This window comes from Niallia sp. Marseille-Q9988 (assembly GCF_976954375.1).
The window spans coordinates 230,686-287,017 of record NZ_CDRJSZ010000007.1; the positions used below are offsets into that span (position 1 = coordinate 230,686).

General features: G+C 33.7%; 67 protein-coding genes and 4 pseudogenes (2 of these 71 running past the window's edge). 56 read left to right on the forward strand and 15 right to left on the reverse strand.

Annotated elements, in window-relative coordinates; translation table 11 throughout:
• On the reverse strand, positions 1-549 hold the 5' portion of the coding sequence (locus tag ACWNMZ_RS14730; protein WP_031535898.1) for a type II toxin-antitoxin system SpoIISA family toxin. The gene continues 282 nt to the left of window position 1, outside the view; the window shows 549 of its 831 coding nt (coding positions 1-549); it begins with the start codon at positions 547-549; its stop codon lies beyond the left edge, outside the window.
• Positions 550-913: 364 nt separating this feature from the next.
• Here ACWNMZ_RS14730 and ACWNMZ_RS14735 point away from each other — a divergent pair, with 364 nt between their 5' ends.
• From ACWNMZ_RS14735 to ACWNMZ_RS14755, 5 genes are all read left to right on the forward strand, one after another.
• Positions 914-1,444 (forward strand): GNAT family N-acetyltransferase, encoded by a 531-nt coding sequence (locus ACWNMZ_RS14735; protein ID WP_031535896.1) that lies wholly within the window; start codon positions 914-916, stop codon positions 1,442-1,444.
• Positions 1,445-1,464: 20 nt separating this feature from the next.
• On the forward strand, positions 1,465-2,037 hold the full coding sequence (locus tag ACWNMZ_RS14740; RefSeq protein WP_031535895.1) for a histidine phosphatase family protein: 573 nt from the start codon (positions 1,465-1,467) through the stop codon (positions 2,035-2,037).
• A 516-nt stretch (positions 2,038-2,553) separates the two neighbouring features.
• The gene (locus tag ACWNMZ_RS14745) at positions 2,554-3,108 is read left to right on the forward strand and encodes a sigma-70 family RNA polymerase sigma factor (protein WP_031535892.1); all 555 of its coding nucleotides are present in this window, start codon (positions 2,554-2,556) and stop codon (positions 3,106-3,108) included.
• A gap of 2 nt (positions 3,109-3,110) precedes the next feature.
• Positions 3,111-4,493, forward strand: coding sequence for a DUF4179 domain-containing protein (locus ACWNMZ_RS14750; RefSeq protein ID WP_031535891.1), 1,383 nt, complete (start codon positions 3,111-3,113; stop codon positions 4,491-4,493).
• A 135-nt stretch (positions 4,494-4,628) separates the two neighbouring features.
• Positions 4,629-5,171, forward strand: coding sequence for a GNAT family N-acetyltransferase (locus tag ACWNMZ_RS14755; RefSeq protein WP_031535889.1), 543 nt, complete (start codon positions 4,629-4,631; stop codon positions 5,169-5,171).
• Positions 5,172-5,356: 185 nt separating this feature from the next.
• Here ACWNMZ_RS14755 and ACWNMZ_RS14760 read toward each other — a convergent pair whose 3' ends face one another.
• Positions 5,357-5,737 (reverse strand): DUF4183 domain-containing protein, encoded by a 381-nt coding sequence (locus ACWNMZ_RS14760; RefSeq protein WP_031535887.1) that lies wholly within the window; start codon positions 5,735-5,737, stop codon positions 5,357-5,359.
• Positions 5,738-5,879: 142 nt separating this feature from the next.
• Here ACWNMZ_RS14760 and ACWNMZ_RS14765 point away from each other — a divergent pair, with 142 nt between their 5' ends.
• Entirely contained in the window at positions 5,880-6,215 is a 336-nt protein-coding gene (locus ACWNMZ_RS14765) for a DUF4183 domain-containing protein (RefSeq protein ID WP_031535885.1), read from the forward strand.
• A 462-nt stretch (positions 6,216-6,677) separates the two neighbouring features.
• Here the strand turns inward: ACWNMZ_RS14765 and ACWNMZ_RS14770 are convergent, their stop codons facing one another.
• On the reverse strand, positions 6,678-7,292 hold the full coding sequence (locus ACWNMZ_RS14770) for a DedA family protein (RefSeq protein WP_031535880.1): 615 nt from the start codon (positions 7,290-7,292) through the stop codon (positions 6,678-6,680).
• 213 nt (positions 7,293-7,505) lie between these two features.
• Here ACWNMZ_RS14770 and ACWNMZ_RS14775 point away from each other — a divergent pair, with 213 nt between their 5' ends.
• Both ACWNMZ_RS14775 and ACWNMZ_RS14780 read left to right on the forward strand, forming a co-directional pair.
• Entirely contained in the window at positions 7,506-8,255 is a 750-nt protein-coding gene (locus tag ACWNMZ_RS14775) for a hypothetical protein (RefSeq protein ID WP_048717390.1), read from the forward strand.
• Positions 8,256-8,999 (forward strand): hypothetical protein, encoded by a 744-nt coding sequence (locus ACWNMZ_RS14780; protein ID WP_031535875.1) that lies wholly within the window; start codon positions 8,256-8,258, stop codon positions 8,997-8,999.
• A gap of 38 nt (positions 9,000-9,037) precedes the next feature.
• On the opposite strand, the gene ACWNMZ_RS14785 is transcribed toward ACWNMZ_RS14780, so the two are convergent.
• On the reverse strand, positions 9,038-9,811 hold the full coding sequence (locus tag ACWNMZ_RS14785; protein WP_035416067.1) for a YhfC family intramembrane metalloprotease: 774 nt from the start codon (positions 9,809-9,811) through the stop codon (positions 9,038-9,040).
• A 126-nt stretch (positions 9,812-9,937) separates the two neighbouring features.
• On the opposite strand from ACWNMZ_RS14785, the gene ACWNMZ_RS14790 reads away from it, so the two are divergent.
• A complete protein-coding gene (locus tag ACWNMZ_RS14790) occupies positions 9,938-11,125 on the forward strand; it encodes an RtcB family protein (protein ID WP_031535871.1) in 1,188 nt (395 codons plus the stop codon).
• 232 nt (positions 11,126-11,357) lie between these two features.
• Here the strand turns inward: ACWNMZ_RS14790 and ACWNMZ_RS14795 are convergent, their stop codons facing one another.
• Both ACWNMZ_RS14795 and ACWNMZ_RS14800 read right to left on the reverse strand, forming a co-directional pair.
• Positions 11,358-12,293: an acetamidase/formamidase family protein gene (locus tag ACWNMZ_RS14795; RefSeq protein WP_031535868.1), complete on the reverse strand. Its 936-nt coding sequence runs from the start codon at positions 12,291-12,293 to the stop codon at positions 11,358-11,360.
• 78 nt (positions 12,294-12,371) lie between these two features.
• Complete coding sequence (locus tag ACWNMZ_RS14800) at positions 12,372-12,692, reverse strand: hypothetical protein (RefSeq protein ID WP_031535866.1); 321 nt, start codon at positions 12,690-12,692, stop codon at positions 12,372-12,374.
• 208 nt (positions 12,693-12,900) lie between these two features.
• On the opposite strand from ACWNMZ_RS14800, the gene ACWNMZ_RS14805 reads away from it, so the two are divergent.
• The 17 genes and pseudogenes from ACWNMZ_RS14805 to ACWNMZ_RS14885 all read left to right on the forward strand — a co-directional run bounded on the left by ACWNMZ_RS14805 (position 12,901) and on the right by ACWNMZ_RS14885 (position 26,479).
• Positions 12,901-14,016, forward strand: coding sequence for an IS4 family transposase (locus ACWNMZ_RS14805; RefSeq protein ID WP_016201461.1), 1,116 nt, complete (start codon positions 12,901-12,903; stop codon positions 14,014-14,016).
• 254 nt (positions 14,017-14,270) lie between these two features.
• Complete coding sequence (locus ACWNMZ_RS14810; RefSeq protein WP_031535863.1) at positions 14,271-14,849, forward strand: DJ-1/PfpI family protein; 579 nt, start codon at positions 14,271-14,273, stop codon at positions 14,847-14,849.
• A 37-nt stretch (positions 14,850-14,886) separates the two neighbouring features.
• The gene (locus ACWNMZ_RS14815; RefSeq protein ID WP_251629444.1) at positions 14,887-15,780 is read left to right on the forward strand and encodes a PhzF family phenazine biosynthesis isomerase; all 894 of its coding nucleotides are present in this window, start codon (positions 14,887-14,889) and stop codon (positions 15,778-15,780) included.
• A 27-nt stretch (positions 15,781-15,807) separates the two neighbouring features.
• On the forward strand, positions 15,808-16,533 hold the full coding sequence (locus tag ACWNMZ_RS14820) for a nucleotidyltransferase domain-containing protein (RefSeq protein ID WP_031535859.1): 726 nt from the start codon (positions 15,808-15,810) through the stop codon (positions 16,531-16,533).
• 342 nt (positions 16,534-16,875) lie between these two features.
• Positions 16,876-17,249: pseudogene (locus ACWNMZ_RS14825) on the forward strand (VOC family protein).
• Between the two features lie 70 nt (positions 17,250-17,319).
• The gene (locus tag ACWNMZ_RS14830) at positions 17,320-18,186 is read left to right on the forward strand and encodes a proline iminopeptidase-family hydrolase (RefSeq protein ID WP_251629446.1); all 867 of its coding nucleotides are present in this window, start codon (positions 17,320-17,322) and stop codon (positions 18,184-18,186) included.
• Positions 18,187-18,368: 182 nt separating this feature from the next.
• A complete protein-coding gene (locus ACWNMZ_RS14835; RefSeq protein WP_251629448.1) occupies positions 18,369-19,619 on the forward strand; it encodes a DUF445 domain-containing protein in 1,251 nt (416 codons plus the stop codon).
• A gap of 247 nt (positions 19,620-19,866) precedes the next feature.
• Positions 19,867-20,355 carry an NUDIX hydrolase gene (locus ACWNMZ_RS14840; RefSeq protein ID WP_251629450.1) on the forward strand — a complete coding sequence of 163 codons (489 nt, stop codon included), beginning with the start codon at positions 19,867-19,869 and terminating at the stop codon, positions 20,353-20,355.
• Between the two features lies 1 nt (position 20,356).
• Positions 20,357-20,926 (forward strand): histidine phosphatase family protein, encoded by a 570-nt coding sequence (locus ACWNMZ_RS14845; RefSeq protein WP_251629452.1) that lies wholly within the window; start codon positions 20,357-20,359, stop codon positions 20,924-20,926.
• A gap of 31 nt (positions 20,927-20,957) precedes the next feature.
• The gene (locus ACWNMZ_RS14850; protein ID WP_251629454.1) at positions 20,958-21,704 is read left to right on the forward strand and encodes a class I SAM-dependent methyltransferase; all 747 of its coding nucleotides are present in this window, start codon (positions 20,958-20,960) and stop codon (positions 21,702-21,704) included.
• A gap of 20 nt (positions 21,705-21,724) precedes the next feature.
• A complete protein-coding gene (locus ACWNMZ_RS14855; RefSeq protein ID WP_251629455.1) occupies positions 21,725-22,270 on the forward strand; it encodes a GNAT family N-acetyltransferase in 546 nt (181 codons plus the stop codon).
• A gap of 77 nt (positions 22,271-22,347) precedes the next feature.
• Positions 22,348-22,533 carry a PspC domain-containing protein gene (locus ACWNMZ_RS14860; protein WP_251629456.1) on the forward strand — a complete coding sequence of 62 codons (186 nt, stop codon included), beginning with the start codon at positions 22,348-22,350 and terminating at the stop codon, positions 22,531-22,533.
• A gap of 22 nt (positions 22,534-22,555) precedes the next feature.
• Positions 22,556-23,374, forward strand: a complete 819-nt coding sequence (locus ACWNMZ_RS14865; protein WP_235252065.1) for a pentapeptide repeat-containing protein — start codon at positions 22,556-22,558, stop codon at positions 23,372-23,374.
• Positions 23,375-23,532: 158 nt separating this feature from the next.
• The gene (locus tag ACWNMZ_RS14870) at positions 23,533-23,715 is read left to right on the forward strand and encodes a hypothetical protein (RefSeq protein WP_031535841.1); all 183 of its coding nucleotides are present in this window, start codon (positions 23,533-23,535) and stop codon (positions 23,713-23,715) included.
• Positions 23,716-23,868: 153 nt separating this feature from the next.
• Positions 23,869-24,081, forward strand: coding sequence for a hypothetical protein (locus ACWNMZ_RS14875; protein ID WP_449598668.1), 213 nt, complete (start codon positions 23,869-23,871; stop codon positions 24,079-24,081).
• A gap of 479 nt (positions 24,082-24,560) precedes the next feature.
• On the forward strand, positions 24,561-25,121 hold the full coding sequence (locus ACWNMZ_RS14880; protein ID WP_231512508.1) for a sigma-70 family RNA polymerase sigma factor: 561 nt from the start codon (positions 24,561-24,563) through the stop codon (positions 25,119-25,121).
• Positions 25,118-26,479 (forward strand): DUF4179 domain-containing protein, encoded by a 1,362-nt coding sequence (locus ACWNMZ_RS14885; protein ID WP_251629457.1) that lies wholly within the window; start codon positions 25,118-25,120, stop codon positions 26,477-26,479. The genes ACWNMZ_RS14880 and ACWNMZ_RS14885 overlap by 4 nt, the downstream gene beginning before the upstream one ends.
• 81 nt (positions 26,480-26,560) lie before the next feature.
• On the opposite strand, the gene ACWNMZ_RS14890 is transcribed toward ACWNMZ_RS14885, so the two are convergent.
• Positions 26,561-27,127 carry a non-canonical purine NTP pyrophosphatase gene (locus tag ACWNMZ_RS14890; protein WP_031535834.1) on the reverse strand — a complete coding sequence of 189 codons (567 nt, stop codon included), beginning with the start codon at positions 27,125-27,127 and terminating at the stop codon, positions 26,561-26,563.
• Between the two features lie 174 nt (positions 27,128-27,301).
• Between ACWNMZ_RS14890 and ACWNMZ_RS14895 the strand changes: the two genes are divergently transcribed.
• A complete protein-coding gene (locus ACWNMZ_RS14895) occupies positions 27,302-27,457 on the forward strand; it encodes a hypothetical protein (protein WP_155986793.1) in 156 nt (51 codons plus the stop codon).
• A gap of 493 nt (positions 27,458-27,950) precedes the next feature.
• On the opposite strand, the gene ACWNMZ_RS14900 is transcribed toward ACWNMZ_RS14895, so the two are convergent.
• Complete coding sequence (locus ACWNMZ_RS14900; RefSeq protein WP_031540120.1) at positions 27,951-28,232, reverse strand: toxin-antitoxin system YwqK family antitoxin; 282 nt, start codon at positions 28,230-28,232, stop codon at positions 27,951-27,953.
• Positions 28,233-28,418: 186 nt separating this feature from the next.
• Between ACWNMZ_RS14900 and ACWNMZ_RS14905 the strand changes: the two genes are divergently transcribed.
• The 7 genes from ACWNMZ_RS14905 to ACWNMZ_RS14935 all read left to right on the forward strand — a co-directional run bounded on the left by ACWNMZ_RS14905 (position 28,419) and on the right by ACWNMZ_RS14935 (position 31,766).
• Positions 28,419-28,793, forward strand: a complete 375-nt coding sequence (locus tag ACWNMZ_RS14905) for an iron chaperone (RefSeq protein WP_031540119.1) — start codon at positions 28,419-28,421, stop codon at positions 28,791-28,793.
• Between the two features lie 21 nt (positions 28,794-28,814).
• Positions 28,815-29,477, forward strand: a complete 663-nt coding sequence (locus tag ACWNMZ_RS14910) for a DUF1801 domain-containing protein (RefSeq protein ID WP_081836734.1) — start codon at positions 28,815-28,817, stop codon at positions 29,475-29,477.
• 93 nt (positions 29,478-29,570) lie between these two features.
• Positions 29,571-29,747, forward strand: coding sequence for a hypothetical protein (locus ACWNMZ_RS14915; protein WP_155986791.1), 177 nt, complete (start codon positions 29,571-29,573; stop codon positions 29,745-29,747).
• A 90-nt stretch (positions 29,748-29,837) separates the two neighbouring features.
• On the forward strand, positions 29,838-30,068 hold the full coding sequence (locus tag ACWNMZ_RS14920) for a hypothetical protein (protein ID WP_031540117.1): 231 nt from the start codon (positions 29,838-29,840) through the stop codon (positions 30,066-30,068).
• A gap of 183 nt (positions 30,069-30,251) precedes the next feature.
• Positions 30,252-30,734 carry a DUF2975 domain-containing protein gene (locus ACWNMZ_RS14925; protein WP_031540116.1) on the forward strand — a complete coding sequence of 161 codons (483 nt, stop codon included), beginning with the start codon at positions 30,252-30,254 and terminating at the stop codon, positions 30,732-30,734.
• A 10-nt stretch (positions 30,735-30,744) separates the two neighbouring features.
• A complete protein-coding gene (locus tag ACWNMZ_RS14930) occupies positions 30,745-30,960 on the forward strand; it encodes a helix-turn-helix domain-containing protein (RefSeq protein WP_031540115.1) in 216 nt (71 codons plus the stop codon).
• A gap of 2 nt (positions 30,961-30,962) precedes the next feature.
• Positions 30,963-31,766 (forward strand): DUF817 domain-containing protein, encoded by an 804-nt coding sequence (locus tag ACWNMZ_RS14935; RefSeq protein ID WP_031540114.1) that lies wholly within the window; start codon positions 30,963-30,965, stop codon positions 31,764-31,766.
• Positions 31,767-31,844: 78 nt separating this feature from the next.
• Here ACWNMZ_RS14935 and ACWNMZ_RS14940 read toward each other — a convergent pair whose 3' ends face one another.
• Complete coding sequence (locus ACWNMZ_RS14940) at positions 31,845-32,156, reverse strand: hypothetical protein (protein ID WP_031540113.1); 312 nt, start codon at positions 32,154-32,156, stop codon at positions 31,845-31,847.
• Positions 32,157-32,397: 241 nt separating this feature from the next.
• Between ACWNMZ_RS14940 and ACWNMZ_RS14945 the strand changes: the two genes are divergently transcribed.
• From ACWNMZ_RS14945 to ACWNMZ_RS14970, 6 genes and pseudogenes are all read left to right on the forward strand, one after another.
• Positions 32,398-32,745, forward strand: coding sequence for a carbon-nitrogen hydrolase family protein (locus tag ACWNMZ_RS14945; protein ID WP_231512609.1), 348 nt, complete (start codon positions 32,398-32,400; stop codon positions 32,743-32,745).
• A 53-nt stretch (positions 32,746-32,798) separates the two neighbouring features.
• Complete coding sequence (locus tag ACWNMZ_RS14950; protein ID WP_231512608.1) at positions 32,799-33,044, forward strand: hypothetical protein; 246 nt, start codon at positions 32,799-32,801, stop codon at positions 33,042-33,044.
• 218 nt (positions 33,045-33,262) lie between these two features.
• Positions 33,263-34,450 carry a GTP-binding protein gene (locus tag ACWNMZ_RS14955; protein WP_235252800.1) on the forward strand — a complete coding sequence of 396 codons (1,188 nt, stop codon included), beginning with the start codon at positions 33,263-33,265 and terminating at the stop codon, positions 34,448-34,450.
• Positions 34,451-34,476: 26 nt separating this feature from the next.
• A complete protein-coding gene (gene rpmG, locus ACWNMZ_RS14960) occupies positions 34,477-34,626 on the forward strand; it encodes a 50S ribosomal protein L33 (RefSeq protein WP_016203575.1) in 150 nt (49 codons plus the stop codon).
• A gap of 49 nt (positions 34,627-34,675) precedes the next feature.
• Positions 34,676-34,944 (forward strand): annotated as a pseudogene (rpsN, locus tag ACWNMZ_RS14965) (30S ribosomal protein S14).
• Complete coding sequence (locus tag ACWNMZ_RS14970; RefSeq protein ID WP_449598669.1) at positions 34,944-35,375, forward strand: hypothetical protein; 432 nt, start codon at positions 34,944-34,946, stop codon at positions 35,373-35,375. The pseudogene rpsN and the gene ACWNMZ_RS14970 overlap by 1 nt, the downstream one beginning before the upstream one ends.
• 372 nt (positions 35,376-35,747) lie before the next feature.
• On the opposite strand, the gene ACWNMZ_RS14975 is transcribed toward ACWNMZ_RS14970, so the two are convergent.
• Complete coding sequence (locus ACWNMZ_RS14975) at positions 35,748-37,091, reverse strand: ISLre2 family transposase (RefSeq protein ID WP_449598670.1); 1,344 nt, start codon at positions 37,089-37,091, stop codon at positions 35,748-35,750.
• A 186-nt stretch (positions 37,092-37,277) separates the two neighbouring features.
• Here ACWNMZ_RS14975 and ACWNMZ_RS14980 point away from each other — a divergent pair.
• From ACWNMZ_RS14980 to ACWNMZ_RS14995, 4 genes and pseudogenes are all read left to right on the forward strand, one after another.
• Positions 37,278-37,571, forward strand: a pseudogene (locus ACWNMZ_RS14980) (tyrosine-type recombinase/integrase); the annotation flags it as partial.
• A gap of 162 nt (positions 37,572-37,733) precedes the next feature.
• A complete protein-coding gene (locus tag ACWNMZ_RS14985; protein ID WP_031540344.1) occupies positions 37,734-38,135 on the forward strand; it encodes a VOC family protein in 402 nt (133 codons plus the stop codon).
• Positions 38,136-38,395: 260 nt separating this feature from the next.
• Positions 38,396-39,139, forward strand: a complete 744-nt coding sequence (locus ACWNMZ_RS14990; RefSeq protein WP_031540343.1) for a hypothetical protein — start codon at positions 38,396-38,398, stop codon at positions 39,137-39,139.
• Positions 39,140-39,260: 121 nt separating this feature from the next.
• A protein-coding gene (locus ACWNMZ_RS14995; RefSeq protein ID WP_239687095.1) for an IS3 family transposase occupies positions 39,261-40,750 on the forward strand; the annotation gives its coding sequence in 2 pieces (ribosomal slippage) (positions 39,261-39,678 and positions 39,678-40,750; 1,491 coding nt in all).
• A 68-nt stretch (positions 40,751-40,818) separates the two neighbouring features.
• On the opposite strand, the gene ACWNMZ_RS15000 is transcribed toward ACWNMZ_RS14995, so the two are convergent.
• A complete protein-coding gene (locus tag ACWNMZ_RS15000) occupies positions 40,819-41,742 on the reverse strand; it encodes an IS3 family transposase (RefSeq protein ID WP_251630048.1) in 924 nt (307 codons plus the stop codon).
• A 328-nt stretch (positions 41,743-42,070) separates the two neighbouring features.
• On the opposite strand from ACWNMZ_RS15000, the gene ACWNMZ_RS15005 reads away from it, so the two are divergent.
• From ACWNMZ_RS15005 to ACWNMZ_RS15030, 6 genes and pseudogenes are all read left to right on the forward strand, one after another.
• Complete coding sequence (locus ACWNMZ_RS15005; protein WP_048718542.1) at positions 42,071-42,589, forward strand: matrixin family metalloprotease; 519 nt, start codon at positions 42,071-42,073, stop codon at positions 42,587-42,589.
• Between the two features lie 17 nt (positions 42,590-42,606).
• The gene (locus ACWNMZ_RS15010) at positions 42,607-43,182 is read left to right on the forward strand and encodes a hypothetical protein (RefSeq protein ID WP_048718544.1); all 576 of its coding nucleotides are present in this window, start codon (positions 42,607-42,609) and stop codon (positions 43,180-43,182) included.
• A 92-nt stretch (positions 43,183-43,274) separates the two neighbouring features.
• Positions 43,275-43,847 (forward strand): RNA polymerase sigma factor, encoded by a 573-nt coding sequence (locus tag ACWNMZ_RS15015; protein ID WP_048718545.1) that lies wholly within the window; start codon positions 43,275-43,277, stop codon positions 43,845-43,847.
• Positions 43,848-43,925: 78 nt separating this feature from the next.
• On the forward strand, positions 43,926-44,447 hold the full coding sequence (locus tag ACWNMZ_RS15020; protein ID WP_449598671.1) for a hypothetical protein: 522 nt from the start codon (positions 43,926-43,928) through the stop codon (positions 44,445-44,447).
• A gap of 586 nt (positions 44,448-45,033) precedes the next feature.
• The gene (locus ACWNMZ_RS15025) at positions 45,034-45,699 is read left to right on the forward strand and encodes a zinc dependent phospholipase C family protein (protein WP_449598672.1); all 666 of its coding nucleotides are present in this window, start codon (positions 45,034-45,036) and stop codon (positions 45,697-45,699) included.
• A 46-nt stretch (positions 45,700-45,745) separates the two neighbouring features.
• Positions 45,746-47,039: pseudogene (locus ACWNMZ_RS15030) on the forward strand (IS3 family transposase).
• Between the two features lie 108 nt (positions 47,040-47,147).
• Here ACWNMZ_RS15030 and ACWNMZ_RS15035 read toward each other — a convergent pair.
• The 3 genes from ACWNMZ_RS15035 to ACWNMZ_RS15045 are packed head-to-tail and all read right to left on the reverse strand — an operon-like array spanning position 47,148 to position 48,359.
• Positions 47,148-47,522 (reverse strand): EVE domain-containing protein, encoded by a 375-nt coding sequence (locus tag ACWNMZ_RS15035; protein WP_251630047.1) that lies wholly within the window; start codon positions 47,520-47,522, stop codon positions 47,148-47,150.
• Positions 47,523-47,527: 5 nt separating this feature from the next.
• Complete coding sequence (locus ACWNMZ_RS15040) at positions 47,528-47,920, reverse strand: rhodanese-like domain-containing protein (RefSeq protein ID WP_031536736.1); 393 nt, start codon at positions 47,918-47,920, stop codon at positions 47,528-47,530.
• Between the two features lie 19 nt (positions 47,921-47,939).
• Positions 47,940-48,359, reverse strand: a complete 420-nt coding sequence (locus tag ACWNMZ_RS15045; protein WP_031536737.1) for a MarR family winged helix-turn-helix transcriptional regulator — start codon at positions 48,357-48,359, stop codon at positions 47,940-47,942.
• 468 nt (positions 48,360-48,827) lie between these two features.
• Here ACWNMZ_RS15045 and ACWNMZ_RS15050 point away from each other — a divergent pair, with 468 nt between their 5' ends.
• The 3 genes from ACWNMZ_RS15050 (at position 48,828) to ACWNMZ_RS15060 (ending at position 51,450) form a co-directional block, all read left to right on the forward strand.
• Positions 48,828-48,959 (forward strand): hypothetical protein, encoded by a 132-nt coding sequence (locus ACWNMZ_RS15050; protein ID WP_269320377.1) that lies wholly within the window; start codon positions 48,828-48,830, stop codon positions 48,957-48,959.
• Between the two features lie 45 nt (positions 48,960-49,004).
• Entirely contained in the window at positions 49,005-51,113 is a 2,109-nt protein-coding gene (locus tag ACWNMZ_RS15055) for a class I SAM-dependent methyltransferase (RefSeq protein WP_235252267.1), read from the forward strand.
• 109 nt (positions 51,114-51,222) lie between these two features.
• Entirely contained in the window at positions 51,223-51,450 is a 228-nt protein-coding gene (locus tag ACWNMZ_RS15060) for an H-type small acid-soluble spore protein (protein WP_396953907.1), read from the forward strand.
• 134 nt (positions 51,451-51,584) lie between these two features.
• Here the strand turns inward: ACWNMZ_RS15060 and ACWNMZ_RS15065 are convergent, their stop codons facing one another.
• On the reverse strand, positions 51,585-52,136 hold the full coding sequence (locus tag ACWNMZ_RS15065; RefSeq protein WP_031536740.1) for a class I SAM-dependent methyltransferase: 552 nt from the start codon (positions 52,134-52,136) through the stop codon (positions 51,585-51,587).
• Positions 52,137-52,352: 216 nt separating this feature from the next.
• On the opposite strand from ACWNMZ_RS15065, the gene ACWNMZ_RS15070 reads away from it, so the two are divergent.
• From ACWNMZ_RS15070 to ACWNMZ_RS15080, 3 genes are all read left to right on the forward strand, one after another.
• Positions 52,353-54,335, forward strand: coding sequence for a methyl-accepting chemotaxis protein (locus ACWNMZ_RS15070; protein ID WP_235252266.1), 1,983 nt, complete (start codon positions 52,353-52,355; stop codon positions 54,333-54,335).
• Between the two features lie 215 nt (positions 54,336-54,550).
• Positions 54,551-55,465 (forward strand): CobW family GTP-binding protein, encoded by a 915-nt coding sequence (locus ACWNMZ_RS15075; protein WP_251630046.1) that lies wholly within the window; start codon positions 54,551-54,553, stop codon positions 55,463-55,465.
• A gap of 130 nt (positions 55,466-55,595) precedes the next feature.
• A protein-coding gene (locus tag ACWNMZ_RS15080) for a permease (RefSeq protein WP_235252264.1) crosses the window boundary here: on the forward strand, positions 55,596-56,332 show its 5' portion. Its footprint extends 277 nt past the window's final position; the window shows 737 of its 1,014 coding nt (coding positions 1-737); it begins with the start codon at positions 55,596-55,598; its stop codon lies beyond the right edge, outside the window.

Consider the following 56,332-nt stretch of genomic DNA (forward strand, 5'->3'; position numbering starts at 1 on the left):
TATATTCACATTTTCTTTTAATTCTTCTCCATTTGTGCTAATCGCAAATGGAAAAATGGCGATATGAAATTGAAATGTGTCGGCATAAAGATTTAAATATGTACGTAATTCTTCTCGATATTGCCTCCAATGCTGAGGAGGATTACGATCTATAAAATGTTCAGCTGTTTTGGAAATAACTTCTGTAAAGTTTTGAACTTTTTTTGCATTATACCCTAAAACTTCCTCATTTTTGCGGATTGTTTTTCGGATATAATTGCTGTGCTGAAATTCAGTGTTCCAAATCTTCAGAATATCAGGAGTTTGGAAAACGGCAATATCAAGAAAGACGGCAGCACAAACAAAAGACAATATTGTTTTCCAGTCGACTATTTGCAGCTGATTAGAAAAAAAAACCAAGCAGATAAGAAGAAAGAATAATACATAATACGACTTGCGAATTGCTTGGAGATTTTCTACATATTTATCTGTCCGCCACCAAAAGTATAATAGGGAAAGAACTACTAATAAGATAATGGCAGACAGGAAGCTATAAAAGATCGTTGTCAAAGTAACTCCTCCTTTTGACACTATATGACTATTATTATACCATGGAGCATCTATTTTAAAGAATTATAATAAGGAATGAGATCATTTTCTTTACGGGCATTTCTACCGTTTATTATGCAAAATTAACTAATAATGAAAGCTCTTTGTATTTTACAATATGTAAATTATAGACTAAAGATAACGGAGGTCATAGCAAAAAGCTTTCCGAACACAGCCTTTCGTTTTGTTAGCCATTTCCTTTTTCTAGATATAGTAGGAAATTAGTACACAGCTTTTAATTACCCTAGGATAATAAGCGGAAATTGATTATAATAGGAAAAAATGGTAATTTTTTAGATGGATAAACAGAGAAAAGGGGATTAAAATGTTTCCAACATTAGAGACTGAAAGATTAATATTAAGAGAACTAGTAAAAGAAGATGCAGCAGACTTATTTTCTTCCTTTTCTAAACCAGAAGTAATGCGCTATTATGGCCAAGAAGCTTTTTCAAACATGGATCAAGCGGTAACATTAATCCGCCACTTTTCAGATAGCTATCGAAATAATAAGGGAATTCGTTGGGGAATTCAAAGGAAAGGAAGCAAGCGCCTAATTGGCACGCTTGGTTTAAATAATTTTGTCCTCACACATAAACGAGCTGAAATCGGATATGAAATACATCCCGATTATTGGAGAAATGGATACACGTCAGAAGCGGTAGAAAGAGTTGTCTCCTATGCATTAGAAGAGCTTCATTTAAACCGCTTAGGGGCTTTGGTTTATTTAGAAAATGCTGCATCTAATAATCTTGTTAAAAAGCTCGGATTTCACCATGAGGGCATTCTCAAATCATATTTTGTACAAAATGGTCGAACTTATGATGCAAATGTATATGCAATAATAAAAGACATTTAGTAAAAGAGAGAAGGAAAAAAGTGGGTTCTTTAACAACGGTATATTTTGTAAGACATGCTCACTCGGAGTATTCCACAGATGAATTAGGCAGGCCATTATCAAAGAAAGGTCTTGCAGATGCTAAAAGAGTAGCAAAGAGAATGGAAAAAGAGTCAGTCAATATTGTTGTCTCAAGTCCTTATAAGAGAGCGATTCAGACTGTTGAGGGTATTGCTGGATATTTTCAAGTTGAGATTGAAGCCATCGAAGAATTAAAAGAACGTGTCTTAGCATCAGGAGAAGTGAGTGATTTTAATACGGCAATCGAAAAGGTGTGGACAGAGGAAACTTTTGCATGGGACGGCGGGGAATCGAATATCATTGCCCAAAAAAGAGGAGTACGAGCACTTTTTCATTTACTAAAACAATATGAAAATAAAAACATTGTTATTGGTACGCATGGAAATATCATGGTCTTAATAATGAAATACTTTTCTAAGGAATATGATTTTTATTTTTGGAGAAATTTACAGATGCCTGATATTTATAAACTAACCTTTGAAGGTCAACAGTTACAGGCTGTGCAAAGAATATGGGAAGATCATAATGGATAGACATCTCTTCTTATTTGGTGGTGGCCTCCATTTACGAGTAGATTGGTGAAGGAATTTGCAGAATTGGTTTCTACACGCAGTGGGAAAATATCTTTATTTATTTTAGAAAGAGCAAATTGGCAAATGTATATGCCCTAGATATACATTAGCACTGACAGAACGGGGGATAAAAGAATTTCACTATATAACCTTAACCAACTGTTTTGGCAGATGAGGCAAGCGAACTACTTCACAATAGTTCGGGCATCGTCATCTCATCGGCGGCGAATATACAGAGCATTATGAAGAATTAATTGTAGAGACTCCTATTTCAACGGTAATTAAGGAATAATTTTCAGCAGGAATAATAGGCATTAAGCAAAAAACTTTCATTCCATATAATCATGGGAAAATTGCTAATAGGTACATAGCTTTCAAAAAATCTTATGTTGCATATTGCAATGTAAGATTTTTTTGCGAAAAAGGGAACATTTTAAGCTGATAGCTTATCAAATAGTTAGAAAGGAGGGGAAAAGGTTGAAAATTATTGCATTGAAAAGTTTTGAAGTGGAGAAAATGAATAATTTAGTAATACTAGCAAAACAAGGAGATAAAGAAGCATTTGTGCATTTAATTCAAGAAAATAAAATAAGTTTGTATCGAGTAGCCAAGGGAATATTGCAAAATGAAGCAGACGTAGAGGATGTCATTCAAATTACAATTTTAAAAGCATATGAGAATATTAGAAAACTAAAGGTGTCAGAGTATTTCAAAACATGGATTACACGAATTCTAATTAATGAATGTACAACAGTTTTAAGAGGTCAAAAAAAAGTTGTTCCAATGGAAAATAACATTAATGACCTAGCTACTACAGAAGATACATATACAAATGTAGATTTGTATCATGCAGTTCATTCTTTAAGAGAAAAATTAAGAATTGTTACGATTCTTTTTTACTACGAAGATTTATCAACAAAAGAAATTGCTAATGTACTGGCTCTTCCAGAAGGAACCGTTCGCTCAAGGCTTTCCAAAGCAAGATTAAAGCTTCAAAAAAAGCTTAATATACAAGAGAAGGAAGGAGAATAACAATGACTGATCACTTTGATAAAAAGGTAAAAGAAATGGTAAAAGATGATTATATGATTTCTGAGCAACTAGAAAACAAAATAAATGAAACACTAGCCAATTTACCAAGTCATAAAATGCATGGTAAGAAAAAACGAATGATTATTTCAACAGCGGCGGCCGCAATTCTTGTCTTATCCATGGTAACATTTCGAATGAACCCATCATTAGCACAAAATATTGGCATTCCTACCTATTTAGAGAAATTTCTTTCATTAGGAAATGACTATGAAAAAGTGTCTCTCCAAACAAGTGAAGTACAAGAAAGTCAAGGAGTTAAATTAACGATTACTAATACCATTTTTGATGGGTATTATCTACTGGTGTCATATAAAGCAGAACAGAAAGACCCATTTAAACATAAGCCAATCTTATTTCCGCAAAATGCAAAAATTGTAGCAGGAGATAAAGAGTCTTTTGTATCGGTATCAAATGAATATGGTGATTTTGAAGATAAAAATAATACAGTTTACAATGGTGTGACGGTTTTTCCATTAAATAATGGCTCGTTTGATTTTAATCATGAAATAGATTCAGAAGAAAAGTTTATTGAAGAAAATAAACTAGATATTTTTAATTTACCTAAAACATTTCATTTACAATTCAATCTGGAAGAGCTCGGTTTAGGCTTAGAAAATGAAAGTGAAAATAATAAAATAAAAGGGAACTGGGAATTTGACTTGCCAATAGAAACGGTAAAAGCAATGGAAAACAGTAAAGTCATTGACTTAAACAAAAATATCCCGGAATTAGGAAATAATGTGCAGGTTGAAAAATTGGTTATAACACCTATTCGAATATATTTACAAGGACTTCAAGAGGAAAAGAATAGTAGTAACTTAGATTATGTGATAAAAGATGATAGTGGAGAAACAAAAACTAATTTAGGGGGATCTGTTTATGTGAATGATAATGGTCCTGATAGATTATTAAGTAATTATGAGAATAATAATCCATTAATGAAATCATTAACCATTGTACCGTTTGAATATCATAAAGAACCACAAATAACTGCAGAGAACTCTACAAAATTTAATGCTAGTGGCAAAACAAATCTACCAATTGGTAAAGGGAATTATATTACGATTACAAACGTGGAAGAAAAAGATGGTAAAACCTATCTTTCTTATCATGCAGATGTACCAGTGTATGAGTATATGCCATTTATTATTCGGGATAAAGAAGGGAAGGATTACTACCGTATTTATGAAAAAAATGTACCTTCTACTGTAAACTCTGATGCAATTGCAGTGATGGATGGCAATCTTATGGACGATGACTATACGATTTTTAGTCCAAATACGTATTATTTTGATCAAGCCTTTACCATTGATATTACAAAATAAGGATAAGTTGGAGCTATGAGAAAATTTCTTGTAGCTCCGTTTTGCTTCTAAAATTTATATCCCTTGTTGTCAGAAAAATCTGTTGTTTTTTATAAAGGAAGGGGGTTAAAATTATGAAGAGAGAGGAGCGTTTAAATGGTACAAACGACTGAACAAATATACATAAGGTTATTTGAAGAAAAAGATGCAGAAAGTCTTTGGCAATTAGAGGTAAGGAATCGAAAGTTTTTTGAAAAATATTCAATTGCAAGGAAAGAACTATTTTATACATTAGAATTCCAACGTGAGCTTATTACAACATGGAAAGAAAATGAGAAAAAGGATATTGATTATCATTTCGGGATATTTTTAAAGGAAACGGATGTTTTGATTGGAAGTGTCAATCTATATATGGTAAGAAGAGAACCTGCTCATAACGCAATTGTAGGCTATGTACTGGATAAAGAGCAAAATGGCCAAGGATATATGACAATGGCAGTGAAACAGTTAGTTGATTATGCATTTAACACCCTGAAATTACATCGTCTAGAAGCAGGAGTCATGCCACATAACATAGGATCGATTCGCGTATTAGAGAAAGCGGGGTTTCATAAAGAAGGAATAGCAAAAAGTAATGTGAAAATAAATGGACAGTGGAAAGATCATCAGATTTTGGCGATTATTAATCCAAATGATTAGAGGAAATTCAATATAGGTTACCTTTTTTTAATGGAATCGTAATATGCTTTCTATTAACCATTTGCACCTACAACTTCATTAAATTGCTCGATAGAAGTATGTAGTGGCTATAAATTAGGTTAGATATTTTATGTACAAGAAAAAAACAGGCAGAGAAATGGATAGTTTTTCTGCCTGTCGTATTCTTACGTTGTAATGGTTGCTTCTGAGGTTGGTGCAAAGTTGGTAATTTCTAATACAACAGGAGTATCAGCAATAACGGTAGAATCTGCAGGAACGGTAATAATTAATTGTCCAACACCAGTACCTCCAGGTGTATAAGCAATAAGATCATCCATTTGGAGTACTCCATTTACATACACATTTAAATAACTGTTATCAGCAGTAAGTTCTGGTAACGTTGCGCCATCGGCACCAGTATCTGTCATAAAATCATCTGCTGCAATTGTAAGTGTTCCTGCTCCAGTTACTGGCTCGGTAACGATATTAAAAAAACGATCAACAGTTGGAACCGTATCAATATCAAGCGCTGCACTCACGGCAAGCTTCATGATTTGCAAAGGCATAGTATCACCACCTTAATCCATTTATACTTTATGATATGAAAATAGAACGAAAACGACTAGACGTAATGGAATTAATCACAATATGTGCACCATCTGACATTCTATTTATAAAATAAATATTATGGCAAAAAAGGTGGGGGAAATGGAAAAAAAACAACGATTGCCTAAGCCTTATTTGATACTTCCTGACGTTCCTTCTACAGAGATTTATGTGCACATCCCTAAGAAAATGATGGTTATAGAGTATTTTGCTATCGCTGATGGAATAACGAATATTTTTACAGAGAAAGATGGTGTAAAGGAATTAGGAAATCAAAAAATTCTAGATCCATCGAAGGTATCCTATATGAATTTATTTATTAATGCTGTCTTGCAACCAAAGGAAAATTACGAAGTGAAAAAGGGAATGATTTGTCTAAAAACAGAGGATGTTCCTATTTGTGGAGCGACTGTTATTCTACAAATGTTCATTGTTTAACTATTCCGGTCTGTCTTGAAAAAAAGGATAAGGCAGGCTTTTTTCTACCGTGCTTTTTTCAATAAGCAGATTAAATTAGATGAATTATTTACTTGTAAAATTGGAAATGCAGTTTCTTTATATGGTTTCTTTCTTTATACAATTAAAATCCTTTTTAATAATTCATAACTAAATATTCTTAATGCTTCATAAGATGGTATATGGATAAAACTTTACAGAGATGTGGGGCAAAAATGAAGAATAAAGGTTTATTAATGAAGATTTTTTCCTCGGAATTTTTGCTTATTTTTTTATTGATTTTATAAAGCATGCAAGAATTATCGTCATTTATCCAATGAGGATGAGCATTATTTATGTAATAATAATTATTGGAATATTATTTTATTCTTTTTATCAAATTCGGAAAAAAGCTAAAGAAAAACATCTCATGGAAAAAGTCCATGAGATGAGGAGCAGTATCAATTAATCTTGTTTAATCATTCGTTTATAAATATATCTTCCGATAAAAGCAATTCCTATGATAGCAATAAGCGTATATGCAACATTGGAGTACATGTCCATATAGTGGACGATATCTTCCCAAGAGTCGCCTACTGCTGCTCCAATTCGAATAAGGACAAAGTTCCACACGAACGTACCAATTGTTGTTAAAAATAAAAAGATACCAAAATTCATTTTTGCCATACCAGCGGGAAGTGAAATTAAGCTTCGAATTAGCGGAATAAAGCGGCAGAAGAAGACGGTCCAATAACCGTATTTATCAAACCAGCGATCTGCCTTATATAAATCTTCTCTTTTCAATCGGAGAATTCTACCCCATTTATCTACTATTTTTTCTAACTTCTTGATTTCTAATAAGGAACCAATAAAATAAAGAATGATTGCTCCTAGAACCGACCCAATCGTAGAAACGAGAACAACCCCTGTTATAGTCATCTCTGTTTTTGCCGTCATCGCCCCCCCGAATGTTAATATCACTTCCGATGGAATCGGGGGAAAGATATTTTCAAGCATAATTAACAAAAGGATTCCGATATATCCGAAGTTTTCCATTATTTCCATAATCCAATTTTCCATTTACTGCACTCCTTAAATGATTATCACTATTATGCATTTAGATATTCTATTTTGCCTATCCGTATCTTATCATAGGGTTTAGGATTCTTCTATTATAATTCTATTTCTACAAGTTATATAACATTCATGCTTTCTTAATAAAGAGTGTTGCAATTTGGGAAATATGCTAAAATAAGGATAAATATAAAAGCTATTATAGATTGGAGATTATCTATGCTTGATTTTTGGCAAGCAAATCATTTAAGCACAAATTTGATGAACATATTTGGTTGGGGCATACTTATTTGTGCTGTTTGTTATTTATATAGAAGACAAACGGAAAAACCTGTTATATGGAAAATGGTAATTGTTGTCTACATAGGTTTATTTTGTTTTAACTTTCAGTTCGCCATTGGTGAAACACCAGTGAAAATAGCAATATTACCACTTGGTGTATGGATACTAATATTGGTTTTTGGAAAGAAGAAAGAACGATGGAAGATATATCGACCATATGCCTGGTTTGGGTTCTTTGGGAATTATATTTTTCTTATAACTACTTTACTTATTTCTCCATTACAGAATATTTTGTATCCAATAGAAAAAGTAGAAACTTTTTTAGCTGAATTAGATGATCCTGGCATTCTATTAATCCATCCTTCTGGTAAACAAGCAGATCTTAATAATGAGGTGTTTATAGAAAGTCTATCATCATGGGAGTTAAGCAAAATGGACTCGATGCTTTGGTATGATGAATCATATCCAGAAATAGATGAGGAAGAATGGGAAGAGGATGAACAGGCGCCATATCAGACAACGGAACGCTTTCCCTATATTCTTTTAGGAGCAAGTCCAAAGTGGGGGAGTGGCTATGAATCTACTATTTATATTGAAAAAGATGGAAAAGGCATGCTTATTTCAACAGAAAAAGAGCAGTTCTATTTTCAATCGTCTAAATCCATCATAGAAGGAAGGAAAGAATAAGTGAGATATAAATGGATATGGAGTTTAGTGGTCGTATTAATAATTGCTATATGTTTACTTATTTTTCTTCCTTTAAATGAAGAGCAACGTACTCCTTCTTCTCTTCCAAATGAAAATCAATTAAAGAAAATGATTTTGGAAACAGGCGATGTAAACATTAAGTCTATTTTCGAACAAATGGCTATCGACGATAATCATATTTTTATGCCCCACCTTTCTAGTGATAATCAATATGGCTATAGTTTATTAGAATGGAAAAAGAATAAATGGGAAGTAACCTATGTAACATCATCAGGACAACCGCTTTTGTGGAAAATTACAGGTGGAAATAAGTCTGAATCATATTTTATATGGAACCTTGAAACAAAATATAAAATAGATCATCTTACTTTTTTTATGAATAAGCATCGGAATTTTAGAAGTGGATGGGGTGTTGAATTTTATGAACCTGCAATCCAAATAGAGGAAGTTGTTTCTTTAGGCGATAAGCCATATGGGATACACAAAGTCACCGATGAATGGGAGAGGATATGGAAGGCTACTCAGATAAAGGTTGAGGAACAGGAAGAAGATTTATTTACTTTTAATAATGAAGAAGGGCTGCATTTTGGCGTTAAAGGTTATGATAGGGAAAATAATTATGTAGAACCATATAACTACTACGAAAATAGCAGTTCCACAAGTTCAGGTGCGAAAACGGAATATGTATCTATTTTGGATGAATGGGATGGGGAACAGTGGTAAATAAAATGTTCTTCGATAAAAAAGGAGAGAGATAAAATCTACCTCTCAAATTTTGGTTTCATTTTTACAATAAATACGAATGACAGAATAGCAATGAATCCTAAGAATATCTCGATGACAAGAAGATTTGTCAAAGTGCCTGCTTGATAAAGAGCTGGCAAGAAATTAATTGCTGCATGGATGATAATAGCGTAAAGAACATAGGTGAATTTGTTTTGTCTAATAGCATACAGAACAAGGATAGAAAGAGCGAGATGTAAAGCAAGAGCAAAAATTCTTTCTAATCCGCCTGTGGCAAAAACCCAAGTGTTTGCTTCCTCAAATTGCTCCTTAATGCTCGTAATTTCTTCAGGTGTAGCAGCAGCTCCAAGAATAGTTTCTAAGTTCCCAGTTTTAATCATTGCGGAGATAAGGAGAGAATTTAGTGCTGACATTCCACCTATAAGTATTGCTTCTATTCCTCCATGACCTAAACCGTAAGATAGCCCATCATTAAAATGATGATTATTTTTTAAGAATACTTTAAAAGCAAAATATCGACCCATTTCTTCAAATATTCCGGCCGCAAGCCCTCCATACAAGGCAAAGATATATGGGTTTGTGCTCCATCTTAATTCAGTTCCATTTGGAGCGAGTGCGAGGAAATGAACGATCTTTTCTAGAATTTGTGAAAAAACTATGAAGATAAGTACTCCAACAAGCAAGGATCTCCATGACATCATCTTTTTTCTTTGTAAATATATCATTAAAAGAACAGGCACAATTACAGCAAGGAATAATTGTAGAGATACTCCTAAATAGATAGAATTCATTCGATTTTCCCCTTTCAACCTATTTCATAACTGTTATATTAAGTGTATAACAGTTTAAGAAGGTACGTCAATAAATATGGGGATAAATGAAAGTTAAAAAAGATAATCAGAAAAGGAAGTGACCAAATGATTGAATTAACAGGAAAATACAATACTGCTAAGGTGTTTACTGATCAATTAGAAGAAATGGCTGAAGCACAAATTAAAGAATTGTGTGATCAGGAATTTGCACAAAAAAGCAAAATCCGCATTATGCCAGATACCCATGCAGGCGTTGGCTGTACAATTGGGACAACAATGACTATCCATGACAAAATTGTTCCAAATTTAGTAGGGGTCGATATTGGGTGTGGCATGGCGGTGGCGAAAGTGAATACTGGGGATAAAGAAATCAATTATGACGCATTAGATGCCGCTGTTCGCAAATACATTCCAAGCGGTTTCTCTATTCGTGATAAAGCACATCCGTATAATGAAGAGATAGATTTGGATGAAGTGAAAGCACCAATAAATAGAAAAAGGGCAGAACAAAGTATTGGAACCTTAGGTGGCGGAAATCATTTTATTGAGTTGAATCAATCAACTGATGGAAATGTGTATATTGTTATACATAGCGGCAGCCGTAACCTAGGGGCACAAGTTGCAGAATATTACCAGACACTTGCTTATGATAATTTATTAAATGTTGATGGGATGAAAAAAGAACTTATTGCTAAATTGAAAGAAGAGGGAAGACATGCTGAAATCCAATCAAGTATAAATAGTATGAAACTACCGAAAATAAACAAAGAGCTTGCTTATTTAGAATCTCAAGGATTTAAAGACTATATGCACGATATGAAAATTGCTCAAAAGTATGCTTATTTAAACCGTCTTGCAATGATTGATGTCATAGTTACAAAGATGAACTGGGTTATTTTAGATCAATTTACTACTATTCACAATTATATTGATATGGAAAATATGATATTAAGAAAAGGTGCAATCTCTGCTAGAAAAGGAGAAAGAGTAATCATTCCATTAAATATGAGAGATGGCAGCATTATTGCATTTGGGAAAGGCAACGATGACTGGAATCAATCCGCCCCACATGGAGCAGGAAGATTGATGTCGAGAACGAAAGCGAGAAAAACAGTTAGTTTAAAGGATTTTGAAACATCGATGAAAGATGTTTGGAGCACTTCAGTTAAGAATAGTACATTAGATGAAAGTCCATTTGCTTATAAACCGATGGAAGAAATTATTAAGCACACAGCAGATACAATTGATATCGCAGAAATTATTAAGCCATTGTATAATTTTAAGGCAAATTAACAAGGGAATGCAAAGGTTCTAAGTATAGTGGGCTAAAAGCAGAGAGAGGAGGAACTAATCTAATATTTCCTCCTCTCTCCTTGTCATACATATTTAATTAGAGTTTCAAAAATGAGCGAAATAAAAATCGGAAAAAGCCATAGAAGATTTCAATGAAATCGAGTAATACTTCTAATAGATTCCAAGCAAAGGAGTCTTTTTTATCTTTTTTTCTCAAAGTAAATCCTCCTAATTAACGGATAACGCCATGTGGCAAAATGGCATGAACACCTTTTACTCCATTAACAATTTGCGTAATATGTAAATCAACAGAAACACTGGCTAAAGCAGTTGCTTCTGTTCGTGAAATAGAATAGAATTGCTCCATTAAAGAGATCATATCTGATAAGGCAATTTCTGTTGCCTTATTTAAATCTTCATCGAACCCAAATGTAATCCAGCCATTTGGCGTTTTCGCTCTAGGATACGTTAAATCCATATCTTTTCTTACAATTAATGTAATGTCTACATGCTCCATTGGACATTCAATTGCTGTACCTGAGATTTCTCCGTCTCCTTGGAGTGCGTGGCCGTCTCCAATGGAGAAAAGAGCATTTTCAACAGAGATTGGTAAAAATAAACTGCTGCCTTTTACGATTTCCTTACAATCAATATTACCACCACAATATCTTGGTGGAGAGGTAGAATGGACACCTGCTTCTTTTGGAGCAACGCCAAGAACACCCATAAACGGCTGCAAGGCAATATGAAATGGTCGGGAATGAATGGAGGTTGAGCCAATCATTTTCTCCGTATCTAATTCCCAATCTAATTGAATTCTGTCAGTATGAGAGATTCCAATCGCATTATTTTGCCAATTCGCCATTCCGCCGGCCCAATTACGTCCATACCAACCTGGAACAATATCATTAAGTTTTACTTCTAAAACCATTCCAGGCTTAGCACCTCTAACAGCAATAGGACCAATCATCGGATGCTGTGGTTTTTCTTCTTGTTCTCGTGAGGAGTATTTACGATAATCTTCCTCTTTAGAGGCTGAATAGCCCCATTCAATATCCAGTGTCTTTAGCGTAATCGAGTCGCCTGATTCCACTGTTAATATTGGTTTATAGTTATTGCTAAAGGAACCATGCAAGTTTTCCTGCTTTAAAGATAAATGATGCTGCATTTTTCTCCTCCTAAAAAAGATTATTTTCCCTTTTATTCGCTAAAAATGTGCACATTCCTTTTATCTATGAAAAAATATTTATCTTCTTTTGGTTAAACTATAAACCTTTGTTGCTATTATATTTGGTGTTATTCTTTCTTTTAAAGTAGGAAAGACAGATCCTACATACTCCTCAGGGTTTCGAATATAGGCCTTTTCATACATATAAATCGTAAAGGAACAGGATACACGGACATAAATGTCTCCATCCATGTCATATGGTTCCGATATTGTAATGACTTCAAAGGAATCATCAAATTTATTTGTTTTTGCATTTAATCTCTTTGTAACATTCTCTTTATATTTCGTTGTTCTCATTGGCTTGTAATGAAAATCAACGACTCCAATTGCTTGAATCATACCTTCCTCCCAGTTAAAACATTCGAACAAATATTATACCATTTATTTTTAAGATATTTAGAAAAAATCACTAGTGTTGCATTAATTTATTTTCACTATTAAAAATACTCAAAATGTTCAATTTTATTATTTTGTGCAAAGAAAAAGTCCTTTATAATGGATAAGTCAGGTGGTAACCCGTCCAAATCCACTAAAAAAGGACCAACTCATGGACAAGATTACACGAAAAACTTCATTTGGACAATGGTTTTCACCAATAAATCTTCAACTTTTTGAAGAAACCGTGAAAACGTTGAAATTAGATTACTATACGAAAAAACTAAAAACAGACTCATTTCTAAAATTACTCCTTTTTGCACAGCTACAAGAAGTCGAAAGTTTGCATGAGCTAAGCGATTGTCTTTTCGACGACCAACTACAAAAAGGCATTGATCTTGATTCAATCAGTATTTCTCAGCTCTCACGCCGATTAAACGGTATAAATCCAGATTTATTTCAAAGGCTTTTCCTTGATTTAGTCGCACAAATTCATGCAAAAACACATTATACAAAGCTTATTATGCCGTTAAAAATCATTGATTCAAGCACATTGCCACTTAATTTGACCAATCATAAATGGGCAAAGTTCCGCAAAACAAAAGCGGGTGTCAAGTTGCATTTGAGACTTGTGTTTATGGAAAAAGGGAGTTCCTATCCTGAAAAGGCTGTTTTAACAACGGCAAAAGAACATGATCGTGGTCAGCTTGAAATCATGGTTGATGATAAAGAATGCATGTATGTGTTTGACCGTGGCTACCTAGATTACGAGCGCTTTGACCGAATGACAGATGATGGTTACTTTTTTCTTTCAAGGCTACGGAAAAACGCAGTCATACGGGAAGTTTATAATTTTAAACTACCCGAGAATTCAGCTGTTTTGTCAGATCAAATGGTGTTGATTGGTACGACTCAAAACCGTGCTGAAAATTACTTTCGTCTTCTAAAAGTGATGGATTCAAAAGGAAATGAACTGCATTTAATTACCAATCGTTTTGATTTGAGTGCCGAAGAAATTTCAGAGATGTACAAATCACGGTGGGCAATTGAGTTGTTCTTTAAATGGATCAAACAGCATCTCAGCATCAAAAAGTTCTACGGTCAAAGTGAATGGGCGATTCAAAACCAAGTGTTTATCGCACTGATTGTTTTTTGCCTACATGTTCTCGTACAACTTGAAACAAGAAGTAAGCGAAAAACCTTACAAATTAGCCGTTATTTAAGGGCTGCATTGTGGAAACCAGCTCATATCTGGCTTCGAAAGATTGAAGGGAAAGCCATCCCTTAATAAGCAAATTGTTGTTGTCGCACAAGTCTAATTGTAAAAAAAAACCAAATGGATGGAGCCACCTTTGAATAGGTATTTACCTTTTTGGCTCTAAACAAGGAGGATAATCAGACTGAAAATTGCGACAATATTTATGCAACACTAGTGAGAAAAAATATTATTTAAAAATTCGAAATTCATGGTAGGATGAAAAAGACTATAGTTGTTTTTCATTTATTAAATTTTTTATAGGAGTAACTATTTTAGGAGGCAAAATGAAAGAGCGTATTGTTGGAATATTGATTTTTAATGAAGTAGAAGTATTAGATGTTGCTGGTCCATTTGAAGTTTTCTCTTTAGCTGGAGGGGAGAATAAATTATTCCATGTCCATACTATTTCAGAAAAAGGGGGGACTATTATAGCAAGAAATGGTCTGAAGATAGAAGCAGATTTTTCTTTTGAAAACCACCCTGATTTGGATATTCTTATCCTTCCTGGTGGTTATGGTGCAGAAGAAATCGAAATGCATAACCCTGTTGTTATTAATTGGATAAAAGAGCAAGCAAGACAAGTGGAATATATGACTTCTGTCTGTACAGGAGCATTTTTGTTAGCAAAAGCCGGTTTATTGGATGATTTAAGGGCAACTACGCACTGGATGGATATTGACAGGTTGGAAAGGGAATTCCAAAAGGTTCAGCTTGTAAGAAATGTTAAATTTGTGGATGAAGGAACGATATTAACTTCTGGTGGGATATCTGCGGGAATCAATATGTCCTTTCATTTAGTGGAGAAATTATGTGGCAAAGAAGTGGGCAGGGAAACAGCAAAGCGGATGGAGTATGATAGATGATTAGTGAGAGATAAATAGAATAGGAGGAGATCATGAGATGAAAACAATTTCTATTTTGCATTATGATGCTTTTACAGAACAGCCAGATAAGGGGAATCCAGCTGGAATCGTATTAGAGGGTGAGAAATATACAGAGGAAGAAATGCAAAAAATAGCAAAAGATGTGGGTTTTAATGAAACTGCCTTTGTATTACGATCAGATAGGGCGGATCTGAAAATTCGTTATTTCACCCCAGGCCATGAAGTGAATCTTTGTGGACATGCCACTATCGCTACTATTTTTGCATTAAAAACAAATGGTCATCTTTCTGAAAAAGTGGTCTTTTCGATTGAAACCAAAGCAGGTGTTCTACCTATTCGGATCAATCAAAATAAACAGTCTTCTCCTTCCATTATTATGAAGCAAGTAACACCACAATTTAAAGAATTTAAAGGTTCGCGCCATGAATTAGCAGATGTGATTGGTATTAAAGAATCTGATATAGATGAAAAGCATCCGATTCTATATGGAAATACAGGGCTTTGGACATTACTTGTTCCTATTAAGGAACTGCATGTATTTTCGAAAATGGCTGTAAAAAATGATTTGTTTCCATCTATTTTAAAGGAAATTCCCCATGCATCCATTCATCCATTTTCTCTTGAAACCTATGATGTAAATGCAACGATGCATGGAAGACATTTTTCTTCCCCTTACTCAGGTACAATAGAAGATCCTGTTACTGGAACAGCTTCGGGAGTAATGGGAGCATATTACGTTACCTATGTGGATGAAAAGTGGAAGAACGAGCCTATTATCATTGAACAAGGTCAGGAGATAGGGCGTGATGGAAGAGTAACTGTTCTTGTTGCTGAAAGGAAAGGTCAATTGGATGTGGAGATAAGTGGAACCGCGGTTTTTGTAAAGGAATTCAAATTAACTATCGAATGATGGAGCGACTCGAAAAGGGGGATTTACATGGAAAAAATAGTGCCAATGGAAGCAGCTCGATTGTTTATAGATACATATTTTCCGAATTGTAATGCTGCTGTTTTAGCAGGAAGTGTGGTGAGAGGACAAGCGACACCTACTTCTGATCTTGATATTGTCATTTTTGATGAGAAAATCGTTTCCTCTTATAGAGAGTCCATGATGGAATTTGGTTGGCCAATCGAGATATTTGTACATAATTTAGCTTCTTATAAGGATTTTTTCTTAATGGATTATAATTTAGCAAAACCTTCTATGCAACGAATGGTAACAGAAGGAATCGTTTTAAAAGATGACGGAGTTTTGCAAGTTATAAAAAAAGAAGCAGAAGAAATGCTGGCAGAAGGTCCGAAAGAATGGCCAGAGGAAACAATTCGAACAAAGCGTTACTTTATATCAGACGTACTGGATGATTTTATCGGTTCAGACAATGAGCAAGAGGTAATTTTTATAGCAAGCACACTAAGCTTCCTTCTCCATGAATTTGTATTAAGAGTAAATAAACAGTGGATTGGTACATCGAAATGGATGGTGCGATCATTACGGCAATTTGATCAAAAATTTGCGGATGAATTCATTGAAGCGTTTGAAACCTTTTATCGGACTAGGGAAAAGGAAAACATTATTATACTTACGGAAAGAGTATTAAAGCCATATGGCGGAAAATTATTTACTGGGTTTTCCCTTGGGAAGGAAAAGAAACATAGTAATTAACGGATGTCCAAAATGTATAGGGCATCCGCTGTGGTGAATATTCAGTTTATTGTTTATTCTTTGCCATATTTGCAAACGAAATAGAAGCTAATAATGGAGCAGAAGCAATTAATAAACCAAAAAGTAACTCCATAGGTTCCTCCTTTGAAAAGATTAAATATTCAGTTTCTTAATTACATTATATAAAAAATAAGATTGATTAGCAAAGAAACGAATGCTATATCATCAATGTATTCTTCATTATTTTTTCTTATCATAAGTGATTAGAATTATAATATGTTTCTTTAGACGTCTATATTGTACGATAAATAAGAGGATGATATGGGGGGAGGAATAGAAAAGATGACTATTATTGGCGTTCATCATGTTCAAATAACGATACCAAAAGGATTGGAACAACAAGCTAAGGATTTTTATTGTGGAGTATTAGGTTTAGGGGAAATAAAGAAGCCTTCATCGTTGCAAGGGAGAGGTGGATTTTGGCTGTCACTTGGAAATATAGATGTTCATGTTGGCACAGAGGAGGGTTTTGATCGCTATACAACGAAATCTCATTTAGCTTATCAAGTAGATAATATGAGTGATTGGAAAAATAAACTTAGCAAACTAGGAGTAGAAATAGCGCTTCCATTCCAATTGAAGGCTTTGAACGATTTGAATTTCGTGATCCGTTCGGCAATCGTGTTGAGATTATCGAAAAAAAGCTTAAGGAATAATCTATTTACTTACGAGAGATATTCGGTAATGTGCTAAACTAGTAAGTAAAATACGTAAAGGAGAAAACGGATGAAAGAAGGATTTATAGAAGTAACAGGTGGAAAAGTTTCGTATGTTATACATAATGAGACAGCTAATAAAATCCCACTGCTTGTTTTACATGGAGGACCAGGTTCTAGCTCCTACTCTTTACAAGGATTAAAAGATTTGGCAATTGATCGCCCGGTCGTTTTATATGATCAGCTAGGCTGTGGCAAATCAGATCGGCCAGATGATGATTCCCTTTGGACTTTAGACAGGTTTGTGGAAGAAGTTGGGCTAGTTCAAAAAGGATTAGGGCTGAATAAAGTACATATACTTGGCCATTCTTGGGGCACAACCCTTGCAGCTGCATATTATTTTGGTGAACCAGAAGGGATTAGCAGTATTATTTTCTCAAGCCCTTGTTTAAGCGCACCATTATGGGAAAAAGATCAAAAGAAAAATTTAACTTTACTACCACTAGAGGTTCAAGAAACCATCAAAAACTGTGAAGAAAACGGAAAGACAGATACACCTGCCTTTCAAAAAGCAATTGAAGTGTTTAATGACCATTTTGTATGTAGATTAAAGCCTTACCCAGAACATTTAAAAAAGGGGAAGCATTTTAGAAATCCACATGTATATCAAGTAATGTGGGGACCTTCCGAATTTACTGTGCAAGGGAACTTAAAATCATTTGATTGTACGGATCGGTTATCTGAAATATCTATACCAACATTGTATACTTGTGGGCGATATGATGAAGCAACACCAGCATCAACGGAATATTTTAGTAGCAAAACGCCAAATGCAGCTTTTCATGTATTTGAAGAAAGTGCCCATATGGCCTATATAGAAGAACCAGAACAATATCGACATGTCATGAATGAATTCTTGTCCCAATTAGACAAATAATAAAGCGATAAAGAAAGCTGAAAGGAGGAACCTTTTGGCTTTTTGTATGCAAACAGAAAAAATTCGGTAAATATCTACTTTATCTTTCTGTTTTTAGGAGATTATTGGTATACTACAGGATAGAGGTTCTATAACCTAAAAAAATGTATAAACGATTTTAAAAGTAAAATGAGGGACATTGCGTGGAAAAAAAATCATCAAGAAAACTTGCAAGGTATTCACTTCTTATCATGGGATTGGGATTTATTCTAACCTTCCCTTTTCAAGATAATATCTGGATACATTTAGTTCATGGCGGCTTTGAAGCAGGACTTGTCGGGGGATTAGCAGACTGGTTTGCCGTAACAGCACTCTTTAGACATCCTTTAGGTTTACCAATACCACATACCGCTTTATTACCTAAAAATAGGGATAGAATGGTTAATGGATTAGTGAATGTTTTGAAAAAGGATTGGTTATCAAAGGAAAGCATTCAGGATAAAGTGAAGAATATTCCTTTTACCGAAAAGATTACAGCAACCATTAAAACAAGAATCGAAACAGAACCAGTAAAGAAAGCAATGATAAAAGCTACACAGCAAGCAATTAGCAATATTGATGTAAAAAAAATCACTCCATTTGTGCGTAAGCAAATGTCAGCGGCTTTATCTGATGTCCAAATTAGTAATATTTTAAAGCTGCTTACCAATCAATTACTTTCAGAAGAAGTTGATAAGAAAGCATTAGATCATGTTCTTGTAAAAACAGAAACGTGGCTCAGAAAAGAAGAGACGGCTCGAAAACTTGGCTCTGTTTCCATGAATGTATTAAATAATGTAGAGGCAAATGGCATGCTTCAATTTGCTTTAAAAACATTGCAGAATATTTTAACAGAAGATAAGTTAGGGCAAATTGTCCAAAATCTTTGCTTGAGTGGAATGCGAAGTCTTCAAAGAGATGGGGAGCAAAACCGTGAAGCACTTATTCTCTATATTCGCAAGGAAATCGAAAGCCTTCCAGAAAATGATAAAGTATTAGAAGGAATCAATACATGGAAGGATAAGGTACTAGACTCCCTAGAATCCAATCATACGATTTTAGCTAGCCTTCAACAAGCACAAGAAAAAGCAATCGAGCTTCTTGAAAATGAGGAGTTCATGGAAACAAAAGCAATTCCATTTATTCTGCAATTAATGAAAAAAATCGAAGAAAATGGCGAAAAGATTGATCCGTGGATTATTCAGCAAATTTCTAATTTTATCGAGAAAAACCATGATCAAATTGGCAATTTAGTAAAAGAAAATCTTGATAAGCTGGATAACGAAACACTAGTCGATATGATTGAGAATAACGTCGGTAAAGATCTGCAATGGATTCGTGTAAACGGTGCAGTATGTGGTTTTATTATCGGTCTGTTCTTAAGTGCGCTTCAATTAGTGGCTAATATGATGTAAGGTGTAAGATAAAAGGAAATATTGCCAAAAAAGCATTCGCAAATGAATGCTTTTTTTGTTGTGGATTGTTAGTATAGTTTCATTTTACTCTTCTAATGATAGGAATTATGTATCGTCCACTTATTCACTTCATTAAAAGTAAAAATGGAGAAATATTTCCATATTAAGGGTTGAAAGTTTATAATAAATATTATCTAAATTTTAAAAATTATTAGGTAGAATGATGGAATGGAGGGAGAGTTCATTGGTGAACATCAAAATAGAAACTCCTATTCATAGTAATGGGATTGCTGTTGTTTTGCTAAAAAAAATAAAGGGAGGATATCATGTTTTGTTAATGAAACGTGCGACCCAGATATTGAAAGATATGTGGTGTTATATAGGTGGGAGCCTAGAACAAGGGGAGAAAGCTTGGGAAGCCGCTTTAAGAGAAGTAAGGGAAGAAACAGGAATTACAAACGTAAATCTCTATAGCTCGAATACATTTGATCAATTATATTCACCATTAGAAAATTACATATATATTGCCCCAGTTTTTGTTGGTTTTGTAGAGGAAAACCAAGTTGTAGAATTAAATGAGGAGCATAGTGAGTACAAGTGGCTGTCTTTTGATGAAGCAAGGCAATTAGTCACATTACCGGGAAACGAGGAAGTTCTTACCTTTATAGAGAAGCATTTTGTAAAAAATACCATTACAGAGTGGCTCCAAATTGGAAGCATGAAAGTAGGGGAGTAAGGTGATAACCTATATATACATGGTAAGACACGGGGAATCGCCAAAAACAGAAGGCACAGAAAGAACAAGAGGGCTAACGGAAAAAGGGAAACAAGATTCTGAACGTATCGGCAAAATTCTTCATAAGGAAGAAATAGATCTATTTGTTTCGAGCCCTTATCAACGCGCCATTTTAACAATAAAGGATTTAGGTACAGATTTGGGCAAAGAGGTGTTCGTTTTTGAGGATTTAAAAGAAAGAGTGTTTAGTCAAGGAGATACTCCTCTTTCTGATCATGAATTACAATCTTGTCTTAGTAGGTCATATTCGAATCCTGATTATGCTCTAACTGGAGCTGAATCTAATAATGTATGTCAAAAACGAGCGATAACGGTATTAAAACAGTTACTAAATACATATGCAGGAAAAAAGATAGTAATTGGAACCCATGGTGCAGTAATGACGCTAATGATGGGCTATTATGACAAGCGGTTTGATTTAGATTTTTTACTCCATACAACAAAGCCGGATATTTACCGAATGAAATTTTTGAGAAATGAATTAGTAGAAGTGAAAAGATTGTGGGAGTGAGTTGAAAAATTATAAAGGAGAGCATTTCCTTATGAATGAGCAAAGTACGACTAATAAAGTGGCTTGGGAATACCGTGCTTATGAATTTTGGATGAAGCGTGATGGGCACCCAAAGGAAAAGGCGAAAGAAATATTGAAAGATCCTCGAACAAGTTTAAAAAAGCATCAAACGTTTTTTGAGAATGTAGAAGGAAAAAAGATTGCCAATCTTTGTGGATCAAATGGAAGAAAGGCAGTTCCATTAGCACTGTTAGGAGCTGAAGTAACAATCTTTGATATATCCAAGGAGAATGAACGATATGCTCGGGAATTAGCTTATCATGCTAATACATCTATAAATTATATTGTAGGAGATATTTACGAAATCGATTTACAGACATATGGAGAAGCATTTGATATTCTCTATCTCGAAGGTGGGATTCTACATTATTTTCAGGATATAGATCATTTCATGTCACTTCTGTTTTCTCTTTTAAAGAATGATGGAACATTGATTTTAAGTGACTTCCATCCTTTGTTAAAATGCTTGAATGATGATTTTAATGTGAAACTAGCCTATTTTGATACAGAATTACAAACAGGAGATATTGCCTATAAACAGTTTTTTCCTGAAGAAGAACAGGATGATTTTCCAGATGTTTCTATCCGCTTTTATACACTTAGCGAAATTATTAATTCATTGATAGCTGCTGGGTTAAGACTAGAGCGTTTTGAAGAACATCGTGGTTGGAAAATGGAAAATATCCCATGGGAATTTACAATCATTGCAAGAAAATGATAGAAAATGGAGATTTGTAGATGAAACTATTTGAAAGCGGGCTTTTAAAAGTTCGTAAATTGGAAAAAAAAGATAATAAATATTTAGCAAAATGGCTTTCAGATCCATCTGTCCTTGAATATTATGAAGGAAGAGATAATCCCTTTGATTTAGATAAAGTGAATAGGGTGTTCTATCCGCCTAATGATAAGGAAGAAGTAAAAGGCATTGTCGAATATTCAAATAGAGCAATAGGGTATATACAATTTTATCCACTAGATAGTGAAGCGAAAAAGTTATTTGGATATAGTACATATAGTAAGGAATTAATATACGGAACTGATCAATTTATTGGAGAAGTGGCATATTGGAATAAAGGAATTGGGGAAATGCTTGTAAGTTCGATGATTCATTTCTTAATCGAGAATCAAAAAGCCGATCGAGTAGTGATGGATCCACAAACAAGGAATGTAAGGGCGATTAAATGCTATGAAAAATGTGGATTGAAAAAAGTTAAAATTCTTCCCAAACGAGAACTACATGAAGGGGAGTATCAAGATTGTTGGCTGATGGAGTATCGGAAATGAAGGGAATTAAAAGATAAACAATAGTCTATTAAGCATTGGAATTTCAAATAGCTTGTTAGATGAAGAGGAGAATCAGAATGAATCGTAAAATGATGAAATCAAAGAATGATAAATCTATTTATGGTGTTTGTGGGGGAATAGGTGAATATTTTGGTATTACACCTTTAGGTATTCGATTGATTTTTCTTTTAACTATGCCCGTTTCTATTCTTATTTACATTATTTTAGTAAATAGTATGCCTGATTCGCCGAGAATCTTGTGAATAATTACTGGGGGTTTTGAATATGGATAATGCATTAAAGTCAGATTGCAATAATTGTTTTGGGTTATGTTGTGTAGCATTGCCATATGGAGAATCTGCAGATTTTCCTTTTGATAAAGATAGTGGGGTATCATGTAGAAACTTATGTTCAAACAATGCATGCTCGATCCATGACAAATTGTGGGAAACAGGGTTCCGCGGTTGTGTATCCTATGAATGTTTCGGGGCGGGACAGCATGTATCACAAAAGATTTACCATGGAAAGGACTGGCGGAAGGGAGAACATGCAGATGAAATGTTCCGTGTCTTTCCAATTGTTCAACAACTACATGAAATGCTCTTTTATTTAAGGCAAGCTCTTACTTTAGAGGAAACTTCTTCTTTTCATAATAAACTTCAACGGATTTACGAAGCAATAGTAGAACTAACGGAAAGAACACCAAAAGAGATTTTAATACTCGATCTTATTTCCCACCGAAATAAAGTTAATGAGCTTTTAATTGCTTCAAGCATAAAGTATAGAGAGAATAGTACGAATAAAGGAAAAAAAGGACGAAAGAAAAAATCAAATTATATCGGTGCTAATTTAAAGGGATTAAATTTACAAGGGGAAGATTTTCGAGGAAAATTAATGATTGCTGCGAATTTAAGCAATTGTGATTTGAGAAGAGCTGATTTTATTGGAGCAGATCTACGAGACGCTAACTTAAAAGGAGCAAACTTGGGTGGTGCTCTATTTCTTACACAATCGCAAATTAATTCAGCTAATGGGGATGCTGATACTAAGATACCAAACTATTTGGAAAAACCAAGTCATTGGATAGAGAAAATACTTTCATAAATGTTCTGAACAGATTGTCAGATTACATCTATTCTTTACTTAAGTCATTAACTGAAATAAGTTTTATTTATTAAAAGGGAAAGGACAAATGTAGAATAGCATACATATTCATATAGGGCAAAATCCTTTGGAATATCAATAGAAAGAGGAGATTGTGCATGGTGAGACTAAATACCTTATATCAGCATAAAGTGAAGGGCTGGCAATCAAAACAAGTGATATATCAAATTGCTCCCTCCATTGGAGAAACAATTGTAATAGAAAAAGCTCATTATAAAATTGTGAATATTATGCATTATGCAGAAGACGGAACTGTTGAGGTAATAGCAAATGCAGAATAATAGGTAAAGAAAGATCAATCCAAATATAACAAGACATTATTTGTATAATTGTGTAGACAAATTTATATTATTTCGATTTTCAAAGGTTAAAGATGTCTAATTATCTTTATTTAAGCTATAATAGTAAATAGACACACTTGAAAAGGAGAATGTATGAAAACTAAGGCTAAGATTAAAGGTGTTAAGTATAGTTCTGAATACAAATTTCCAAGGTACAAGGTCAAATTAGAAACACCTGAGGGGAAAGTATTAATTATTGCCTTCGATCATACTTTATCGTCCAAATCAAAAGGATATGTCCCATTAAATGTTAATTATGATGGGGAAGATATGGGAAATAAATTGTCATGGTATTCTAAAAAATAGAAAATATGACAATTAATAACTTTCTAAGAATTTTAGCTGGCAAAATCGATAAATTTTATAAAGTAAGTTAAGGAAACTCTCTGTTTGAGAGTTTTTTTGTGGGAATTTTAATATTAGGTAACAAGATAGCGTTTACATATCGATAGCCGCTTCATATATTATATATTAGATAATCGAATAGGTTAGGAGAATGTATATGATATTCGAAGCGCTTCCGACATTTGTGAAGTTTTTATTTTACCTATTATTAGTGTTTTAGAGAGTGGTCATTCCTAACATGAACAATTTTGTCTATTTAATCTCAAAGTTCCAAATAATTGCTGAATTCATGGGAGAATTCAGCTTATTTGTTTTCCAACTATCGCATGATGAGGGAAATAAGGGTGCTATAATTACGGAAGATAATTATTAACGATAAAAAGTGAATCCTATAGTAAATCCATATCGTCTAACTAGCGAATCTGTAAGGGGGGAATGACTTGATTTCTAAAAGACTAGAACATTCATTATTAAGAGAGCTAGAGGAGAATGAATTAGATGAACTGTTAGAAGAAATTATGATTTTGTATGGAGACGAACTGACAAGATTAGCTTATACATATGTTAAAGATAGTGAAACGGCAAAAGACATTGTCCAAACTGTTTTTATTAAGTGTTATACCCATTTAAAGACGTTTAAAGGAGAAGCTAAATTAAAAACATGGCTTTACCGTATCACAATCAATAAGTGTAAAGATCATGTGAAAAGTGCCTATTTTAGGCGGTTTATCTTATTTAAGAAAGATATCAATCATAAGAGTGATACTATGCCGTCACCAGAAGAGGAAGTAATGTATCAAACGATGCAGGCGGAACTGAAAAATATAATTTTAAGTCTTCCACCAAAATATGCAGAAGTAATCCTCTTATATTACTACGAGGAGCTAGATATTAATGAAATTGCAGACATTCTACAAATCTCTAAGAATACAGCTAAAACGAGATTGAGAAGAGGCAGAAAAAATCTCTTGCCATTTCTAAAAAAGGAGGAATTCAGATGAAGAATGATTCCAAATTTATAAAAGAAACACTAGGAAATGTGATGAAGGATGTTCATTTTTCTGAAAGGGACAGAAAAAAAGTTCTAACAGCAGTAAAAATGGTGAAGGAAGAGAAATCTAGTCGTCCTAACATAATTGTTTTATATAAAAAGCATATCGTAGCTGCTATTATTTTTTGTTTATTTATTTCCATGCTGCTTACTTTTCCAAAATTATCACCAACTCTTGCAAATACACTCTCCTCTCTCCCTTTTATAGAATCTATTTTCAAAGCATATGGAGATGGCGGATTAAAGAAAGGGAAGGACAGCCAATTAGTATCGAATATTATAGCTACTTCAAAAAGTAATGAAGCAGAAATGACGATAGAGGAAGCAATTTATGATGGAGAAAGAATATCCTTTAGTTATGTAGTGGAATCAAAGGAACCAATTAGAGATTATCAGATTGATAACCTAAATGTTTCCTTAAAGGAAGAAGCAAGAGCTGGTATAGGGAAGTTAACAGATGGTAATTATGAATTGGTGACTCCCAATAAAGTAGCCGGGATTGGAACAGTAAATTTCATTAAACATAAGGAATTACCAAAGGAAATTGAAGTTCAGCCCTACTATGCAGTAGTAATAAACGGAAAGTATGAAATCTTTCAATTTGAATTTAAACTTACCAAAACGGAAAACGTAGAGACGATTACACCAATGATTACTCGACAAAGCAAGGAGAGCGAATTCACAGTAAAGGAAATAAAAAGAACGCCAATCACGACAGTAGTTAATATGAGCTATAAACGTCCGGTGACGGAAAACGATGATAACATGCTAATGTTCCGATTAATCACAAATGAGGGAGAAGTAATACCTTGGATTTATAATACACATGGCTATGGTGGAATCACAATAAAGGATAATATGGAAGTAATGGATTCTATTCAGGAATCATTTGAAGGGTTGGATGAAAAAAATACAGATTCGGTGACGATTCAACCAATGATAGTCCAAAATATTTGGACTTATAATCCAATTGAAAAACCATTTAGAGGAAAAGATACTAAATTAGATTTGGGAGAATTGGGCAAAATCAACATTATTGGGGTTAAATATACGGGCAATGTAATGACGTTAACCTATGAATTAAATAGCCAATTTCCATTTCTGCATTCAAACTATTTTACGTTAAAGGATCATTTGGGAAAAGTATATTATGGTGCTAAAACATCCATAACCTTTAAAAAGAAGGATCATTATATTGTCGAAGAAGCATTTATGAATATTTCTAAAAAAGAACTAACGATTGAATATATGCAGGAAGAAGCTCCTGAAATATTGAAAGATTTAGAAATTGAAGTTCCGTTAAAATAATCTTATATGTAAACACTATTTAGAAGAGAAAAGGAACCCAAAAAATATTGGGTTCCTTAAAAAATGGTCTGACCATATTCATCATAATCCTTCAAACCATTTACCAAATTTACTAATACAAGATTCTTCTTTCTTTTCTTCATATCTATGAAAATCATCTTCTGTAAATTCGGCAAGTGTTTTATCAAAATTCTTTGGAATAAATATATACCAAAGATCAGACCATTTCTTATCATTATCTAATCCTCTTATATCTTCAGAAATAGTTCCTGGTGATTTACTCTCAAAGAATGTTATTTGTTCTCCATCAAAGTAAGCTAAACAAGACCTAAATTCACAAGCGCGATTATTTTCTTCTCTTAGTAATTTCAATATGCCAGTAATACCTATCGTATCTAGCATATGGTTTACATAAGCCCTTGGAAAACCATTTAATTCTTCGATAAAAAAGCCGGAATCTAAAGCGATGCAAGGCTGCTTAACGATTTCATATGCTTGCAATACTTTTTGTCTAGCGATTTCTTTAATATCATCTGTTCGTGGCTCGCTTAACTCTTCCTGTATTGGCGTTACTTTAATATTTTTCAATTCCTTTTCTGCCGATGCAATTTTCCCTTTGTTGGTTGTGACAAATATAATTTCCTTCATATGAAATGTTTCTCCTTATGCATAATAATAATAATACTGAATTTTATTTATATTACTTAATATAACAAAATTAGGAGGAAAAAAGATTCGATTTCAACTAAATGGCCAAATAACTTTTGGATAAGATTAAAAGGAATGACTTTTCATATACTGATAATAAAGGAGGGGATAAGAATGAATCCGATTATCGTGATTATCATTATCGATTTGACTGTTCTCATCGATTGTTTCTGGTTTGATGTGAATAAAAAAAGGTGGGGATGGATGAATAATTGGACTAGCTTGAGTAAGTGGATCTTCTTTCAGCATTTATCATCGTTTCAGTATTAATTTACGTTGGTATAAGTGCAGTATATTTCTCAGCTTAGCGTTTAGAGTATGTTTAAAAAAGAGTGGGGATTTTGATATGCTTGTAGAAAACGGTTGGTTATATAAAAAGAACGAGATCGAACTTTTAGATTATATTTTTGATATAGTTATAAAGTATCCGAATTCAGCAAGTGCCAAATTTGAACTAGGAAATAGGCATGACTACAATCAGGGAGTTCATAAAATAATATTGGGAATTAAATAATGCTTTCGCTGTTCTAACTGTTGCAGAAATTCGTTTCCTACATCTACTCTCCATATCTATGTTCTTAGGAATAACCTTACATAATGCAAATAGGGAGTCAGAAGGTATGAAGATGTATTAAGAGCAATTATGCGACAAATGAACTACGAATTTAGAAAGATATACTTTGCATTCGATAACTACATTAACAAATAAAAAACATTAAAGTGCAGTCATTTTATGTAAAATAGGCTTAAACACTTGTTAAGCCTATTTTTTATCCCGGTTGGTGGTTTTGTATTTTTGGCCTTTGCCGTCATAGGTGATCCACTCCCCAACAGGATCGCCCATGTTAAAGTAGCCTGAACGCTTTATTGTCCCATCTATACGATACCATTCCCAATAGCCATCAGGTGTATCATCAATAATCTTTCCTTTTGACCAAATTGTTATTCCGTTAGCATGATACTTAATCGTATCCTCAACTATTAGATCCAGTTTCTTTTCTTTTACGCCATTAGGGTGTATTATGTCACAATTTTTCTCGTCCATGCATACCTCCAGATAATTGTTTATTGATATTATGGGATAGAAGCTAGGATGCTCTGCATTTAGTATTTTCACTTAAATTTTACTAAATCGCGACTCTCACCTTCTTTGTAATCAGAATACCAAATGAATGAAAGATATGGTAGACTAGAATCAAAAAAGGCAAGATTGATTTTTTGGAGGCTGATTATGGAAGTTTTTGCAGAATATTTAGAACGCATTGCTAATCCAGCGCATCGTGCTAGAACAAAAGAGGTTTTGGAGTGGGTAACAAATAATTTCCCTAGTTTAGTAACGAGAATTGCCTGGAATCAGCCGATGTTCACAGATCATGATACATACATAATTGGCTTTAGCGTTGCAAAACATCATTTGGCAGTCGCACCTGAAAGAGCTGGAATCATCCAATTTTCTGATGCAATTGTACAAGCTGGTTATGATCATACCAAGCAGTTGGTACGAATTAAGTGGGAAAGCCCGGTTGATTTCTCCTTACTTGAGAAAATGATCGAGTTTAATATTACTGATAAAGCAGATTGCATGACATTTTGGAGAAAAGAGTAAAATGTAGAAGGGGTTTATTAGATGGCAAATAGGAAACTAAATCCTAAAGTAGAGGAATTTTTAAGTAAAGATAGTCCGTGGAAGGAAGAATATGTGAAGTTAAGACAAATTGTTCTTGAGTGTGAAGAGCTTGTGGAAGAATTTAAATGGATGCATCCTTGTTACACAATAAAGAATAAAAATATTGTATTAATACATGGATTCAAAGAATATTGTGCCCTTTTATTTCATAAAGGTGCTCTGTTAAAAGATCCTCAAGGAATTCTAATCCAACAAACGGAGAATGTACAAGCAGCAAGGCAAATTCGATTTACTAGCTTACAGGATATAGTGAAATTGGAATCTGTCATAAAAGAATATATTCATGAAGCAATTGAAGTGGAAAAATCCGGTTTGGAAGTAACGATAAAAGAGCACAAAGAATACATCATTCCAGAAGAACTTGAAACGAAATTTGAAGAAATTCCAGAATTGAAAACTGCCTTTGAAGCATTGACGCCAGGACGACAAAGAGCATACATTCTTCATTTTTCTCAACCAAAGCAATCCAAAACTAGAGTTGCAAGGATTGAAAAAGCAATGGAAAGAATTCTAAATGGCAAGGGCTTAAATGACTGTATTTGTGGATTATCTCAAAAAATGCCCAATTGTGATGGCTCGCATAAGTTTGTTTGCAAGAAATGAATGATTTCAATGGGAGGATTGTACTGATTTCACACGAATGAAGTACAACCTCCTTTTTATACTGAAAGAATAAGCGTAATAAAGAGCTATAAAATGCCTAATAAGAAATCGTGTTATGGACAAAAGATACAGATCGCTATTCAATATGTAATAGATAATGGCGCTACCATGTTATCTGTCCCACATGATTTTTTAAAAGATTTACGCGCAAGGTGGGTGCAAGAATTCGATGGGAACCTAATTCAAATTGTTTGTAAAAGACAGATTTGAATTGCCCTGATTTACGAATGGCAAATAAAGAAGGAATATTCTGTCTAAACATAGAATAATACATAAAAATATGTTTAGAGAGGTGTATGGATGGACCAAATTAGCTGTATTTCCTACATTTTGCATCAGTCTTGTGAAGAAAACATAAGAAAAATAGCGATTGATCTGTTAATTGGGGATCTTTCGTTAAAAGAAGCAGAAGAAATTTCACCTCAAATGAAAAGAGAATTAAAGAAGGCAAAAGCATTGTATAAAAGTCATCGGGTTGATTTAAAGGCCGTTTCAGTATTTGTCCAAGACTTTATGTTTGTAACAGGATAGCTACCCATTGAAAAATAATATAGATAATAAATCTAATTTTTAAGTATTTCTCTTGCTAAGAAATGCTTTTTATTTTGCTTTAAAAAAAACAATAAAAAAAGTGTATAAAATGATAATAATTTATTGTAAAACGATAAATGATATGGTAAATTCAAATAGAAATAAATAAGTGAGGTGTTTTTGATGAAACAGGTTTCAACGCTCTTTTTAAAGATTGCTGTTATTCTTATTGGAGTACCCATTCTTGCATTATGCATTTTTTTAGTACCGGAAATCGGAAAATTTGCTGCTGAATTGTATCCAAATAATGCTTATATAAAATATCTAATAATGCTTGATTTTTATGCTGCAGCTATTCCTTTCTACTTTGCATTGTATCAAGCATTTAAACTGTTAAACTATATTGATAGGAATGACGCATTCTCGGATTTATCGGTAAATGCATTAAAGAAAATAAAAAACTGTGCCATCTCCATTAGTGCTATTTTTGTGTTGGGTTTGCCGTTATTTTACCTTATAGCAGAAGTGGATGATGCCCCTGGGATCATTTTAATGGGACTGATTCTGATTTTTGCTTCGATGGTGATTGCCGTTTTTGCTGCCGTACTTCAAAAGCTATTAAAAGAGGCAATTGATATAAAATCAGAAAATGACTTAATCGTTTGAGGTGATATAAATGGCAATTATAATCAATATTGATGTGATGTTAGCAAAAAGGAAAATGAGTGTGACTGAACTATCGGAAAAGGTTGGAATTACAATGGCGAATCTTTCTATCTTGAAAAATGGCAAGGCAAAAGCAATCCGGATATCCACACTGGATGCAATTTGTGAAGCGTTGGATTGCCAACCTGGTGATATTTTGGAATATAGAAATGATGGAGAAATCTAATGATGAAAGGTCTAAAGCAGCTTATCTATTTTGGTTGGGAACAAGCATTATCTTGTATATTTCCTGTCGTTATTTTTGTTTCTTTGGCACTCACTAAAATGATAGAACTTCCCTTGATACCAAGATACGATTGGCTGCTACTTATCTGCCTTTTGATGCAGTGGCTAATGGTACGCACCGGTCTTGAAACGATAGATGAGTTAAAGGTGATAACCGTTTTCCATTTAATCGGACTTGCGCTGGAGCTTTTTAAAGTACATATGGGTTCCTGGTCTTATCCTGAAGACGGCTATACAAAAATATTTGGCGTCCCATTATATAGCGGCTTTATGTACGCAAGTGTAGCGAGTTTTCTCTGTCAGGCATGGAGGCGATTAGAGGTAGAGCTAGTAAATTGGCCACCATTTTTAGTTGTTGTTCCTCTTAGTGCAGCCATTTATTTGAATTTTTTTACCCATCATTATTGGCTGGACATTCGTTGGTATTTATCTGGATTGGTACTAATCGTGTTTTGGAAGTCCTGGGTATTATACAAGGTAAATGGTATTAGATATCGTATGCCACTAGCCCTCTCCTTTTTATTGATTGGATTTTTTATTTGGATAGCAGAAAACATTGCTACATATTTCAGTGCATGGGAATATCCAAACCAAAGAGATGCCTGGAGTCTCGTTCATCTGGGAAAGGTGAGCTCATGGCTGTTATTGGTGATTGTTAGCTTTCTTATTGTGGCAACCTTGAAGCAGGTTAAGGGTAATATGACTAATAGTAAAGTAAATACTAATTCGATATTAAAAAAATGGTAGTGGAAAAAGTAAATGTAGTTGCCAGCTCCTTGATGAAATTAGATTGCAATAAAGTCTTGGAGCTCCTTTGTTAAATTATTAATCCTCCTCATCAGCTCCATTAGAGTACATTTCCTTTTCCGCTTGGAGCCATTTCATCATATCTTGTTTATCCGGATAAGAATCCTCTAAGTATTGGTGGCTTTCTAAAAATTTATCTCCTTTTTTCGTTAGTCTAGCTGGCTTTAGTGAGAAAAAGGTATCGATTCTAAGTACTCTTTCAATATATCCTTCCTTTTCTAAAAAAAAGATAAAATTTTCAAATTCCCGCTGTTTTAAACAATAGTCTTTTGGTTTTGGTAAGTCGATACCCTTGTGAAGCTCTCTTAGAATACTGTAGGTAATCTTCATTATCAAATCTCTTCCTTTTCTGTAATTAATTTTTCTCGAGCAACCATATAGATAAAAACACAAATAATAATTATAATCCTAATCAGTAAATGAAAGCAGATTTCTATATCTTAAATAATAAATTCGATAATTATTATTTTCAAATTATTCTTTATTTTATCAAATAATATAGGTAATATGTTTTATAGGAGTTCTAAAAAATAATAATTTAATAGAAAAATCTAGTTATCAGGAGGGAAAAATGAAAATCCTAATTGGCCAGCCAAAAATGGAAAAGAGCTTACAACAATTATTAGTGGAATTAGAAAGTTTTCCTGAAGTGGATGTAATTCTATTTCCAGAGGGCTATTTCACTGCTGATTATTTAGAGGAAGTATGTCATTTAGCGAAAAAACATCATACATATATTGTCTCAGGTTATAAAGATGAGAATAATAAGGATAGAGCATTTATCGCCAATCGTTCTGGAAGGATGATGTTAGATAGAGCTAAAACGCCAGAGAATGAAATGTTATATAGACCATCCAAGACTAGTGATGACACATTATCATCAGGCTATTTACTTTGCAGAGAAATTTTTAAGGATTAGAAGGTTTAGAGAATGAAAATGTTAAGTTTATTTTGAATCCAATAGGTGTTGGCATGTATAGTGAGCAACAATATGAAGAATGGACTGGAGAAGCAAGAAAAAAAGCAATGAAGGAAAAAGCTTTCATTATAGGGACAAGCCATGCTGATGGGTCCTATCGAAATTGTGGTTTTTCCATCCCGATTGCTTACTGTTTCGATCAAAAAGGAAATGATTTATTACTTTCAAAAAATGATATTCGAACTAGAATTTTTGATACAGAGACTAATAGTATAAAGCTAGCAGAGAAATTAACATAATAGTAGAAGAAAGAAGGGGAATTAGTTAAGGCTAATTCCCTTAAGACAATAAATTTCCATCCAAATTAAAATAATTATGAAAAAGTTCTTTATAAACACTTGCAAATCGTAATCATTTCGTTTTATTATTAAATAGTTCGAAGGGTTTTAAAAATAGAACAAAGAACAAATGATTTTTTAAATCGTAATCATTTCGATTTGTTTTGGGAGTGAGAGTATTGAACAACAAGAAAATCCCTGTTACCGTTTTAAGCGGATATCTCGGGTCTGGTAAAACAACTTTGCTAAATCATCTTTTATCCAATAGGGAAAACCTAAAGGTTGCTGTTATTGTCAATGATATGAGTGAGGTAAATATTGACGCTTCATTGCTGAAACAGGAGGGTTTTTCAAGAACAGATGAAAAATTGGTGGAAATGCAAAATGGTTGCATCTGCTGTACACTTAGGGAAGATTTGATGCTAGAAGTGGAAAAGCTTGTGCAATTAGGTGATATTGATTATATCGTCATTGAATCGAGCGGGATTAGCGAACCGATTCCTGTTGCTCAAACATTTACCTATGTAGATGAGAGTGTAGGTATCGATTTATCCCGATACTGTCAGTTAGATACGATGGTTACTGTATTAGATGCTAATCGTTTTTGGCATGATTATTCTTCTGGTGAAAGTCTTTTAGACCGCAAGCAAGCAGTGGATGCAATGGATGAAAGAGAAATAGCAGATTTGTTAATCGATCAAATTGAATTTGCGAATGTTATTGTGTTGAATAAAACGGATTTAGTTTCGGAAAGCAAACTACAGGAACTGAAAGCAGTAGTCCAAAAGTTTAACCCAGAAGCCAAAATCATTGAAAGTGAATATTCCCGTATTTCCTTAAATCAAGTGTTATATACTCGGTTATTCGATTTTGAAGCTGCTAGTCAAAGTGCAGGCTGGATAAAAGAATTAAATGAAGAGCATATTCCGGAGACAGAGGAATATGGAATTTCTTCCTTTGTGTATCGTAGCAATAAACCTTTTCACCCTGTTAGATTGATGCAGTGGTTGGTAAACTGGCCAGTTGAAGTGGTTAGGTCGAAAGGATTTATTTGGTTGGCTACGAGAAATGAAATTGCTGGACTACTTTCTCAAGCAGGTCCATCCTTAACGATACAAGGAGCAGGCAATTGGGTAGCGACTTATTCGGAAAGCGAGCAGAAAGAAGTTTTAGAAGAAGATCCAGATTTACAAAAACGTTGGGATCCTCTTTATGGAGATCGCATGACAGAGTTAGTGTTTATTGGGATTGGCATGAATCAACAGCAAATGGAAGAAGAGCTAGATGCGTGTTTATTGACTGATATGGAAATGAAAAAGGATTGGACTAAATTCATTGATCCGCTACCTGCCTTTTTTGCAGAATGAGTAAAATTTATTAGGAGGAAGAAAAAATGAGAGTGAAAATTACTTTAGCATGTACAGAAACAGGAGATAGAAATTATATTACCACAAAAAACAAACGAAATAATCCAGACCGTATCGAGTTGATGAAGTATTGCCCACGTTTAAAAAAGCGTACTTTACACCGAGAAACAAAATAATTTTTTATAGTCGATAAATCGTAATGATTTCGTATTGGAGGAAACAATAATGGCAAAAAAATCAAAAATTGTAAAAGAAAAAAACGGCAAGCAATGGTTGAAAAATATGCAGCACTTCGAATGGAATTAAAAGAAAAAGGAGATATTGAAGCACTTAGAAAACTACCAAGAGATTCTTCAGCGACCCGCTTAAAAAACAGATGTGAAGTGACTGGTAGACCTAGAGGGTATTTGAGAACATTCAAAATGTCCCGTATTACATTTAGAGAATATGCCCATAAAGGACAGATTCCAGGAGTGAAAAAATCCAGCTGGTAATGAATAAAAAGAAAAGTCGTCAGCTTATTGGTTTGACGACTTTTATCTACACATCAAAAATGGAGGAACAGGAAATGAATTCCGTTAATCCTGTAGTAGTTCAATTTTTTTATCGAAGCGCGATTGCCAATTTGCCAGAAAAAAAACGGGAAATTTATCAATACATAGAGAGTAAAGAAGTAGAGTTAGAGGAAATGGCCATAAATGAGAAACAATTTATGGAGCTAATGGTCGGAAAATCGCCATTTAAGGAGGCTTCTGAATACTTTTCCCTCAGTATGCCTGCCATTAAAGAAATTATGGATGAACCACAAGCGGAAATCGATTTAATGATAATGGCAAGAATTAATCAAATGAGATGGATAGATTATACTAAGTCAGATAGAAGTTTTCAAAAGAATAAAAAGAGGGTATTTGTTTTTGTTTCTTAAAAAACCACTTTTTACATTAATCAATTGCTATTCCCCATTTAACGAGAGAACGAAAACAAGTTAATAATCGCCGTTTTCCGAAAATAATATAAAACAATCAGTGTTACTCCAAGTATGAGTAGCACTTTTTTTATTATAAAAATAAAGCGATGAATTATATAATTTTTAAAAGTATCATATGTACGAACAAAGGTCACATATATATTAATATATTATAACAATTCATTATCATTTTCATATTGACATGGTACGCGGATTGAGTCAAGTTTTTGTGGGAGTTTTTTTTAGCTCCCTTTTTATAAAGTAAAACTTCTAATTTTGTATCCGTTTTCTAAATGTTTTCTTTCATCAAAATTTCGTTTTTTTCTTTTTTTAAAAACCTTTTAATCCCTGTAAGGCAAAGTGAATGGGTTTTCCAATCGCTTGATTTAAGTATGGCATGTTCTGACGCACGGTTTCTGTTACTAATTTTGTGGGTACTTTTCTTTTCGGTCGATGTTCTTTCTTTGATGTATTTAGGCTTTTTTCTTTTTCCCATTTCCCATATATCGTTTGGATGGATAGGTCATCCTTCAATCCAATCCACAAGCGCGCCATGCTCATGACCCCTTTTTTGCTCCATGCTCTTCCATTCTTTAATCGTTTGGCTAATTGATTCATCATTGCCTCTGCACTTCCCATTGGACGATACGCTGTCGTGTCCAAGCCTTTCTCCTGTAACCAACTACGGTAATCTTTTATGGTTTCCTGATGATGCGTTAAAAAGCCGAGGAAATGCTCTAGTTTTTCTTCTTCTTCTGGTGTATCCATTGTTCCTACTGCGCTATTCAACTCTAGAAGTAATGTTTCTACCTGGTAGTTTTTTAACGCTCTTTTCATGTAGCGGTATCGAGGATGGCTCTTCATTAGTTGCTTCATCGAACGAGCGACATGAAAACGGTCCATGGTGAAAAAGGCGCGTTCCCGAAAATACTCCCGACATGCCGTTATCCAGCCTGCTCCATCGCCATTAATAATAAGCAAGGTTTGGGTAGGATCATACGCATAATGATTCTGTAAGAACGTTTCAAAGGCTTCCCAAAAGGGTTCTTTTCCTTCATAAAGAAAATGCCTTTTATTTCGGAGCCTGACTCGCTTTCCGTTTTCTTTCCATCCCTCGTGTACAGCGGCGAATTTCAACTCCCATCCACGCTTTTTCTTTTCTTGACTCTTCACATATAATCCATCTACTTCTACAAACAATACCTTTTGAAAAGGGCGTTTTTCCTTAGCGGGAAGTACGTTTGTTTGAAGAAGATGTTGCCGTAATGCTTCATGGCTCATCGCCGAATAGCCTAAAAATTGTTCGAACGTTTCCACCGCCTTTCGATAGGAGGAGCCATTCGTCGCTAGTTCTAACCCCCATTCTTCTAGTAGTGGACTAAATCCCTTATTCCCCTGAAACTGTAAATAGTGATCTAATAGACAAATATATTTTTTGGTCACACGATCAAAATAATAATTACGCTTCAGCTCCACAGCTCCAAACGCTGTATCTACTCGTATTTCTCGTTTATCACGTAAAGCAAATCTTCTTTTGTCTCGTTGCTGGGCAATCTCTTGATCCCAATTTTCTAACGTTTGAACAAGGATTTCTTGAAACGTCATTTGGAGTGTTCGAAATAAAGTCTTTTCCAATTCTTTTAATGATGGCATTTTTGTGTTACATTGATTCATGAGAGCCTCTCCTTTTCGTAGTTTTCTAGTCAAATTCTACTTTACAAAAGGAAGCTCTCTTTTTTAATGCTTAATTTTTTCCAGCTACCGCGCTCTCGCTTGGTGGCCTTTTTGTCTAGTTGGGGGAATCGTCCCCCAACTAGACAAAAAGGATATTTATTCTCCCACAAACATTTTACTCATACTCTAGAGGAAAGAAAAGATAATGAGGAGGCTTTATTTGTTACTCTCCGTGCCCCACACCGAATGGGTGTTGCACAAATGAGATATGTCATTAAACAGATTTCGTTAAGAGCAAAAATTAGTAAGTGTATACATCCGCACCAATTAAGGTATAGTTATGCAACCACCTTAATTAATAATGGAGCACCATTAGAAGTTATTCAAAACTTGATGGGGCATGAGAAAAGTGAAACAACAAGGATTTACGCTTATCTAAGTGGACAATTAAGACGAGAATTATATAAGAAGTATTTCTGAAAGAACTGCAGGGAAAATTGCAGTTCTTTATGTTTTTATCAGAGCCGTATTTCAAGAATAAATGTCGTTTGTAACAATAGGGGCAGGTTAGTAAGAGAATGGATTTATAATACAAGTTGAATTATAATTTAGAAAATAGATAATAAAAGGAGTAGATTTATAATGGAAAAAATGGTCACACCATTTTTAATGTTTCAAGATGGCAAAGCAGAAGAAGCAATGACTTTTTACACATCTCTGATTGAGGATTCAGCAATTACAAATATTGTTCGATATGGTGCAAATGAAGGTGGGGATGAAGGAACTGTCATGCAGGCTACTTTCACCTTAAAAGGTCAAGAATTTATGTGCAGTGACAGTAATGTAATACATCAGTTTTCCTTCACACCTTCGTTCTCAATATATGTTACTTGTAATACCGAAGAAGAACTTGACAATATTTATCAGAAACTGATCGAAGGTGGACAAGCTCTTATGCCACTAGGAGATTATGGATTCAGTAAGAAATTTGGCTGGCTAAATGACCGTTTTGGAGTTTCGTGGCAACTAAATCTACCTAAATAATATGAAGAACTTAATATCCTGTTCATACCAATAATAAAAAGCATATATTGTTTAAACTAACGGGTGCTTTCCTTAAATAGAAGGCGAGCCTTTTCGTATGGTGCTAAAGGGGCAGTTTAGTGAAAGAAGGACTTTAAATAATAGACGGCGAATTCACATACAATAATAATCAATGGGGATATAAGATTGAAAATCTAAGAGGACACCTGTAAAGAAAATACTGAAAGGAATCTTGGGAAATTCAAGATAGTGAAGTGAAAATGAATAATCTAAAGAAAATATCTAGAGAAGAAGCAGCTAAACTAGGACAAGATAACAGAACAGTTTACTTTGATAACAAAGAAAAAATAGCAAATTTAGATGTTATTGAAATCCCGGATAATCTATCATTAGTCCAACAATTAGTAATTGCTAAATACTATTATATTTCTCAAGATTATCAAGATTTTATATATATTTATTCACATGAACAGTACAATTACGATGATCTTTTATGCTTATTTAATAAAGGATATTATTGTTATAAAGGTAATAAAAAAATAGCATTTTTATTAGAAAGTCCAAAACAACAAGCTATTGATTATTTTAGAGATGCGGTAAAAAACAATAAAATAAGTCCTTTTTTAACTAGTTTTTATAAGAAAAAAATAATAAATACGTTGGTTAGAGATCCTAATGAAATGCTGTCAATAAATACTACTCCAATTGAACAAATTAAAGAAATCATACCTAAGAAGAGAGAGTTAAGTTTCTATTTACTTAACACAAAAGATTTTGATTCTTCATCTATAGAGTCAGAACATAAACCGTTACTCAGTTATTTACAAAAACATCATCCGATAAGCTTTTCTATTCCTTCACCAAATAATATTTGTTTAGATAGCAACATTATTAATAATTATGGAATAAAACTCTTGTCATCAATATATAAGAGTATCTTACTAATTAACGAAGATAAAGATAATAGTGTTCTAGAAATACTATTCAGTAACCCCCTCTGTTAGGATAGATGTCGTACGATACTTTAGTGTTATACTTTAAGTAAATAACACGGAGGTCGATCGATATGAAAGAAAAAATGGAGTACGATACTCGAAGGAACAAAAAGAGGCAATTGTTAAACGAATGATGCCACCACATAACGAATCAGTGGCTACTATCTCGAAGGAAGAAGGCATCACAGAACCAACGTTGTACAAGTGGCGTAAGGCTGCACGTGAAGCTGGTGTGGCAACGCCTGGCAATGGACAAACAAGTGACAAATGGACCAGTCAAGATAAGTTTTTAATCGTGATGGAGACCTTTGCGATGAACGAAACGGAATTGGCTGAATACTGTCGTAAAAAGGGTTTGTACCGTGAACAGATTGAATTATGGCGATCTGTTTGTCTCCAGGCAAACGGACAAGTATTTGATCAATCAAAGCAGTTATCTGGTGCGTTAAAGGAAGAACAGAAACGGGCAAAACAGTTAGAAAAAGATCTTCAAAAGAAGGAGAAAGCATTAGCGGAAGCTGCGGCGTTATTATTACTTAGAAAAAAGGCCCAAGCGATTTGGGGGGACGACGAGGAAGAATGATTAGCCCATCAAATCGCGCATTAGCTGTAGAACTCATCCAAGAAGCCAATCAAAATGGTGCGCGGTTAGCGAAGGCTTGTGAGGAACTTTATATTAGTGTACGAACCTACGAGCGCTGGGTGGCAGATGGTAAGGTTAAGGTCGATCAGCGTCCCTTTGCGAAAAGACCTGTTCCAAAAAATAAGTTGTCCGAGGAAGAGAAAAAGGAAATACTCGAGGTTGTTACACAAGAAGAATATGCCGACTTACCGCCGACACAAATTGTCCCAAAGCTTGCGGATAAAGGAACATATATTGCGTCAGAATCTACGTTTTACCGTGTTTTACGTGAAGGAAAGATGCAACACCACCGTGGACGTAGTCAAAAGCCAACACGAAGAATCCCCGAGAGTCATCTGGCCACATCGCCAAATCAGGTGTGGACATGGGATATTACGTGGCTTGGTGGACCTGTGAAAGGCTTGTATTATCGCCTCTATTTAATACTCGATCTATTTAGTAGAAAAGCAGTTGGGTGGGAAGTATGGGAAAAGGAAGAAGCGACACACGCTGAATCACTTGTAAAAAAAGCAGTCATTAATGAGAAAATCCAAGGGGCACCACTGGTGTTGCATTCAGACAATGGGAGTCCGATGAAAGCTGAGACCTTTTTAAGTTTACTTGAGAAGTTGGGGATCCAAAGTTCCTTTTCAAGACCACGTGTAAGCAATGATAATCCTTATTCAGAAGCCATGTTTCGAACACTTAAATACCGCCCTGATTATCCGCATAAGGGCTTTACCTCACTTGAAGAAGCCAGACAATGGGCACACCAATTTGTCCATTGGTATAATCATATTCATCTGCATAGTGGGCTGAATTATGTAACACCGGCACAGTGTCATGCCGGAGAACACGTAACCATATTGACAAAGAGAAAAGACGTATATGAAGCCGCAAAAGCGAAGCATCCAGAACGCTGGGCGAGGAGTCTAAGAAATTGGACACCTATTGAAAAAGTAGCACTTAATCCAATGCGTGATGAGGGAAAAAGGTAACGTTGAGTCCGCCTTAATACACTTTATTCCCTGATGATTTGAATGGAAAGAATGGATTTCCTTTCCATTCAAATCATCAGGCCAGCAAGCGTAGCGCGGTAGCCTTGACTGAACACAACACTAAAGTAACTAAATGCGACAACTATGTTGACAAACACCGGTATACCCTGCTTAAACTCTCTGTTTAGCTTGTTTGGTACGACTTGATGCTCCTTTGTAGCTTTAGCGATTTTTTTATAAGGATTTGCTTTCCTATGAGGACAGACTATTCCATATTTCTTCATGATTCTTTGTATCTTTTTGCGACTAAATATAATGTTATATTCATTCTCCAAGATCATTTTTATGGACCGGGAACCTTTCTTATATCCCCGTCGATTAAAGGCTTTTAGTATGACTTCTTTCGCTTTCAAGTCCAATTGTTCTCTCGCCTCTCGGATAGTATATGCTTGAAGGAAGCTATAGTATCCAGAACGGGAAACTTCTAAAAAATCGCAAAAATACTTGGTCATACGCTTAAATCCACTTTGTTCAATGGTCTCAGAAATTAATTGATATACTCTACTTGATTCTAGGTTTTCGTTTAGCAGCCTCCTTTCTGTCACTTCTAGCTTTTTTAATAACTCTACTTGTCCCTCCAATAGCTTAATTCTAGCTTCTTGCCTTTCAATCACTTCAGACGGTGTAAGTTCTCGCTTTAATGGTCTACCAGAACCGGATTTTCTTGAGTCTGTGAGTCCGATTAACCCATCCTTTTTATAGGCTTTCTTCCACCTGTATGCGGATTGTTCAATTCGCTTTATTCCTATAACGTCCACATCAAAGCCGTTATCCATGAAGATTTGTCGAGGAAGTTTTCCACCTAGATACTCATCCATAAATCTATTTTTAAATGAATCTGTATAGGTAATAGCTCGCTCGCTGACACTTTGTACATTTGGATTCCTTTTAAGCATTTTTATCTCTTTAGTTGAAAATGTTATCTTACTCATGTTGTCCCCTAATTCCTTTTTAGTAATTTAAGTATATAAAAAATACCTGTAGATAAAACACTCTTTTTCAAGTGTCCTAACTACAGGTACCATTTTATGTTGGAGTTTTTTTGTCTTCCTATTTTTGTATTAAATTAATTACGTTTCGCCATAGCAACCGGAAATTTTAAAGTAAGAACAGAAATATTTATTTTTTTCGTTATTTTTCACTTTATTTTTTATATTAAAAATATTTTGTAAAAAAAGATATTAAATTGGAGGATTTATGTATTTTTTGAAGAATATAGGTAGAGAAAAAAACCAATCAAATTGAAAGTGGGGTTGTAAAATGATTCAAAAAATGTTTAGCAAAAGTGTATTAGGGTTATTCGCGTTGGCATTAATTTTTGGATTTGTTTTTACACCAGTTAAAGCGTCTGCTCATTTTTTAGGTTATTCTTCAGTTGATGGTAAAGAAATTCGTTGGGGAACAGCTAAAGGATCAACATCTTATACGACAGCACGTAATGCTGCAATAAAAACTTGGAATGGGATTACACCAATTAAAATTCTTGGTGATACAGCTAGCACTGTAGAAGATATATCTTTTGTAGATGTTACTCGAAGTGATGTTACTTGGGCTGGGCAATATCAAAGAGTCACAGGAGCAGATATAATTCGTCTTAATAAACATTATTTAAGTGGTTATACTGCTGCAAAAAAACAAAATGTTTTTACTCATGAATTAGGTCACGCTCTTGGTTTAGCTCATAGTTATTCTGGAGAAATCATGTATTATGCTGCTACAACTAAAACTTCTTTAGGTGCTCATGATAAAAGCGATTATCATTCTTTATGGGGATATTAAAAAGGGGGAATTTAAAAATGAAAAGAATAATTTTAACTTTTGGTCTTATTTCAATAATTACAGTTACTTCTTTTGGAGTTTCAGCATATAATCAAACAGATAAAATTGAAGCTAGTAATTCTAATCCAAACAAAAGTAAGGTAGAAGAAGTTATACTTCATCCTGATTTTATTACAGATGTAACAGATGATAAAAAATTAGTTGGTGTTTCTGATAATGTTTTTCTTGGGAAAGTCATTAAACAAACAGGAACTAAATCTATTGAAGAATATCTTCCTGAAACACAGTATTCAGTGGAAATAATTGAAAATATTAAAGGTGATTTATCTGGAATAGTTACAGTTAATCAACAAGGTGGTTATTTAGAGTATGAAGATGGACAAAAAGAATTGGTTTTATTTGAAGGTGATGAGTTACTTGTAGAAGGAAATACTTATCTATTTTCTACAAGATATTTAGAATCAGAGAATTGGTATACTTTAATTCCTGCATATGGAAATCTTACCGCTGAGACAGAATCAATACAAGATGATTTAGTTGAAAATTTTAATGATGCTTTAGATGAAGAAATCGTACCAACTGAATTAAAGTAAAAAATAATGGGTTCAAAAAACATGTGGATTTTCCGCATTTTTTGAACCTTTGTTTCTTTATTGGTAATAAAATATAGAAGGAGGTTAGTTATGTGAATAAAGAACAAGAAATAATTGAGAAAATATTATTAGGAGATATTGAAAAATTCAATGTTTTATTAGAACCTTATCTAAAAATATCTTATCAGACTGCTTTTTTACTTTTGAAAGATTATTCACTTGCTGAAGATGCTGTACAAGAAGCTTTATTTGCAACTTTTAAATCTTTAAAAAAATATAATCCTCAAAAGGCTTTATTTAAAACTTGGTTTAATAAAATTTTAATTAATACGACTTTAAAATTACAGAGGAAACGATTTTTCTTTATGAATTTTATGGATTATAACTTTAAAGAAACGACAATAATTCCAGAATCAATATATTTACAAAAAGAAGAATCTGAGATAATTATGAAAGCTATAGAAAAATTGGATTTTAAGCATCAAATTATTGTAATTTTATTTTATTTTCAAGACTTATCAATAAAGGAAATTTCGCAATTATTAAATATAAAAGAAGGTACCATAAAATCTAGATTATATTATTCAAAGCAAAGGTTAAAAAGTTTATTAGAAAATAAGGAGGTTTTTCCTGATGAAAGAAAAGGTAAAAAAAACATTACTTGAAATAGCTGAACAAAACTCTTTTCCTAGTAAAATAAATATTCAATCTATAATAGAAAATAAAAAAAGAAACGGAAACGTTTGGGGTATATTTTATCTCCATTAGTTTTATGTTTAGTTTTTTTCTCATTTATTGGTATTAATTATATTAATAATAATTCTACGAAATCTGAAAATTTAGTGGGTAATACTATTAGTTATAGTTATGCTTTTAATCCTGAAGATAAAAGAGAATTAGTTGGCTTTTCTCAAAATGTTTTCATAGGAAAAGTAATTTCTGAAGAAGGATCTGAAATAATTGATTTATTACCAGAAACTCAATTTAATGTGAAAGTGATTAAAAATATAAAAGGGACTCTTAAACAAGAAATAATAGTAAATCAACAAGGTGGATATATGGAAGAAGAGTTAGTTTTAGTTGAGGGAGATAATCTTTTAGAAGAAGGTAAAGAGTATTTATTTGTAACAAAATATAATGAAGAAAAAAAGTTTCACACTCTTGTACCTATTTATGGAGATATTTTAATTAAAAGTGAACAGGAAAAAGCTGAATTAATAAAACAATTTAATGAGTCTTTAAAAAATGAAATTCCATTAGAATAAGAAATATTTATTATAATTTATAGTTAACATAATGAGTATTATTTATGTTAACTATAAATTGAAATGTACCCCTGTTCTATTTCAGAACGCCCCCTAATCTCTGTTAACATAATGAGTCCTATACACAGCAATCAAAAAAGCAAAAGGCGGAATTTGTCCATATTGGGGCAAATTCCGCCTTTTTGCGTTTGGGAAATATCGAGAAAAATAGCTTCATAATAAAAAAGTCAATCTCTAGATCCCTCCGTTTTACTTCTAAACTTCATTATATAATTGACTTTTCACGATGATTGAAAGGAAGAAGGAAATTCTACTAGATTATCGAAGAGTAAAAGTAGAAGGAGTGAATAAACGCTATGAAAAACGCTAATAGCTTTGGCTATTTTTCTAAGGCTCTTTTCGTAAAGATTGTTGCTTTTAATTATAACAAGGAACAATTTACTTTTTATGGTATTATATTAAAGAGATGATTATGCAGCTAACGGCAGGCTAGTTTAACAAGCAATTAGTACAAAATGCAAAAAAAGGGTTATAAGCATTGTTGCCGAAATCCTTCTCAATGTAAAAATACATAAACATTTAAGGAGTGAAAAATTTGGCTACTTGGGTTACTCACTTTAGGATTACTGAAGAATTATTAAAAACAGAACTTCCTGTATCCAAAATTGAATTTTTGGTTGGTAATATTGGACCAGATTGTGGACTAATCGGAGAGGATGGTAAACCCACACCTCCAAAAGAAACTACTCATTTCGAGATTGAAGGGAAAATCAACTCTGATTCTTTTTACCAACAATATCTCTGTGATGAAAAAGAAAGTTCGCTTAGTGAATTCTCCTATTATCTTGGATACTATATCCATTTGGTGACTGATGAGAAGTGGATTGCATTCACTGACCAAAAGAAAAAAGAAAAAGTGTTCGAAGAAATATTAAACACCCCTGAATACACTCCTCTTGTTAAGCGAGACTGGTATGGTTTAGATTTTTTATATCTTAAAAATCATAAAGATAATATTTTTTGGACTAAGTTTCAACACATCAATGATTTTCCAGAGTACCTAGATTTCTTTCCGCAGGGTCAAACACTTAAACAGATTAGAAATATCACTAATTTTTATCAAAACCATACGATTTCTGATGACCACGAGTTTATATATCTTAAGGCAAATGAAGGCGATGAGTTTGTAGAAGATACTGTACAAACGGTCAAAGAATTATTAAATCAAAGGATGCGAACACAGCTAGCATAACGGAATTTTAGCACACAAAATTACTTTTTCAACTAAAGAGATAAAAATGCTTAAAAGGAATCCAAATGTACAAAGTTTCAGCGAGCGAGCTATTACCTATACGGATTTATTTAAAAATAGATTTATGGATGAGTATCTAGGTGGAAAACTTCCTCGACAAATCTTCATGGCTAACGACTTTGATGTGGACGCAATAGGAATGAAGCGAATTGAACAATCCGCATACAGGTGGAAGAAAGCCTATGAAAAGGATGAGTTAATCGCACTCACAGACTCAAGAAAAGCCGGTTCTGGTAGACAATTAAAGCGAGAACTTACGCCATCTGAAGTGATTGAAAGGCAAGAAGCTAAAATTAAGCTATTGGAGGGACAGGTAGAGTTATTAAAAAAGCTAGAAGTGACAGAAAGGAGGCTGCTAAACGAAACAAAAAACCTAGAACCAAGTAGAGTAAATCAATTAATTTCTGAGACCATTAAACAAAATGGATTTAAGCGTATGACCAAGTATTTTTGCGATCTTTTAGAGGTTTCTCGTTCTGGATACTACAGCTTCCTTCAAGCATATACTATCCGAGAAGCGAGAGAACAATTGGACTTGGAAGCGAAAGAAGTCATACTAAAAGCCTTTAATCGACGGGGATATAAGAAAGGTTCCCGGTCCATTAAAATGATATTGGAGAATAAATATAACATTAGCTTTAGTCGAAAAAAGATACAAAGATTAATGAGGAAATACGGAATAGTCTGCCTTCATAGAGGGCCAAATCCTTAAAAAAAATCGCAAAAGCAACAAAGGAACAACAGGTTGTTTCAAACATGTTAAACAGAGAATTTAAACAAGGTGTTCCTGGAAAAGTGTTATTAACGGACATTACTTATTTTCCATATAGTGGTAACTATATGGCTTATTTGTCGACCATAAAAGATGCATCCACCAACGAGATACTAGCTTACCATGTTTCTGATCGTATCACTCTTGATATCGCTACCAAGACCATCCATAAATTAATGAACAACTAGAAAGTTACTCTACATGAAGATGCATTTATTCACTCAGACCAAGGTAGCCATTACACAAGTCCAAAATATTAAATTTTATTAAAAAAATATGGACTAGGACAATCTATGTCTAGGAGGAAACTTTTGGGACAATGCCCCCAAGAGTCATTCTTTGGACATTTAAAAGATGAGGTAGACTATCAATCTTGTCAAACCATAAAAGAACTAAAGGGAAAAATAAATCATTACATTACATGGTTTACTATAACAATTATCGATATCAATGGAATTTAAAAAAGATGACCCCTATTCAATATACGAATCACCTTTTAATTGCTTAGTCTCTTTTTTTATTGTGTCCTTGACATAGGAGCCAGTTTAATGAGTTCTATCTCCTTTTTTATTAACCATTTTTTCTGCTATTAGTTTAAAGTCTTTTTCGCTTATTTCTATATGACCATATCGAAAGGAATGACCCCAGTATTTTGTATTTTTAATAAATGACAGTTTGGGATTAATGGTTTAATGGGTGTTTCAATGCTAGGGAAAAAATCAATATTTCTTCGAAAAGGTACAAAATCATTCCCCATATTTACCTGATAAACATCCTCATCAATAATTCTTCCAATAGCAGTAAACTTTTGATGAGGAGCACTCTCTTTAAAATTAATCTTAGGAGAGTAATAAATAATCCAATCACCAGTGCTCATATTTCTTAAAGGCGCCAGTTTGCCATGGCAAAGCTGAGCAAATCCGCCTTGTACTGCATTTAAAACATGATCTCGTGAAGCAATTCCAATCCAAAACCGTTTTTTAGTATGCATTAGAGTTAGCATCCACAATTATCTGATAGATTAGCATCTTGAGCAACATCTGATACAGGAAAATTCATTTCTTTCCATGCAGCTATCCCGCCAGTCAACTCTTTTACTTTATAGCCACGTTCTAGCAAAAAAGCTGCTACTTTAGCTGCTGTATTACACCAAACATCCCAACAGTAAACTACAATTTCTTTTTCTTTAGGAATCTCATGTAATCGTTCTTGCAACTCTTGTTGAGGAATGATGTTAGCATCTTTAATTGTTAGAATTCTTACATGTTCAGGACCGTTTCTTACATCAATTAGAAAATATTTTTCTGGATTGACTTGTGCCAATCTTAAATAATCCATAGGACTAATAGTTGCTTCCAGACGTGCATTAAAATAATCAAGTGCATTCATTTAATAGTTACCTCCAGTTTTATAATGTATACCAAATTTTCACAAGAAACTCCTTCAGCAATTGTTTTTCTTGATGGTTTAAAGGGGTGAGTACCTCTAATTCCGTTTCAATTAGAAATTCCCAACGTGAATCTAAAACTTGAGTCCCTTTTGATGTGATTAAAAGACTATATGATCTTCTATCATTAGGATTTCTAGTTCTCTCTACAAATTCTAAAGTTTCTAGGTGATCGATATGGCTAACCATAGTCGTCCGATCAATTTGTAGATTTTCGGAAATATCCTTTTGTGAACAATAAGGGTTCCCACTAATAAATAAAAGGACTCCATATTGTCTAGCATTAATTTTATAAGGAGTCAGTCCTTCAGCAAACTTGGTTTCCATTTGTTGAAGAACTTTTCCTAACAAAAAACCATATGATTGATTCCATTTTTCCAAGTGTAATATTCACCTCCTAAATTAATCAGATTTACTAATAATCAGTATAGCTGACTAATTATTAAAATTCAAGTACTTATGTTCGTATATAAAACACAAACCGTTAAATATTTTTTTATTAATAAAGTTTTTGAGATAAGGTATTTAAACTAGGGGAATGACTTGGGTCTCTTTTTTATGTCATTAAAGAATAAATTTGTGAACGATTTCACTTAAACTATCGGGGACGTTAGTTGAATAAGCAAATATTATAAAATGGAACTTCCGTAAATTAGGAGGTTTCGTTTTATAAGAAATATCAACATTAAACTTTAACAGAGCCAAGTTAATAAATAACGAAATAGGATCTTAAATCCTTTTTTCCAAAAATATATTTTTTCAACCAAGGAATATTTTCAAGATTTTACTAATGTAACAAGAGATATTCAAAAGTCGATATTAATCATTGCAGGGGAGTCCGACGATGCGGTGGGACCAAATCATCATTTATCTTTTAACTGTAAAGAAGCAGAAATTTATGTTATAGATGGTGGTCATCATGCTTATATTGAAAATCAAGAACTATTTAAAAATGCTGTTCTTCGTTTTGTTAAAAGGTAAATTGAAGTTGTTTTGAAAAAAGATTCGTCAATAGGAGTGATTTCCATGCTTGAATCGTTACTATCCATTCATAAAGTAAAAAAGGGAGATAAAGAGGAACTTCGTAACCATAGATGGCTGCAATATCTATATATTACAAAGGAAAAGAATGTTAACCTCGAACAAGTCCATTCCCTGTCAGAAATAGATAGTCATCCAGTATTGTCCTATATTGAAAGAGCGTTAGTGATTTTAGACAACAGTACACTTGTACATACGAGGGAGAAACAAATCCTTGAAGAAGTTTTGGTTTGGAGTGATGTGGCTAAATGTGGTTCCCCCTCCAAAAGGAGAGAATGGAGTCGACTTGGATTTCAATTAGGGATACATAATATAGGGTCTGCACAAATTTACGCAGAGGAAAAAATGAAACTGTCAATACAGGAAAGAGATCTGGAAAAAGAAGAACTTATTTTTACACTTATTTATACCCACGGACTTATTGGCCAATTTATTAGAGGAGAAGTCCGTTATTGCCAATTAAAACCTTTAATTGTCTATATCTATAAATACAATAAAGTAAATTCGACGGAATTTTTTAATCTTTTGTATGTGTTAAATCAATGTATAATTGAAGCAGTTTCTCCACAAATCTGGAGTGATGTTCATCAAGAAGTTAAAGATGTTATTCGTTCTATTATAGGAGGCATAAGAGAAAAAGAGCTTTCTTTAAAGGAGAGAATAAAGAGACTAAGAAATTCGGCAATAAAACGTGGAGAAAACTTTGATCAAGTGTATGATCAATTGTTCTCAAGTCTGAAGCTTAAAGAGCTATTTCAAATTTTTTTTAATAAAACAGATATGTGGTATGTAGAGTCTGCACTTCATGATTTCGCTTTCGAAGAATTTTTAAAAATCTTCTTACTCATTTATCAAAAAGCCAATCCATTAACAATAAAACAAATCAGCTTTGAACCCTTTATGAAGAATATTTATTATGATTATAAAGGGAAAAAGACTGTTAATTTATATAAAAAGAGGATTATTGAGGCATATTTGAAAGAATATACTTTAGAAGATTTAATTGTCGGAAGACAGAGTATAAATGCTCATGTTGAATTAACGATTATTCCACTTAATACTGTAAATGAAAATATTTGTGTAACTTTTACTTATTCCAAGGCAGGCGAAAAATTAATTGAATTCTGTCAAGAAGCAGAAAAATCGCCACTTTACGAACGTGCTATCATCCTTTTATATGATTTCTTTGGCTTTCGCAAAGATGGTTTTGATCGCTTGCAAAATGAAACAAAATACCTTACAGATATGAACAATGCAGAAAATCATAAAAAGCTTATTGCTGACTATGCAGTTGGTAATATAATGCTTGACATAGGTTCAGGCGGAGGGGTAATGTTAGATATTTTATCTGAAAAACATCCACATGCAGAAATTATCGGAATGGATATTTCAATAAATGTTATCGAGGCATTAGAAAAAAGAAAAAGAAGAGAAAAGAAATCTTGGTTGGTGAAACAAGCTGATGCGCTTCAATTAAAAGAATCGTTTGAGCTTAATAGTATAGATACAATAATATACTCTTCTATCCTCCATGAAATGTATTCTTATATACCCTATAATGGCAAAAAATTTAATCGAGAAGTTATCATCCATAGTCTTAAAAGTGCATTCGATGTGCTAAAGCCTGGCGGAAGAATCATTATCAGAGATGGGATTATGACAGAGCCAAAAGAGGAATTAAGGCAAATAGAATTTAAAAAATCAGATGGCATCGAATTTTTTAAGCGATATGTAAAGGATTTTAAAGGAAGAAATATCATATACAAGCAATTAGAAGAAAACACTGTTCAGCTCCTCGTTAATGATGCAATGGAATTTCTCTATACATATACATGGGGAGAAGAAGCCTATCCCCATGAAGTACAAGAGCAGTTTGGCTATTTTACTCCAAGTGAATATAAAGAGGCTATACAAAATGTGATCGGGAATAATGGCGAAATCCTGATGTTTCGCCATTACTTGCAAGAGGGCTATGAGGAGCATCTTTTGCCTGATGTGAAAGTGACAGATATCGAGCAGAAGTTAGTTAGCCTTCCTGATAGTACTTGTTTTATTGTTATCGAGAAAAGGAACGGTAGTCATTATAAAAAATAGAGTATTTCAAAAGCCAACTAGGTCTATTCAAAATTAACAGAATAAAAATGTCAGTACTTTCACATAATGAAAAAAGGTTTTAATTAAAATTAGAACCGCAATCTTCTTCATGACATATGAATGTAAGAAGGTTCTTTCAAAGAAAGTAGGTGATATTTTGGATATTAACAGAGTGAAGCAAATACTATCCTCATCAGCTGAAATAGAGGTTCAGTATAACGGAGTGTCTGTGTGGATTGATGATATAAAAGAAGAAGATGCGACTGTAATTGTTCATCTGGTAGGTGGTATGGAAGAACAGACGGAAGTAGATATAGCGAGCTTAAAAGAAATCTAAATCAAAGACAACCACTAATTTCCTAGTGGTTCTTTTTATATGCTTTTTCAAAAAAATGCTTCCTCACTATTAACTAGAAACTAGACAAAAAGATGGAAGGAAGCGTATTTTATCTGTCATTATTGTAAATTTTCTTATCTTTTCACTGCATCTATAATGAGAGAGGGAAATGCTAATTTATCCCCTTGATTCCTTGGATCAAATTGTTTTGACCGGAAAATCACACCATCTTCTCCATACCACTCATTCTTGTGAAAAATCCCGTCTTCATCACAATACTCTAATAAGTGAACCTTAAAGTCTGCTAGTTCGAACATTTTTCGCAATGTATGATAGGTATGGACAAATTGATGGCTAGCTGCTGGATGTTCCTTTGGTCCTGGCCCACCAATTTGCACGATTTGCTGATACGACTCGTCCGGGAAGAATCCATCTGGAACTGCACAACGAACATAACCAGAATGTTTTAAGTAATGGTAGCAAATGGAGGCAGCTTGAACACCTTGTTCAAAGGTTAAGTGCTCCCATACATGTTCCGCTAAAATGGCCGTAATGGATGAATGTTCAAAACGTTGCCAGGTTGATTCATCTAAAAGGTTTAGTTCTTCTTCTTGGGTATGAATCCATCCAGGGTTATTTCTAAATTCCCCTGCACCTATCACAACTTTTATCGGCGGTTTCTCCATAAATCTCTCCTTGCTCTTTATTTTAAAAATTTTAATTATACTGTAATATAAGCCTGACATTTGTGCAAGAAAAAACTGTTAACGAGTAACAAGTAGAAAATATGACTTATGGCATAGGAATCATGTCCTATCTATTGTAAAATAAGAGAGCTGAGGAATGATTTACCTATTTATTTTTGTTTATATGTATGCGTATACAAAGAGAGGGCGGTTAGTATGAGAAAATTTCCATTTCGAAAAAATATCGGAATACCAATTAAGAAAAAGCTTGTTTTTTCCTTTTTAGCAATGCTGTTAATCCCAAGTATCCTAATTGGTGCATTTTCGTTTCTATATGCAAATAATCAAATGGAAAAGGATTTTATAAACAATGCAAGCACTAATTTAAATGTGTTAGATACATCTATAACTAATTTAATGTCACAAAAAGTATATGATGTTTCTGCACTGTCAGAAACGATAACAAAAGAAGCAATGGAGAAAAAACCAGCTAGTCTGCAGACCACTATAGAGCAATACATTAAAGTTCATCCAGAGGTTTCGAGCATTTATATTGCAACAAATGATGGAAAACTTATTCAGAAGTCTACAGAAGAATTGGACGATCAGATGGATCCAAGATTAAGAGATTGGTATAAATCCGCTGTAAATCAAGGAGGACAAGTGGTTATTATGGATCCATATTTATCTCCCGTTTCTAAAAAAATGGTGATTACAATTGGCAAAACAATTGCGGACAACGCAGGGGTTATAGCAGTTACGATGAATCTAGATTATTTAGCAGAACTAGCAAGTGATATAAAGTTTGGCAAAGAAGGTTATGTTATACTGCTTGACCAGAAAAAACGTTTCATTGTTCACCCTGAAGAAAAGCAAGGAGACATTGTAAAGGAAATATTTTATGAAACCCTTTACAAAAAAGAATCTGGAACATTGGATTATATAGTAGATAAGGTTAATAGAAAAATGGTCTATCAAACAAATAAGCTTACAGGCTGGAAGTTAGCTGGGACACTGGAAAAATCAGAAATTGCAAATCATACAAAAGGCCTTTTGTATGCGATTACAGTAATATTAGCTGTTTCCCTTATTGTTGGTGGAATAATGATGGTCATAATCGTTCGCTCTATTATTAAACCAATAAAAAAATTAAAGAGTCACGCTACAATGGTAAGCAATGGCGATCTAACAAAAACAATTCATATGGAGACAAAAGATGAAATTGGCGAATTATCGACTGCTTTTCAATATATGCAGGATAACTTACAAAAACTTCTCCGAAATATCGAAAATAGTTCGGAGAGTGTTGCAGCAAGTGCAGAACAGTTAACAGCAAGCGCCAATGAAGTAACGATTGCATCAGAACATGTAACGAATACCATTCAGCAAGTTGCTAGTGGAGCTGAAAGACAGACAAAAGGAATAGAGCATAATGCAGATGATATTGAATCCATCTTAAATGGTACGAACAAAATCGTTGAATATAGTAAGAATGTTTCAGAACTATCTACTGAAACATTGACGAAAGCTTATACAGGTGGAAATGCTATTCAGGCAACACTAGCACAAATGGATGTGATAAATGAGGCTGTAGTAGAATCAAATAAAATGATTAAGGAATTAGTGGAGCAGTCAAAGCATATTGGAAAAATTACGGAAAGTATTACGACAATTTCAGAACAAACAAATCTGTTAGCCTTAAATGCTGCAATAGAAGCAGCAAGAGCAGGGGAAAAAGGGAAAGGATTTGCAGTTGTGGCAAATGAAGTTCGAAAACTTGCTGAGCAGTCAGGTGAATTTGCAAGCAATATTTCTCAGCTGATTAAGGATGTTCAAAAAACGACTGAAAATACAGTATATAGAATGTCAGAGGTGTCTAACGCTGTACAAACAGGGATGAAAGTAACGGATGAATCAAATACGAAGTTTCAAGAAATAGTTATTAGTATGAATGAAATGACACCACATATTCAAAGTGTTACATCTACATCAAATGAAATGGCTAAAACGCTTAAAGAAGTAAGTGTAACAGCTGGCGAATTAGCACAAATTGCATATGAAAATTCTACATCGTCTGAAGAAGTTGTATCTTTAACAGAAGAACAGTTAGCTGCCATAGAAGAAATTTCAGGCTCGGCAAAAAATTTATCAGAAATGGCAGATCAGCTTAGAAGGAATCTTTATCAGTTTACCTATTAATTTGTCATAATAAAATATCCTCTTGCATAAAGTAGCGATAGCATTATCCCACTCATAAACGGCAGTAAATCCTTCATCTTTTGCTATTGAGAATGGGAGGAAGATAAGTGGAAGATCAACTGTCCTGAAAGGTCCGATTGGTTCAACCATTCATCAGGGTGGAGGAAGACACCACTTACTGATGGTTCGTTTCACTATAAGCAGGAGGTTTTATGATGAAAAAAATCAACGTTTATTTAATAAATGGATTTCTTGGCAGTGGGAAAACAACAACGCTTTTAAAATGTATGGAGTATTTTAAAGGGAAAAATAAGAAGTATGCTATTATCTTGAATGAACTTGGCGAAACGAATATAGAAAGGCATCTATTTCATGATGAATCACTCTATGAACTTTTGAATGGGTGTGTATGCTGCTCCATTAAAGATGATTTAAGAACTACCCTGGATGATTTAACAGAGACTTTATATAAGGAAAATATTGAAGTCGTTTTATTAGAAGGAACAGGTGTAGCTAATCCTTCTGAAATAATGGAGACATTTAATGAAAAGGCTTATAGAGAAGTTTTTCATATTGCTGAAAGTATTTGCTTGATTGATAGTTTGCACTTTATAGAATATACAAGCGTTTTTTCGAGTAGTAAAGAAGTAAGACAATTGCAGAAAGAACAAATTGAAAATGGGACAATGCTTGTTTTAAATAAAATAGATCAACTATCAAGTAAACAGGCAATCGAAAAAGTAGAAAAAAGGATTAGAAAAATAAATGCAGATGCACCGTTGATACATAGTAAATATGGGAATGGTGTCACAGAATTTTTAGAAAAAAAGCAAATAAACAGCAATAAAGAACATTCCATTTCATTTCATCACCACCATCATATTAAAGCGATAAAATTAGTGCAAACAACTGCCATGACCAAAAGGGATTTAAGAGATTTTTTAAAAAACAATCAAGATAAACTTCTGCGCGCTAAAGGCACTATAAAAAATAGTGAAGATCAATTATGGTATCACTTTCAATATGCATCAGGACTATTGGAATGGCAAAAAGTATCAGAAAATGTTCCGAATAGAAAAGGAGAAATTATCATAATAGGAGAAAAATTACCAAAAGAAGTAAGTATTTAATTCTATGGAGTGTAGTCTTATGGAACCTTATAAGCCTACACTCTTTTTATGGTATGTATGCATAATTGGTTAGGACAAGCATAGATATGTAATAAGTAATAGTAGACCGATGTAAGAAAAGGAGCATACTATGTCCATCCCAACTCGTTTAAAGGATATTTTTATATTTGGCTTGTTTATGGCTTTAATGTATTTGTTTTTTTTCGGAGATATATATGTTGCAAATAAAATCAATTTTGAGATGCCAGATCAGATTAAAACCATTTTTGTCTTTTTTTTAGGAATTTTTCTGGAGGCTTTACCGTTTTTATTGTTAGGGGCAATTGCTTCCTCTATTATCAATCTCTATATTTCGGAAGAAACGATAGCAAGAATCATGCCTAAAAATCCCTTTATAGCAATTATAGTGGCATTAATTGCTGCATTAATTACACCAGTGTGTGAATGTGCGATCATCCCAGTTGTTCGCAGGCTGATCCAAAAAGGTATTCCGGTTCATATTGGTGTGGTGTTATTAATGGGGGCGCCGATTCTAAACTTCATTGTTTTTGGGAGTACATACTATGCTTTCCAAAATAATATATCGATTGCATATGGGCGTTTTATTATTTGTGTTTTAGCAAGCATCATAGTAAGTTTTATTATTTACATGCTTTTTTCTAAGCAAAAGGTATTAAAAACACACCGAGAGGATTTAATGTCATCGGTTCCGGTTAATGAGAATAAAGGTGATTCGAAGTGGAAAGGCATTCTGCATCATACATGCCATGAATTCTTTACAATTGGCAAATATTTTATTATCGGAGCAGTTTTTGCGAGTGTAGCTCAAGTATATTTAAAGGATAGCTATATTATGCAAGCAGGAGA

Coding starts and splice junctions, on each gene's coding strand:
- ACWNMZ_RS14735 (WP_031535896.1), top strand. CDS start 914: ATGTTTCCAACATTAGAGACTGAAAGATTAATATTAAGAGAACTAGTA.
- ACWNMZ_RS14750 (WP_031535891.1), top strand. CDS start 3,111: ATGACTGATCACTTTGATAAAAAGGTAAAAGAAATGGTAAAAGATGAT.
- ACWNMZ_RS14755 (WP_031535889.1), top strand. CDS start 4,629: ATGGTACAAACGACTGAACAAATATACATAAGGTTATTTGAAGAAAAA.
- ACWNMZ_RS14760 (WP_031535887.1), bottom strand. CDS start 5,737: ATGCCTTTGCAAATCATGAAGCTTGCCGTGAGTGCAGCGCTTGATATT.
- ACWNMZ_RS14765 (WP_031535885.1), top strand. CDS start 5,880: ATGGAAAAAAAACAACGATTGCCTAAGCCTTATTTGATACTTCCTGAC.
- ACWNMZ_RS14770 (WP_031535880.1), bottom strand. CDS start 7,292: ATGGAAAATTGGATTATGGAAATAATGGAAAACTTCGGATATATCGGA.
- ACWNMZ_RS14775 (WP_048717390.1), top strand. CDS start 7,506: ATGCTTGATTTTTGGCAAGCAAATCATTTAAGCACAAATTTGATGAAC.
- ACWNMZ_RS14785 (WP_035416067.1), bottom strand. CDS start 9,811: ATGAATTCTATCTATTTAGGAGTATCTCTACAATTATTCCTTGCTGTA.
- ACWNMZ_RS14790 (WP_031535871.1), top strand. CDS start 9,938: ATGATTGAATTAACAGGAAAATACAATACTGCTAAGGTGTTTACTGAT.
- ACWNMZ_RS14795 (WP_031535868.1), bottom strand. CDS start 12,293: ATGCAGCATCATTTATCTTTAAAGCAGGAAAACTTGCATGGTTCCTTT.
- ACWNMZ_RS14800 (WP_031535866.1), bottom strand. CDS start 12,692: ATGATTCAAGCAATTGGAGTCGTTGATTTTCATTACAAGCCAATGAGA.
- ACWNMZ_RS14805 (WP_016201461.1), top strand. CDS start 12,901: ATGGACAAGATTACACGAAAAACTTCATTTGGACAATGGTTTTCACCA.
- ACWNMZ_RS14810 (WP_031535863.1), top strand. CDS start 14,271: ATGAAAGAGCGTATTGTTGGAATATTGATTTTTAATGAAGTAGAAGTA.
- ACWNMZ_RS14815 (WP_251629444.1), top strand. CDS start 14,887: ATGAAAACAATTTCTATTTTGCATTATGATGCTTTTACAGAACAGCCA.
- ACWNMZ_RS14820 (WP_031535859.1), top strand. CDS start 15,808: ATGGAAAAAATAGTGCCAATGGAAGCAGCTCGATTGTTTATAGATACA.
- ACWNMZ_RS14830 (WP_251629446.1), top strand. CDS start 17,320: ATGAAAGAAGGATTTATAGAAGTAACAGGTGGAAAAGTTTCGTATGTT.
- ACWNMZ_RS14850 (WP_251629454.1), top strand. CDS start 20,958: ATGAATGAGCAAAGTACGACTAATAAAGTGGCTTGGGAATACCGTGCT.
- ACWNMZ_RS14855 (WP_251629455.1), top strand. CDS start 21,725: ATGAAACTATTTGAAAGCGGGCTTTTAAAAGTTCGTAAATTGGAAAAA.
- ACWNMZ_RS14860 (WP_251629456.1), top strand. CDS start 22,348: ATGAATCGTAAAATGATGAAATCAAAGAATGATAAATCTATTTATGGT.
- ACWNMZ_RS14865 (WP_235252065.1), top strand. CDS start 22,556: ATGGATAATGCATTAAAGTCAGATTGCAATAATTGTTTTGGGTTATGT.
- ACWNMZ_RS14870 (WP_031535841.1), top strand. CDS start 23,533: ATGGTGAGACTAAATACCTTATATCAGCATAAAGTGAAGGGCTGGCAA.
- ACWNMZ_RS14875 (WP_449598668.1), top strand. CDS start 23,869: ATGAAAACTAAGGCTAAGATTAAAGGTGTTAAGTATAGTTCTGAATAC.
- ACWNMZ_RS14885 (WP_251629457.1), top strand. CDS start 25,118: ATGAAGAATGATTCCAAATTTATAAAAGAAACACTAGGAAATGTGATG.
- ACWNMZ_RS14890 (WP_031535834.1), bottom strand. CDS start 27,127: ATGAAGGAAATTATATTTGTCACAACCAACAAAGGGAAAATTGCATCG.
- ACWNMZ_RS14895 (WP_155986793.1), top strand. CDS start 27,302: ATGAATCCGATTATCGTGATTATCATTATCGATTTGACTGTTCTCATC.
- ACWNMZ_RS14900 (WP_031540120.1), bottom strand. CDS start 28,232: ATGGACGAGAAAAATTGTGACATAATACACCCTAATGGCGTAAAAGAA.
- ACWNMZ_RS14905 (WP_031540119.1), top strand. CDS start 28,419: ATGGAAGTTTTTGCAGAATATTTAGAACGCATTGCTAATCCAGCGCAT.
- ACWNMZ_RS14910 (WP_081836734.1), top strand. CDS start 28,815: ATGGCAAATAGGAAACTAAATCCTAAAGTAGAGGAATTTTTAAGTAAA.
- ACWNMZ_RS14915 (WP_155986791.1), top strand. CDS start 29,571: ATGCCTAATAAGAAATCGTGTTATGGACAAAAGATACAGATCGCTATT.
- ACWNMZ_RS14920 (WP_031540117.1), top strand. CDS start 29,838: ATGGACCAAATTAGCTGTATTTCCTACATTTTGCATCAGTCTTGTGAA.
- ACWNMZ_RS14925 (WP_031540116.1), top strand. CDS start 30,252: ATGAAACAGGTTTCAACGCTCTTTTTAAAGATTGCTGTTATTCTTATT.
- ACWNMZ_RS14930 (WP_031540115.1), top strand. CDS start 30,745: ATGGCAATTATAATCAATATTGATGTGATGTTAGCAAAAAGGAAAATG.
- ACWNMZ_RS14935 (WP_031540114.1), top strand. CDS start 30,963: ATGAAAGGTCTAAAGCAGCTTATCTATTTTGGTTGGGAACAAGCATTA.
- ACWNMZ_RS14940 (WP_031540113.1), bottom strand. CDS start 32,156: ATGAAGATTACCTACAGTATTCTAAGAGAGCTTCACAAGGGTATCGAC.
- ACWNMZ_RS14945 (WP_231512609.1), top strand. CDS start 32,398: ATGAAAATCCTAATTGGCCAGCCAAAAATGGAAAAGAGCTTACAACAA.
- ACWNMZ_RS14950 (WP_231512608.1), top strand. CDS start 32,799: ATGTATAGTGAGCAACAATATGAAGAATGGACTGGAGAAGCAAGAAAA.
- rpmG (WP_016203575.1), top strand. CDS start 34,477: ATGAGAGTGAAAATTACTTTAGCATGTACAGAAACAGGAGATAGAAAT.
- ACWNMZ_RS14970 (WP_449598669.1), top strand. CDS start 34,944: ATGAATAAAAAGAAAAGTCGTCAGCTTATTGGTTTGACGACTTTTATC.
- ACWNMZ_RS14975 (WP_449598670.1), bottom strand. CDS start 37,091: ATGAATCAATGTAACACAAAAATGCCATCATTAAAAGAATTGGAAAAG.
- ACWNMZ_RS14985 (WP_031540344.1), top strand. CDS start 37,734: ATGGAAAAAATGGTCACACCATTTTTAATGTTTCAAGATGGCAAAGCA.
- ACWNMZ_RS14990 (WP_031540343.1), top strand. CDS start 38,396: ATGAATAATCTAAAGAAAATATCTAGAGAAGAAGCAGCTAAACTAGGA.
- ACWNMZ_RS15000 (WP_251630048.1), bottom strand. CDS start 41,742: ATGAGTAAGATAACATTTTCAACTAAAGAGATAAAAATGCTTAAAAGG.
- ACWNMZ_RS15005 (WP_048718542.1), top strand. CDS start 42,071: ATGATTCAAAAAATGTTTAGCAAAAGTGTATTAGGGTTATTCGCGTTG.
- ACWNMZ_RS15010 (WP_048718544.1), top strand. CDS start 42,607: ATGAAAAGAATAATTTTAACTTTTGGTCTTATTTCAATAATTACAGTT.
- ACWNMZ_RS15035 (WP_251630047.1), bottom strand. CDS start 47,522: ATGCATACTAAAAAACGGTTTTGGATTGGAATTGCTTCACGAGATCAT.
- ACWNMZ_RS15040 (WP_031536736.1), bottom strand. CDS start 47,920: ATGAATGCACTTGATTATTTTAATGCACGTCTGGAAGCAACTATTAGT.
- ACWNMZ_RS15055 (WP_235252267.1), top strand. CDS start 49,005: ATGCTTGAATCGTTACTATCCATTCATAAAGTAAAAAAGGGAGATAAA.
- ACWNMZ_RS15060 (WP_396953907.1), top strand. CDS start 51,223: ATGACATATGAATGTAAGAAGGTTCTTTCAAAGAAAGTAGGTGATATT.
- ACWNMZ_RS15065 (WP_031536740.1), bottom strand. CDS start 52,136: ATGGAGAAACCGCCGATAAAAGTTGTGATAGGTGCAGGGGAATTTAGA.
- ACWNMZ_RS15070 (WP_235252266.1), top strand. CDS start 52,353: ATGAGAAAATTTCCATTTCGAAAAAATATCGGAATACCAATTAAGAAA.
- ACWNMZ_RS15075 (WP_251630046.1), top strand. CDS start 54,551: ATGAAAAAAATCAACGTTTATTTAATAAATGGATTTCTTGGCAGTGGG.